This window comes from Gemmatimonadota bacterium, from assembly GCA_016719105.1.
Lineage (GTDB): Bacteria > Gemmatimonadota > Gemmatimonadetes > Gemmatimonadales > Gemmatimonadaceae > SCN-70-22.
Window position 1 is genome coordinate 1 of record JADKAQ010000025.1, and the last position, 57,671, is coordinate 57,671.

The window sequence follows — 57,671 nt, forward strand, 5'->3', positions numbered from 1 at the left end:
CCCAGCAGGCCGCGCTGGCCCTCGCCACCCTCCCGCACCAAGCCTGGCTCTCCGCCGACGCGATCCTCCGCACGCTGTATCGCCTCTTCGTGTCGCGCCGCTACCTCCTCTCGTGGCAATCGGCATCGCAGGCCGAGCGCAGCGTCCGGAGCGTCGGCGCCGAGAGCTGGCGGGCGATGCGTTGGTCGACCGCGTTCGTCGGCCTCGGGACGATCGCACTCTCCTACGTCGCGCTTGGGCGCCACTTCACGTCGGGCGCGACGACGGCGTCGTTCCTGTCCGCGGCGCTCCCCGTGGGGAGCCTCGTGCTGCTCTGGCTCGCGTCGCCGTGGATGGTCACGCGCCTCGGCAAGACGACCGTTCCGCGCCGCGACACGCTGGCGGGCGAGGAGCGCGACGCGGCGATACGCTACGCGCGACTGCACTGGCACTTCTTCGACCGCTTCGTCAGCCGCGACACGCACTGGCTGGCGCCAGACAACTTCCAGCTCGATCCGGAGCCGGTGGTGGCGATGCGCACCTCGCCGACCAACATCGGACTGCAGCTGCTGGCGACCGTCAGTGCCCACGACCTCGGCTTCATCACCGCGCCCGACATGACGCGGCGACTCGAACAGACCGTCGCCACGCTCGCGACCCTCGCCCGCTACCGCGGCCACTTCTACAACTGGTACGACCTGCACGACCTGCACGTCCTCGCCCCACCCTACATCAGCACCGTCGACAGCGGCAACATGGCGGGGCACCTCATCGCGCTGCGGCAGGCGTGCCTGCAGCTCGCCACGCGTGAGCCGTCGCTCGCCGACCGGTTGCAGCGGCTGGCCGAGCAGGCGTACGACTTCGTGGCAGCGATGGACTTCACCTTCCTCTACGACGACGCGCGCAAGCTCCTCACCATCGGCTACCACCCCGACTCGTTCACCCCCGACGCCGCCTGCTACGACTTGCTGGCCTCCGAGGCCCGACTCGCCAGCTTCGTCGCCATCGCCCGCAAGGACGTCCCGATCGAGCACTGGTTTCGCCTGTCGCGTTCGCTCAACCGCACCGGGGGACAGACCGCGCTCGTCTCGTGGAGCGGGAGCATGTTCGAGTACCTCATGCCGGTGCTCGTCATGCGCTCGCTGGCGAACACGATCCTCGAGCAGACCTACCACGGGGCGCTCGCGCGTCACATGGCCTACGCCCGCGCCCGCGACGTGCCGTGGGGGGTGAGCGAAAGCGCCTACAACGTGCGCGACCACCAGCAGACGTACCAGTATCGCGCCTTCGGGGTCCCCGACCTCGCGCTGCAACGCGGGCTGGGGCGCGACCTCGTCGTCGCTCCCTACGCGACGGTGCTCGGGGCCCTCATCGACCCCCCGCGCGCGCTGGGCAACCTGCGCGCCCTCGAGGCGCTGGGCGCGTTAGGCGACTACGGCTTCTTCGACGCCCTCGACTTCACGCGCCCCACCGCTGGGCACCGCTTCGCCCTGGTGCGCACGCACATGGCGCATCACGTCGGGATGTCGCTGGTCGCGCTCACCAACGTGCTGCTGGACGACGTGTGGCAGGAGCGCTTTCACGGCGACACCATGGTGCAGTCGGCGGAACTGCTCCTGCACGAGCGCGTGCCACGCCGCCTCGTGCTGCAAGGCGCGCAGTCGGCACGCCCCGACGATGCGCGTCCCGCGCTGGAGGGTGAACGCCCGGTGGTGCGCGAGGTCGGCGCTTCCATCGCGACGGAACCGCGGGTCGCCCTGCTCGGCTCCCCGCCGTACACCGTCATGCTGAACCACAACGGGAGTGGGTACAGTCGGTTTGATTCGCTCGCCGTCACGCGCTGGCGCGCCGACGGGACGCGCGACGATCTCGGGCAGTACTGCTACCTCAAGGACATCGCGTCGGCGCGCGTCTGGTCGTCCGGTCACCAGCCCGTCGCTGCCCCCGCCGATTGGAGCCGCACCTCGCTCGCGCTCGATCGCGTCGCCATGCATCGCCGCGACGGCGACCTCGAGACGCATTCCGAGATCACCGTCGTCCCCGCCGACGCCGCCGAGGTGCGCCGCGTGACGATCACCAACACCGGGCGCGAATCGCATGACGTGGAGCTCACGTCGTACGGCGAGATCGTGATGGCCACCCCCGACGCGGACCGGTCCCATCCTTCGTTCTCCAACCTCTTCGTCGAGACCGAGTGGCATGAGTGGTGTACGGCCATCACCGCCACACGCCGCCCACGTTCCAGCGACGACCCGCGGCTCTGGTGCGTGCACATCGTCGATGCCGGCCCCCATCGCATCGGCGCCGTCAGCTGCGAGACCGATCGCGCCCGCTTCCTCGGCCGCGGGCGCTCGCTGCGCAACCCGATCGCCCTGGAGCAGGACGGCCCGCTCTCTGGGACCACCGGCGCCGTCCTCGATCCGATCTTTGCCCTGCGCACGCGCGTGCGCGTCGCCCCGGGTCAATCCGTCAGCGTGGCCTTCACGACGCTAGTGGCCGAAAGCCGGGCCGCCGCCTTCGCCCTGGCCGACCGCTATCACGATTCACATGCCGCGCAGCGCGCCCTCGACCTCGCGTGGGCCTCCACCCAGATCGAGCTGCGTGAACTCGGCATCTCCCCGGCAAGCGCCGCCGCCTTCCAGGACCTCGCCACGCAGCTGCTGTATCGCGGCGGCTCGCTGGCCCCGCCACTCGACGAGCTGCGCCGCAACCGCGGCTCGCAACCCCTCCTCTGGACGCACGGGATCCCCGGCGACCTCCCCATCGTGCTCGCGACGATCGACGCGCTCGACGGGCTCCCGACGCTGCGCGAGCTATTCGAGGCGCATCGCTACTGGCGCCGTCGCGGACTCGCCGTCGACCTCGTCGTGATCAACGCACAGCCGCACGACTATCTGCAGGCGCTGCGCGATGCCATTGGCGAAGCGATGGTCCTGGCCAACGATGCCGCCCTCACCGATGTCCCCGGCGGCGTCTTCGTGCGACGACGCGACACGATGCAGCCGAACGAGTACCTCATGCTCTCGGCCTCGGCGCGCATGCACGTGAGCTGCGACGGGCGCACCCTGGCGAGGGTCCTCGCGGCCGCCGAGGCACGCGCGAGTGCCGATGGAGGGACACGCGCCAGTCACGCCGTCGCCAGCATCGACCGCCGACTCTCCCCTCCCTTCATCGCCCAGCTCCCTCGCGTCGACGTCCTCGCTTCCATCGTCTCCGCGCTGCGCCCGCTCGTCGCCCCCCTCATCGGCCCGCTGCCAGCGCGCCTCCCGCGCGCCGCCGACGGCGGCGCCGAGGGAGCCCCGCCGCTACCGCCACTCCGGTTCGACAACGGCATCGGCGGCCTCGATGCACGCGATGCGTACCACATGCATGTCGACCACCGCCACCTCCCGGCCGCACCGTGGGCCAACGTCATCGCCAACCCGGCCGGTGGCTTCATCGTCACCGAACGTGGCGCGGGGTGCACCTGGGCGGAGAACGCGCACTTCTTCCGCCTCACCCCGTGGCATAACGACCCCGTCGCCGATCCCATCAGCGACGTGATCTACCTTCAGGATGCCGACAGCGACGCGCTCTGGAGCGCCACGCCCGCCCCCGTCCCGCACGACGGGCGGTACCGCGTCTGCCACGCCCCGGGCCGCTCCACCTTCGATCACGAGCACGGCGGCATCGCGACCGAATTGCAGCTGTCGACACCGCCGGACGATGCCGTCAAGCTGTCGTTGCTGCGCATCACCAACCACTCGGCGCGCCCCCGGCGACTGGTCGTCACCGCGTACGTCGAATGGACGCTCGGCGCGCGGCGCGAGGACGCGCAGTCGCGCGTGCACACGCGCTTCGTCCATGAGCAGCACGCCATCTTCGCCCAGAATCACTTCGACCCATACTTCGCCGGGTGGACCGCCTTTCTCGCGACGTCGGCGCCGGTGGCGAGCTTCACCGCGGACCGCACGTCGTTCCTCGGGCGCAACGGCACCCTCATGCACCCCGCGGCGCTCCTGCACGACGCGCTCGACGGCGTGGCGGGGATCGCCCTCGATCCGTGTGGGGCCTTGCAGTTGACGGTCGATCTCGCCCCCGGCGCCTCACGAGAGGTCACCTTCCTCCTCGGTGCCGCACCCACCGAAGACGCGGCGCGACAGGTCATCGACCGCCTGCGACCGACGGGGGCGTCCGCACGCGCCGCCGCGGCAGCCGGGGACGCGTGGACGTCGCGACTTGGCGTCGTCACCGTGCGCACGCCCGACGAAGCGTTCAACGCCATGGTCAACACGTGGACGCTGTACCAGGCGTTCGCCTGTCGCATGTGGGCACGCACCGCGGTGTACCAGAGCAGCGGTGCCTACGGCTTCCGCGACCAGCTGCAAGACGTGCTCGCCTTCGTCTACGCCGAGCCGGCCATCGCACGCGCCCACATCCTGCGCGCCGCGGCGCGGCAGTTCGTCGAGGGGGACGTGCAACACTGGTGGCACCCGCACACCGGACGTGGCGTGCGCACCCGCTTCTCCGACGATCTCGCCTGGCTCCCCTACGTCGTCGAGCGCTACATCCGCGTGACCGGTGACGCCACCGTGCTCGACGCGTACGTGCCGTGGCTCCGCATGCGCCCCCTCGAACCGCACGAGCACGAGGTCTACGACCTCCCGACCGTGACCGACGAGCATGGCAGCGTGTACGAGCACTGCCTGCGTGCACTGCACCGCGCCTGCACCACCGGGTCGCACGGCCTCCCGCTCATCGGCACGGGAGACTGGAACGACGGCATGAGCCGGGTGGGCGCCGAGGGGCGCGGCGAGAGCGTCTGGCTCGCCTGGTTCCTCATCGAGACGCTGCGTGCCTTTGCACCACTGGCCGACGCGCGCGGCGATCGCAACGAGGCGACCTTCATGCGGCGCCAGGCGGTGGCCTATGCCGACGCGATCGAACGCCACGGCTGGGACGGCCACTGGTACCGGCGCGCCTTCTACGACGATGGCACGCCGCTCGGGTCGTCGGACAGCGAAGAGTGCCGCATCGACTCCATTGCCCAGAGCTGGAGCGTGATCTCGGGGGCCGGCACCGAGGCGCGACAGGTGATGGCGATGGAGGCGCTCGACACACAACTCGTCGATGAGTCCGCGCGCCTCATGCCGCTGCTCACGCCCCCGTTCGATCGCGGGACGCACGATCCCGGCTACATTCGCGGCTACCTCCCGGGCGTGCGCGAGAACGGGGCGCAGTACACGCATGCCGCTCTGTGGGGCGTGATGGCGACGGCATTGCGTGGGAAGGGCGATCGGGCCTTCGAGCTCTTCCAGATGCTCAACCCGCTCACGCATGCCGCGACCGCCGCCGATGCCGCAACGTACAAGGTCGAACCGTACGTCGTCGCCGCCGACGTCTATACGACGCCGTCGCAGCTGGGACGCGGCGGGTGGACCTGGTACACCGGATCGGCGAGCTGGATGTATCGCGTCGCGCTCGAGACGATCCTCGGCTTCACCAAACAGGGCGACACCCTACGCCTCGAACCGCGGGTGCCGATGGCGTGGAATGAGTACGGCATCGCCTATCGCTTCGGGTCGGCCACCTACGACATCACCGTCCGCTTTCCCGGGACCGTGCAACGGCTGGGTGGCGACGTGCGCGTGGACGGGGTCTTTGCACCTGACGGAATCATCCACCTGCAGGACGACGGGCAACGACACGTCGTCCTGGTGAGCCCGTCGGTCGAGCCGCTCCGCTAGATCGGCTCGGGGAATTCACCGCGCAGGGGCTGGCCGGGGGCAACCCCCACCAGGCGCAGCCGGCCCATACCGCCCAACCGTTCGACGTCGCACGCCGTCCACCCGGCGGCCTCGGCCCGGGTGCGGCTCGCCGCGAGATGATCGAGGATGGCCGTGTGCGCGAGCCAACTCGATCCGCTCTTGTCCACTCCGCTGGCCAGGCGGTCGAAACGGGCCTGCAGGCGATTGAGCTGTGAGGATGGTTCCAACATGGTGCCTCCGGGCATCAGGGCACGACGCGTCGCGCCCGGGGTGGCAGCGCGCACCGAACGATCGCTCGGTGCCGTGCGTCCCTCACTAAAGATGTAGGGTGTACCGCGGCGGTGAGGCGATGCCGCGGCCGACCGCGCGCTCGAGGCGCCCTGACGCACCACGCCCTCCATCGACGCCCCGACGGGCACCGCACGGGCCCCGCACGCGCGCCGGCATGCGCGCGAGGGCACGCGCGCGAGGGCACGCGCGCGAGGGCACGCGCGGGCGCCGGCCATCGCGCATGGCGGCCACGAGTGTCGGCCGTGATCCCCTGCACGGAGGTCTTTGCCAAGCTTTACGGATCGCGGGCTGGGCATTGACATCCCTTCACACCTGTAAACGCTGGCGGCGGAGCAGCGTGATTCGGTACGTTAGGGCTCCGGCCGTGGCGCGGGAAACGTTTACGCCGCCTCGCCGGCCCCCCCCCAAACCGACCTCTCGAATGTCCGAGCATCGACTCCGGCACGATATCTCCCTCCTCGACGCCACCACCGTCCACCTCTTCAGCGAGGGGACGCTCGACCACGCCCATCACGTTCTCGGGTCGCGCCCCCACGTGGCCGATGGCGTCCAGGGCACCTACTTCGCCGTCTGGGCGCCTAACGCTGCGTCCGTTTCGGTGATGGGTGACTTCAACGGCTGGTCCCGTCACGCCCATCCCATGCGCCTGCACGGGCAGTCGGGGATCTGGGAGCTCTGGATCGCCGGCGTGGGACACGGCACGCACTACAAGTACCACGTCGTCGGTCGCACCGGCGGCTACACGGCCGACAAGACCGACCCGTACGGCTACCACAGCGAAGTGGCGCCGCGCACCGCGTCCATCGTGTGGAAGCTGGACTACGACTGGAACGACGGCGACTGGATGGAGCAGCGCGGCACGCGTCGCGCCCTCAACGGGCCGATGTCGATCTACGAGGTCCATCTCGGCTCGTGGATGCGCGTCCCCGAGGAGGGCAATCGCTCGCTGACCTACCGCGAGATCGCCCCGATGCTCGCCGAGTACGTCACCCGCATGGGCTTCACCCACGTGGAGCTGATGCCGGTGATGGAGCACCCGTTCTACGGCTCGTGGGGCTACCAGGTCTGCGGCTACTTCGCCGCCACGTCGCGCTACGGCACGCCGCAGGACCTCATGTTCCTGGTCGACACGCTGCACCAGCACGGCATCGGCGTCATCTTCGACTGGGTCCCGTCGCACTTCCCCACCGACGCGCACGGGCTGTCGTACTTCGACGGCACGCACCTCTACGAACACGAGGACCCGCGCAAGGGACACCAGCCCGACTGGGGGAGCTACATCTTCAACTACGGGCGATACGAGGTGCAGAATTTCCTGCGCTCGAACGCCGTGTTCTGGCTGGAGATGTTCCACGCCGACGGGCTGCGCGTCGACGCCGTCGCGTCGATGCTGTACCTCGACTTCTCCCGCAAGGACGGCGAGTGGATCGCCAACCAGTACGGCGGCCGCGAGAACCTCGAGGCCATCAACTTCCTGCAGCGCCTCAACGAGAGCGTCTACCGCGAGCACCCGCACACGGAGACCATCGCCGAGGACTCCACCGCCTGGCCGCTCGTCACCCGCCCCGTCTACCTCGGCGGGTTAGGCTTCGGCATGAAATGGGACATGGGGTGGATGCACGACACCCTGGCCTATTTCGCGCAGGACCCCATCTACCGCCGCTACCATCACCAGAAGATCACCTTCCGGATGATGTACGCCTTCGCGGAGAACTACGTCCTCCCCATCTCGCACGACGAGGTGGTGCACGGGAAGGGGTCGCTCATCAACAAGATGGCGGGCGACAACTGGCAGAAGCGCGCCAACCTGCGACTGCTGCTCGGCTACCAGTATGGGCAGACCGGGAAGAAGTTCCTCTTCATGGGCTGTGAGTTCGGCCAGTATCGCGAGTGGAACCACGACGCCTCGCTCGACTGGCACCTGTTGCAGCGCCCGGAGCACCGCGGCATCCAGCAGTGGGTGGCTGACCTCAACCGGCTGTATCGCGAGGAGCCGGCGCTGCACGAGCTGGACAACGATCCCGCCGGCTTCGAGTGGGTCGACTGCAACGACAACGAACAGAGCATCGTCAGCTTCCTCCGCTACAACCGAGACAAGTCGCGCGCCGTGCTCTGCGTGTGCAACTTCACCCCGGTGCCACGACGTGGCTTCCGCGTGGGCGTTCCCGAGAGCCTGCGCTGGGACGAGCTGCTCAACAGCGACGCCACCATCTACGGTGGCTCGGGATGGGGGAACCTCGGCGGCGTCTTCACCGAGGAGTCGTCGATGCACGGGCGCGAGCGCTCCGTCACGCTCACGCTCCCGCCGCTCTCGATCTCGTTCTTCCGCATGGTCCCCGTGCCGTCGGCTGCGGTCGACTTCGAGGAAGCGCCGGACGCACTCGCCGACATCATGGGGATCGATCCGCTCGACGCAGCCCCGATCGACGGGGAGGCTGAGGTCCGCGAGGTCGTCAGCGCCGAGGACGTGGTCGACGCGCTCGAGGTGCTGAGTGTCGTCGAAGCGCTCGACGCCCTGGAGTCGGTCGATTCGATCGACGCCGAGCTGGCGTCGCACGACGACGTCGAGGTCGTCGTCGAGGTGGCGGTCATGGATGAGGACGTCCCAGGCGAGACGCTCGACGAGATTCCCGAAGCGGAAGTCGTTCGGACGGAGACCGAGCGTCCCGCCCCCAGGCCTTCGCGTCGCAAGCCTGCCGCGCGCAAGAGCACGCCCACCGCAACGTCCGCCGAGCCAGGGGGTGCGAGCAAGGCTACCACCGGCAAGCCCGCCTCGAGCAAGAAGGCGAAGGGAGACGCGTCGGCCAAGACGTCCACGAAGCAGCCACCGAGCAAGGGCTCGACGTCCGCCCGCGGCGCAGCGAAGTCCAAGGCCGACACGACCGACTCGCCGTACGCCGATACCGGTACGCCACCGGCACCAGGCTCGCGTAAGAAGAAGCGCTGACACCGGTGCCGACCCGTTAGGCACGTCGAGCCCCTGCCACGGCAGGGGCTCGATCGTTTTCGCCGGCCTCGTGCCGGTCCATGCGCGCCGGCCCGGTCGTGCAGGCCCCATCCCCTCGTGGCCGCGCACGATAGATTTCCCGCTCCCACCCACGACCCGTCGCCCCGCTTCGTCATGCTGTTCACCCCGATCACGTTTCGCGGCCTCACCCTCCGCAACCGCGTCGTCGTCTCGCCGATGTGCCAGTACTCGAGTCGCGATGGCTTCGCCAACGACTGGCACCTCGTCCACCTTGGCGCCTTCGCTGTCGGCGGCGCCGGTCTCGTCCTCAGCGAGGCGGCCGCCGTCACCCCCGAGGGACGCATCTCGCCGCACGACCTCGGGATCTGGGACGATGCCCATGTCCCGTTCCTGCGCCGCATCAACGAGTTTCTCCACGCGCAGGGGGCGGCCAGCGGGATTCAGCTGGCGCATGCCGGTCGAAAGGCGAGCACCGCGCGGCCGTGGGAAGGGGGCGGGCGCGTGACGCCCGCCAATGGCGGGTGGGATGACGTCCAGGCACCTAGCGCGATCCCCTTCGCCGACAACTATCCGCAGCCGCACGCACTCACGCACGAGCGCATCCGCCGAGTCATCGATGATTTCCGCGACGCCGCTCGGCGCGCGCACGAGGCCGGCTTCCAGGTCATCGAGCTGCACGCCGCGCACGGCTACCTGCTGCACGAGTTCCTCTCCCCGCTCGCCAACCAGCGCACCGACGAGTACGGCGGCTCCTTCGCCAATCGCGCTCGTCTCACGCACGAGGTGGTCGCCGCGATCCGGGAAGTGTGGCCAGCCGACCTGCCGCTCTTCGTGCGCCTCTCGTCGACCGACTGGGTCCCCGGCGGCTGGGATGCGGACGAGACGGTGCAGCTCTCGCGCGAGCTTGCAGCTGTCGGCGTCGACCTCATCGACTGCTCGTCAGGCGGGCTCGCGACCAGCCAGCAGATTCCGGTCGCCCCCGGCTACCAGGTCCCGTTCGCTCGCCGCGTGCGCCACGAGGCCGGGATCGCCACCGGCGCCGTGGGCCTCATCACCACCCCCGCGCAGGCACAGCAGGTGGTGGAGAACGGCGACGCCGACCTGGTCCTCATGGCGCGCGAGTTCCTGCGTCAGCCGCGCTGGCCGCTGCAGGCCGCGCGCGAACTCGGGCAGGAGATCACCTGGCCCAGGCAATACGAGCGGGCGAAACCACGTTAGGCGATCACGGCGCGCCTCGAGAATCGGCGCCATCGACCCGACCGAGCGAGCCCTCTCGCTCGCGGCGGGCCCGAACGGCCCGCCGGCGCGCCTATCACAAATACCGTTGCACCGCCAGCATCCCCAGCATCGACAGCGTCGCCGCCGCGGCAATCCCGCGCGACGACTCCTGCTCGTACGCCTCGGGCAACAGTTCCACCAGCACCATGAAGATCATCGCCCCCGCCGCGAAGCCGAGCCCATACGGCAGCGTCGCCGAGAACTTCTCGACGAAGAGATAGGCCGGCACCGCCGCCAGCGGCTGCGGGATCGAGGAAAAGAAGCTCCACCACGCGCACGACAGGATCGACGCCCCCTGCGGGCGCATCACCGCGCTGATCGCCAACCCCTCGGGGATGTTGTGCACGGCGACGGCCAGCGTGATCGCCGTGGCCAGCGACTCCCCGCCGCCGAACGACACACCGACCGCTGCCCCTTCGGCAAACGAGTGCACCGTCATCACCGCGATGATCAGGAGCATCTTCTTCGCCCCCACGCCACGCGCACCGAGGAACTCCGTCTCCCCTTCGTGGTCACCCATGAAACGCTGCACCAGCAGCATGAAGATCACGCCTAACAAGACCCCGATGAGCGTGGCCCCGCCGCGCGTGCGCGCCCCCTCGACGATGAGCCCGAACGACGCGCCCAGCATCAACCCCGCCGCCAACGCATTGGAGTAGCCCACCACCCGCTTCGACACCGTGCGGATGAAGGCGAACGGGATCGCCCCCAACGCCGTCGCCAGCGCCGTCAGCAACGCGTAGAGAAAGACCAGCACGCTCGGGTGCTCGGCGAACATCTCGGAAGCACCCATCAGTGACGCGCCATCACAAGGCTCCCACGAAGGCGACCATGCTCGTGGCAGCGATCACCACCACGCTGATCGCCTGCCGCCCCGCCACATGGTATCCCGACGGGAGGAGGTCGGCGAGCGACAAGTAGATGAGCGAGCCGGCCGCCCCCCCGAGCAGGGCCGGCCGCAACTCGGGGCGCGCCTCGGCGAGCACGAAACCGGCAATCGCGAGCGCAATCTGCGGAAGGTTGGAGAGCGCCGCGGCGGCCACCGCGCGCAGTCGCTTCTCCCGTTGCACCAGGTACGACGACAGGGCGATCCCCTCGCCCACGTTGTGCAGCGCCAACGTCAACGCCACCACCGCGCCGAAGCGCGCGTCGACCGCACAGGCCACGCCTAACGCCAGCCCTTCGGGCGCCGAGTGCACCGACGCCCCGATCAGCGCTCGCACCGGCGAGATCGCCTCGCCGCCGTCCAGCTCGAACCAGACGTGCACGAGAAAGAGCGCCACCACCGCTGCCGACGCACCAATCGTCGCACTGACCGTCCCCGCGTCGAGCCCGTCGCGCATGAGCGGGTACGCGAGCCCCAGCATCATCCCCGCGGCCAACGCGTTGGCGAGTCCTACGAAACGGTCTTCCGGTCCCTGCACGCGCGAAAGGATGGGCCCGAGTCCCGCGGCGGCGGCGGCGAGGGCGGCGTACAGCGCGACGGTGTTCAGCGTCATATGGGAACGGTAGGCGAGCGAGGCCTTCGGCGCCACGCGTGCCCGGCGACGGATTGCGTCTGCAACAGAATGATGACGAGCCCTTGTCACCTGGGCGCGACCTTCCCGAGCGCCGAGTTGCGGACTCCCGCCGAGGAATTGAATACTATGACCATGCCACTCCATGCCCAGCCGCTCATGACCGCCGACGAGATCCTGGCCTTGGATCTCCCGGGGAAGTCGACGGAACTCGTGCGTGGGCATCTCGTCGTGCGCGAGCCGCCAGGCTCATTTCACGGCCGCGTCGCGGCTCGACTCGCATATCTGATCGGACATCACGTCTACCAGCACGACCTCGGTTCCGTCTTCAGTCAGGACACCGGCTTTCAGATCGCTTCCAATCCCGACAGCGTGCGCGCACCGGACGTGGCGTTCGTGCCTACAGCGCGCGCCGCAGAGATCCCGCCGCGCGGCTACGCCCGGATGACGCCCGACCTCGTGGCCGAGATCGTCGCACCCGGCGATAGCCCAGGTGAGCTGCTGTCGAAGATTGGGGATTGGCTCGAGGCCGGGGCGTCGTTCGTCTGGGTGATCGATCCAGCGCGGCGCGAAGGCCGGGTCCATCGCGCCGGTGGCACCGTGGCGATCACCCCAATCGATGGTGCGCTCGATGGGGAGGACGTCTTTCCAGGGTTTCGGTGCCCGATGGCAGAGGTGTTCCGCTAGGCGAGGCATCGCCTAACGCGTCCCGCCACGGACGGCGAGGACACGCCACCTTGGGCCCCCCCACCCCGCACATGCCCAACTCCGAACAGCGGTTCGAATCCGCTCCACCACAACCCACCATCATGCCCGGTCTGCGCCCCGTCCTCGGTCGCCCGCGCCGCGTGGCACGCCTCGCCGCGCTCTTCTTCGGCATCGTGGCCACCTCGCCCGCGATGCTGGTGGCCCAACGCTCGACCTACGACGCCTACATCGCCGGCGTCCACGTCGCGACCCTCGAGCGCTCGGGGAACGGCGCTGCCACCACGTGGAGCATCCGCAAGAAGGGCTTCGCCTCGAATCGGTGGTCGGCGGCTCGGACCGCCAGCGCCGCAGCGCTCGCCGCCGACACGTCCTTCCGTCTGTGGGGTGCGCTTCGCGACGTCGTCCCCCGCATCGCCGACATCGAGCGACGCGACTGGGCGACGCACGACGTCGTCGACTGGCCCGACCGTTCGACGCTCTACGAGCGCACGCGCGAGTTGCACTCGGCGACTCGTCCCACAAGCACCGCCACCCGCTGGAACCGGCGCGGCGCGACGAATCCCATGGATCTCGTCATCGACGCACGCGATCACATGGTCGCGGCGATCGATCCTCGCATGGACGTCGTACTCGTCAGGCGCGGCGACGAGCGATTCACCACGGTGGGCCAGTGGCAATCGTCCGGCGTCTCGCCGGCTCGCTACGGCTATCGCCACGTCGGGAAACAGATGGTCCCGATGAGCGACGGCGTGCGCCTGGCGACGCTCGTGCTGCTCCCATCCGAGGAGGCGACGGGCCCCTTTCCGACGATCCTCGTCCGCTCGCCCTATGGGATCACCGGGCTCGTCTCGGTCTACTGGCAGTACGCGGCGCGCGGCTACGCCGTGGTGCTGCAGGCGACGCGCGGAACGAGCTACACCGACCCCGAGGCGCGGTCGGAGGGAGCACTCGAGCTGATGGTGCACGAACCCGCCGACGGGAAGGCGGCGCTCGAGTGGATCACGCGCCAGCCGTGGAGCGACGGAAAGATCTGCATGCAGGGCGGGTCGTACCTCGGCTACACGCAGTGGACCGCGGCGATGAGCGGCAATCCGGCGCTCAAGTGCCTCGTCCCCGAGGTCTCGATGGGGACCGCGTTCGCCGACCAGCCCTATGTCGGCGGCGGGCTGCTGGTCGGAATGGCGTTCTACCAATTCTGGATGCACGAGCGCCCCCTGCTCCCCACTCGCACCTGGTCCGAGGTGCTCGCGCACCGTCCGCTCGTCGACCTCGACGACTTCGGGACGGGGAAATCGCTCCCCAACTGGGACAACCAGGTGCTGGCGTCGTCCAACGGCGGCTATTGGCGCGCGCAGGACTGGCATCGCGCGCCAATCCGCCCCGAACTCTCGACCTTCCAGATCAGCGGGTGGTTCGACGACGACCTCCCGGGAACACTCAGCAACTGGTCGCTGATGCAACGCATCGGCACCGCGCCGCAGCGACTCCTGCTCGGCCCCTGGAAGCACGGCTACAACGCCGACCGCGCGCTCAACGGCTACGACTACGGCCTCGATGCCCTGCGCGACGACGTCTGGCTCCTCAAGCAGATGTGGTACGACACGCACCTCAAGGGGATGAAGAACGCGGCGACCGAACAGCGCGTGGAGTATTTCGTCCTGGGCGACAACAGCTGGCGCACGGCGAGCGCGTGGCCGCCGCCAGAGGCAACGCCGCAACGGTGGTACTTCCACAGCGATGGACGCGCCAATCGCCTCATCACCAGCGGGACGCTCACGCGCGACGCGCCGCTCGGTGACGAGCCGGTCGATCGCTACACATACGACCCCGCCGACCCGGTCCCAAACTGGATGTCCTTCGAGCAGATGCAGCGGTGGGAGGACGTGCAGACCTTCCAGTGGGACATGAAAGACCTCGAGGTGCGCCACGACGTGGTGACCTTCACCTCGGCCCCCCTCCAGGCCGACCTCACGATCGCCGGCGACATTCTCGTCGAGCTGCACGCGTCGGCCGACGTGAAGGACACCGATTGGTGGGTGCACCTCGCCGACGTCGACCCCGCCGGGCGATCGAACCGCTTGACGTTAGGCACGGTACGCGCGCGCTTCCGAAATCTCGATGACGCGCAGTATCGCGCGCGCGGTGACAACTTCGCGCGCGAGGAGCTGCTGAGCGGCGATTCGACGCAGGTGGTGCGCTACCGGATCGGGGTGAAGGGGGTGGCCAACACGTTCAGGAAGGGGCATCGCATCCGCGTGGCGGTCATGAACGCCATGGCGAACTACACGTTCCCCAACTCCAACACGGGCGAAGACGAAGGGCGGGTGACGCGGACGGTGAAGGGGCGCATGGGGATTCACCACGCGGCAGCGTGGCCCAGTCACATCGTGCTCCCGGTCCTGCCGAGGCCGTGAGCCCCGGTCGCGCCGCTACGGTCCGCCTCCCTCGCGTCGCCCCGTGATGATGACGTGCGACGCCTTCGCTGTTGCATGCACCCGGCGGCGATGGGAGGTGACGGTGAGTCCGGCCCGGCGCGCCGCCGCTTCGAATCGTCGGTCTTCCCCGACCGACCACCACGCGACCACCCCGCCCGGGCGCAACGCCGCCGCGGTCTCCCGGAGTCCGGCCTCGCCGTAGAGCCCCGCGTTCCCCGCCGTGGTGAAGGGCTCGGCACCGTTGTCGACGTCGAGCATGATGGCATCGAAGGCACCCGGGCTCTCGCGCAGCACATCGCGCACGTCGCCGTGATGCAGGCGCACCCGCGGGTCGCGCAACGTCGCGCCCGCGAGCGCCTCTCCCCACTCAGGGTGCTGGTTCCAATCGATGACATCGCGCAGCAGCTCGGCGACCACCACCGTGGCGTCCGGGGCGAGGAGGCGCAACGCCGCGCGCAGGGTGAAGCCGAAGCCGAGCCCACCGACCAGTGCGCGCGCCGCCGGACGATCGGCCACGGGAGTGCATGCGAGCTCGGCGAGGTGCACTTCCGAGTTGGAGCGGCGCGTGGACATCAGCTCCACACCGTCGGCACTCATGTAGTAGGCGCCGTCATGACGCAGCAGGGTCAGGCGCGTGCCGTCGGGCGCGGCAGCCTCGGCGAGTCGCTCGGTGGGTTTCATCGTAACCGCGGCGTCGACCGCTCGCGCAGCACGCGGATTCCGTTGCTGGACATGACCTGCGACGTGACGAAGGGCCAACAACGCGTCGGCAGGTGAGGTGGGTGCGGCGGCACGTCGGGCCCCGGAGAGATTGGCGGTGGAGCGGCGCGCGGGAGGGCGTCCTGGCGCCGGCGGCGGGGTCGGGCAATCGACGTGCAGAAGGTGCAGCGCGAACTTATCGCCACCGGTCACCAGACGATAGCGTTCCGCTCCGCGCCTACTTTACAGGTATGTCGTCGCCTCTCTCCGCCCGCGAACGCTTCATCGCCTTCCGGCGCTCGCTCCCGCGAACGCCGCGGCTCCACCACCTCCGCATCAAGGCGCGCGGGCTCGACTTCGCCGTCTTCACCACCCCCGAAGTCCACGGCGCCCCCCCGCTCGTGTGCGTCAACGGCGGCCTCCTCTTCTCGCACAAGCTCCTCTGGCCCGCCCTCTCCCCGCTCGCCGAACGGCGGCAGCTGATCTTCTATGACCAGCGCGGACGGGGCGAGAGCAGTGCCCCTCCGGGCGAAAAGGCGGCCCGGATCGAACACGACGCGGGAGACCTGGGAGCGCTTCGAACGGCGCTCGGCTACCGCCGCTGGGACGTGCTCGGGCACTCCTGGGGGGGTGGAATTGCGGTCTTGGGGACCGAGCAGGACCGGGAGGGGGTGCGCCGGCTCGTCCTCGTGAATTCGGTCGGCCCGCGCAGCGAGAGCTGGCTCCCCCAACTGCACGACGCGGCCCTGGCCCGGCTCGCGGCGGCGCAGCGGGCGGTGTTGCAGCACATCGACCCGGTGACGCTCCTCACCGGCGATCCAGCGGCACAATCCGCCTACTCGCGGGCCATGTACCCCGCCTGGTTTGCGGACCCCGAAATGGCGCAACTCTTTGTCCCACCGCGCAGTGAGAGCCGCACCGGCGCCGCCATCGCCTCCCGCCTCCGGCGCGACGGATACGACTGGTCGACCTTGGTACGTGCCGTGCAAGTGGAAGCGCTCGTCCTTCACGGGGCGGACGATCTTCTCCCACCATCGGTGGCCCGGGAGCTCGTCGCCCTCTTGCCGAAGGCGCGACTTTCGAACATTCCCAGTGCGGGGCACATGCCGTTCTGGGAAGCCCCGGAGGCGTTCTTCGGTCAGGTGGAACAGTTCCTCGGCGGCGCGTAGCAAGCGTCGAACTTCATGAAGCGTCTGGATCTCATCTTCGCCGTCGTTCTCAGCGTCCTCGCCGCTTTTGTCGGCGTGGAAGCGTACGCCATGCATGGCAATGGCGGGGCACGCCACGTCGTGCGGTCGGCGGGGGCCAACGCCTCGACGACCCCGGCCGATGATGACAGCGAAAGCCGGGACGCCCGCCGCGAACGACGCAGCTCCCCCGCCTCCAGGGCCGCACGCGATCGCGAGCGTCTGCTCGCCGACGTGCGCAGCCGCCTCGAGGTCTCCGGCGCGGGGACCTACATCGGCGAAGTCCTCGCCGCGCACGACTCGGCGCTCGCCCGCTGGCCCGATCGCGGCGGCCAGCCGCTGCGCATCTGGATCCAGCCCTTCGCCCGCGTGCGCGACTGGACGCCCACGGCGCTCCCGATCGTTCGCGACGCCTTCATCGAATGGGGGGAGGCCGGGGTCCCGCTCAACTTCTCCTTCGTCCTCGACTCGGCCACCGCCGACGTGCGCGTGACCTGGATCGATCGCTTCCACGAGCCCATCTCGGGCAAGACGCTCTGGTCGCACGACGATCGCTGGTCGATCCTCGAGGCCAACATCGTCCTCGCCGTGCACCACCGCACGGGCGAAGCGCTCGACACCGCCGCCACGCGCGCCATCGCGCTGCACGAAGTCGGACACCTGATCGGGCTCGATCACACGACCGACACGACGTCGATCATGACGCCGCGCGTGCGCGTCAAGACGCTCTCCCCGGCCGACCGCGCCACCGCGCAGCTCCTCTATCTCCTCCCCGCCGGTCCGATCGGCGGGGCCCGCGCCTCAGCGCGTTAGGCAGCTGGGGCGCGCGCCCCGCGTCACCACTTGAGCGTGAGCGTCATCGGCTTGCGGCGGCGCAGCAGCTGCAACCGCACCTCGTGACGCGTCGACTCTTCCACGGCCTGCAGGAAGACGAGCGGCGAGGAGAGCGCCTGGCCATCGACCGAGAGGAGGACGTCGCCCGCGCGCAGCCCCGACTGGTCGGCCGGCGACCCGCGCCCGGACGTGACGACGAGCATCCCCCGCTCCACGCCTAACGCCTCGGCCAGCTCCGGCCCTACCGTCACGAACTGGGCACCTCCGAAGACGACCTGCGAGGCGCCCACCCCGTTCCCCATGGGTGGGAGCGGCGGCAACGGCGCGGTGGGCGACGTCGGCGCGACGACCGGGGTCGGGGGCGTGCCGGGGGTCGGGAGAGCGGGCGCGACCCGCTGCACCACCACGCGAGGCGCCCCAGCCACTGCACCACCCGTCGTCCCCTGCTCGGTCGTCACCGTCACCACCATCTGCATCGGCGCCATCGCCGCCGCGATGCGCTCGTCGATCCAGGGGCAGGGAGTGGAGAAGCCATCGGGACGCGGCTCCACCGTCACCGTGAGCAGCTTGCTCTCCGCCCCCCGCCGTACCCGGAACGGGATGCGCGTCCCTGGCTTGAGCAGCGGGGTGAAGTCGATCTCGGCGTCGCGCAGGTCTCGCCCGGCCATCGCCATGATGCGGTCACCGGTCCGGATCCCGGCCTTGTCGGCCGGCGACCCCGGCTCCACCGACTCGATGTCGGGATAGTCGACGAAGCGCATGACGAGGCGCCCGTCGCCTTCACGGAGTGCACTCGCCGAAGCGGAGTAGTAGATCCCGACCCACCCCTGCGGCTTGCGGTCGGCGGCGCAGATGTCGTTGAGCCGGCGCTGGATGCGCCCCCCGTCGCTCTCGAGCGAAGCCAAGCGCGCGCGCATCTGCCGCACAGCCGTCTCGGCCTGCCCGCGCGATGCCTCGGCGATGGCGTCATTGCGCATCGCCAGTTGCAACTCCTGCAGGTTGCCCAGCAGCGCCAGCGAGGTGCGCTTCTTCTGCAGGAGCTCTTGCACCAGGCGGTCGACCTCCTGCTCGAACGGCGAGACCTCGCGCACCACCACCCGGCGCGACTGCCCGTGCGCCACCGCCGGTGCCACCGTCAGCAGCAAGAGGGCCGCTGGCGCGAGCGCGCGGACGTGCGCGGTGAGGGATCGTGCGGTCATGTCCATCAGAAGCTCCCCAGCCGGTTGCCGACCGGAAGCGTCGTCCCCAGCCGCCGCAGCGTCTGCTCACGAGCGCTCAGCGTCGCCAGGTAGTACTGGTTGATGTACGGGTCGGACGGCGCATCGCGCATGGCCTCCTGCATCGTCTGCGCGGTGCGGTCCAGCGCGGCGAGGCGCGTACGATATTGCTCCGGGGCGAGCTCCGAGGAGCTCGTGTCGTGCGACGCCAGCCGGTGGCCGCCTGCTCGTACTGCCGCTGCGCCAGGTCGAGCGACGCGAGCGCTTCCTGCGAGGTCGCGAAGCCCTCGCCGGAATTGCCGGCGAGCGTGGTCGGCGCGGCACCGGGCGACGCCGCCAGATCGCCCTGCATCGGCGCGTTGGGGCGGAACGCCACGGCATCGACCACCGGCATCCCCGTCGTCATGCGCCCGAGCACCGCCCCGCCGCCAACGAGCACCACCACCGCGGCCGCCCGACGCATCACCTCGAGGACCGGGTTCGGCCGCCGGCGTACCGGCGCCGCGCCCGTGGCGGCCTCGACGCCCGAGGTCACCAGCCCCTCGGCACGCAGGCGCGATCCTAACGAGTCCCAGTCGGTGAGCGGCGGCGCGATACGGCGGTGTTCGTCGCCCGCCATCACCACCAACCGGCGATACGCCTCCAGTTCGCGCGCACAACTCACGCAGACGAGCAGGTGCTCGCGCTCGGCAGGGGTCGCGCCCCCGTCAACCAGTTCGGCCAGACGTTCAATAGGCAGGTGCAGCATGTTCCCGATCCGTGTCAGACCTGAAGCCATCGATGACGTGCGCCAACAACTTGCGCAGCTTGGCGCGCGCCTTGAAGAGTTGCGACTTGCTGCCACCAGCCGTGATGCCCAGCGCGGTGGCAATCTCCTCGTGCGTGTATCCCTCCACATCGTGCATGAGAAAGACGGTCCGCGCCCCCGGCGATAGCCGAGCAGCGGCGTCTTCGATGGAAGCGGCCAGGAGGGCTCGCTCGCTTCCGTGCTCCACCGAGGCGGTGTCCTCCTCGATGTCCGTTTCGATCTTGGCCAGTCGACGGGTGCGCCGCAGCGCATTGAGCGTTCGGTTGACCGCGATCCGGTGCGCCCACGTCCCGAACTGCGAATCGCCCCGGTAGGTCGGCAGGGCCCGGAAGATCTGGATCCAGACCTCCTGCGCGATGTCCACCGCATCGTCCGCATTCCCCACCAGGCGACGCACGACCGCGTCGATGTGCGGCGCGTGCTGCGACCAAAGCTGTCGCATCGCCCGCTCATCCCCGTCGATTGCTCGCTGAATGAGGGTGGTATCGGTGGCCATGGCGTTCTGGTTACTTCGTCACATGGCGCTCCCCGGTGGGTTTACGCGCCTACCCAATTGGGCATTCCCGTCCGCAGCGAAGGACGCAGTTTGCGCGTTGTCGTCCGGCCTGCTCGCGGCTCCAAACGGCCCCTGAACGAGAACGTACATGAGGTAGAGTAACGGATCTCTCTACCTTGCAACAACCTAGACAACTTTGTATTCTCGATACGAACCGTAAAGCGCGCGTGGTGTAGCCTTTGCGGTCCGATACGCTATCGCCAGTTCGATCGTCGCTGCGATAGTCCCTTGCGAAGGAGTCGTCCGTGGTCGCTCATCTGGCACTCGCCCTCGTCACGCTCGCTGCCACAGCGGAGAAGCTCCCGCTGCGGTCGCCGCGTTCGATGGGGATGTCCGCCGAGCGTCTGGCGACCATCGATCGCGTAGTCCGTCGCGGCATCACTGCTGGAGGATACCCCGGCGCCTCAGTCGTGATCGGACGCCGCGGAGCCGCCGTGATGCAGAAGGGCTTCGGCCACCTGGGATGGACCTCGGCCTCCCCCGAGGTCAACGCCGACAATACCATCTACGATCTCGCCTCCCTGTCCAAGGTCATCGGGACCACCACGGCGGCGATGATCCTCTTCGACGAAGGGCGCCTCGACCTCGACGCACCGGTCTCGACGTACATCCCCGAGTTCTCCGGCGGCAACAAGGAACTGGTCACGGTCCGTCATCTCCTCACGCACCGCTCCGGGCTCCCGGCCGGTCGCGAACTGTGGCGGATGACGTCCAAGCCGTCTGAAGCCAAGCAAGTCGTCATCAACACGCCACTCGCGTGCCAGCCTGGCGCCTGCTTCGTGTACAGTGACCTCGGAGCCGACGTCCTCGGATGGGTCGTCGAATCCGTCGCCGGCTTGCGCCTCGACACCTTCCTCGCCGAGCGCGTCTTCAAGCCGCTCGGGATGAACGACACGTACTACAATCCGCCGGACTCGGTGCGTCATCGCATCGCGCCCACCGAGGTCGCACCGCCCCGCGGATATCCGCTGCGTGGTGAAGTACACGACGAGAACGCCTTCGCCCTCGGCGGCGTCGCCGGCCACGCGGGGCTCTTCTCCACCGCGGCAGACCTCGCCGTCTTCGCCCAGATGATGCTCAACGGCGGCGTCTACGACGACGTCCGCATCTTCTCCGACAGCACCGTCTCGCTCTTCACGCGGCGTACCGCGGGGACGCGAGCCCTCGGCTGGGATACCGCCGAGGGCCAGGGTGGCTCGGGCGAGTACCTCACGTCGGCCGCGTATGGCCACACCGGTTACACGGGGACCTCGATCTGGATCGACCCCGACCGGCAGATGTTCGTCGTCCTGCTGACCAACCGCGTCCACGCCGCTCGCGCCCGTCGCCCGTCGAAGGTGATCGCCGACGTGCGCGCCGACCTCGCCGACGCCGCCGCGCTCTCGGTCGAGGACTCCGACCAGATCCTGAACATGCCCGCCTCCTTCCGCGCCGACCGCGCGGACGGGTGGAACAAGTCGGTCCGCCGCTCGCGTCGGAGTTCGAGAAGCAGCCGGGCCAAGGCATCGAGCAGCAAGTCGGGCCGGGCCGTTTCCAAGGCGCGCGGCGCCAAGTCGTCCAAGGCGCGCAGCTCGAAAAGCGGCGCCAAGCGCTCGGTCAAGCCCAAGGTGAGCGCCAAGCCCTCCGCCAGGACGACCAGATCCAACAGCGCGGCCAGCAAGGTGCGACCGACCGCGTCCGCCTCTCGGAGTGGAGCCAAGGCCTCGACGAGGTCGTCGAGCAGCAAGAGCCGACCGATCGCGAAACGAACGAGCGGGAGTGCGGCCGGCAAGTAGCCGACCCTGAGCGAATCCAGGCCGCCCCCCTCCGGGCGGCTTCTTCTTTTTCGGGGATTCTTCCCGAACGGCTTGATCGGGATAGGCACGATCGCCGATCTTGCTGACGCTCTTTCGAGGATGACCGATGTTGGATTCCGGCGACGTGGACGTTGCTCCTACCACCCCAGCGCCCTCTGCTCCCCCGGCCGCCTTCGGCGGTGAGGGCGACGCCGTCGCGCCTGTCGCCAGCGTGTCTGGCGAGGGAGCGCCTGCCGAGGGAACGCCTAACGCCGCCGCGGATTCGGCGATCACCGCCGATCAGGTGAAGCTCGCGCTGCGCCGAGTGAAGGATCCCGAGCTCAACCTCAACATCCTCGACCTCGGGCTCATCTACGACATCGCCGTCGAAGGAAGCGATGTCTCGATCGACATGAGCCTGACCTCGCCGGGGTGCCCGTCGGGACCGGAGATCATGGGCGACGCCGAACGGCAGCTGAAGGCGATCGAGGGGATCGGCACCGTGGCGGTGAACCTCGTCTGGTCGCCCCCCTGGACCCCCGATCGCATCGAGCCGCGCGTCAGGGCGTATCTGGGGTTCTGAGCCCTAGCGCACGACGGCCGCCAGCGACTCCTGCCCCGCGTGATCCACCGCGGTGACGGCGATCATCGACGGCGGGGCATCGGTCATGTCGAGCGGGAGGCGGACGGTTCGCTGAGCGGCGGGGACGACGCGGGCGTACCACGCATCGCCATAGCGGGCGCGGATGACCCACCAGTGCGGCTCGCGCACGCTCAGGACGGTGGAGTACGCCGGTGACGACGCGGTGCGGTCGGACGGCGTGCGTGGCGGTGGGGTGCCGGCGGGGCGGCGCACGCCGGGGGGCGGGGCCTCGACCATCGGCGCGTCGCGGCGCGTGATGTCCAACTCGACCATGCGCGGCTGCGGGACGCGCACGACGACCGGGGCGTCGGGGATGCCGCTGGCCAGCCACGGCGACGGCGGGACGAGCGCCGGCTCGGCATAGAGGCCGCTGGCGAGTCGCGCGTTCATGGAATCGCGGTCGACCTTGAAGGCATCCATGCTGAAGTGGACGTTGCCGCTGCTGGGCGACAGCTGCGCGCGCGATTCGCGGATCTGGTCGAGCAGCTCGTCCACGGGCCAGGGCGCGCTGCGCCGGGCCGATGCACGCGATGTGTAGTTGCCGGGCCACAGGTTGCGCCCCAGGCGGTTCTCGGCGCGCCACCAGGCGAGCAGGTCGCGATACGATTGCAGCGGGGCGCCGAGCTTCCAGTAGAGTTGTGGCGTCCAGTAGTCGACCCACCCCTCGTTGAGCCACTTGCGCGAGTCGGCGTACAGCCGGTCGTAGGCATCGAAGCCGCGCACCGACTCCGGGTAGCCCGGGCGCCAGATGCCAAACGGGGAAATGCCGAACTTCACCCACGGCTTGGCGCGCTTGATGGCCGTGTACAGTTCCTGTACGAGCTGGTCGACGTTCTGGCGGCGCCAGTCGTCGCGGGAGAGCGTGCCCTCGCGCGCCTTGTAGGCACGCCACGAGCGCTCGTCGGGGAACGGGATCTCGCGCCCGCGCCGCGTGCGCTCGGGGTACGGGTAGAAGTAGTCGTCGATGTGGACGCCATCGACATCGTAGCGTCGCACCACGTCGACGACCACGTCGATCGTCTTGCGCCTGACGACGGCCTCCCCCGGATCCATCCAGGTGTAGGGGCCGTATCGGTGCACCACCGCCGGGTTCGTGCGCGACAGGTGCAACGGCGATTTCGTGCCCGTCGTGTCCCGCGGGTGACCGGCGCGATACGGGTTGAACCAGGCGTGCAGCTCCATCCCGCGCTTGTGCGCCTCCGCCACGGCAAAGGCGAGCGGGTCCCACATCGGCTGCGGCGCCCTGCCCTGCTGGCCGGTAAGGAAGTACGACCATGGTTCGAGGTGCGACTGGTACAGCGCGTCGCCCCCGGGGCGCACCTGGAAGATCACCGCATTGAGGCGCACCGCCGCGGCGAGGTCGAGGATGGCCAGCAGCTCCGTCTTCTGCGAATCGACGGGGAGCCCCGGACGCGACGGCCAGTCGATGTTGGTGACGGTGGCGACCCAGACGGCGCGGAACTCGCGCGGCAAGGGCGGCGCGATGGTATCGGCGGACGGGTCGCCGCCTAACGGGGCATACGGCAATCCCCGCGAGGGCGGGGCATCGTCCTGCGCCACGGCGGGTCGGGCCACGACGCTCGCCAGCACCCCCACCAGCACCAGCACGCCGGCGCGCAGCCGACGGTTCACGGACACGGTGGGGCGCACGGCCTGTCCCGCCCCCACCACCTCAGCCATCCCGATACGGCGAGCCCTCGTCGTCGCCGGTGACAGCTTCCGACCCGGCCGCCGCCTTGGGCTTCGCGGCAGGAGTCGACGCGCCAGATGCCGCGGCCGCGGTCACGGCACCGGCGGCACCGGACTCACCGTTCGGCACGTCGCGCAGCGACTTCACGAAGGCCGGCCCCAGCAGCTCGATCTGCCAGCCGCGCAACTCGGGGATCTCGCGCACCTCGTCGATGTGGCGCGGCTTGGCCCGTGCGACCGCCTCCAGGCGATCGCGCGCACAGAGCACACCGGGATCCAGGTCCAGGTCGGCCGCCGCCTCGTCCCGCACACGCTTGAGCCGTGCGACGCGCTCGTCGAAGTGCGGATCGCGCTCCCATCGCGGCGCCTTGGGAAAGCGCGGCAGATCCGCGTCGGGGACGGCGCGCCCGCGCGCCACCGCCTCGAGGATCTCGCCCCCGCGGTTCTCCAGGATCCCGCGTCCGATCCCCTTGATGCTCCGCAGGTCTTCCATGGTGCGCGGCGAGCGCCGGGACAGTTCCAGCAACACGTCGTTGGTCACCACGCGGAAGGTGCTGCGATCGAGCCCCTTGGCCACGCCATCGCGCCAGGCGACGAGTTCGCGCAGCAACGCCAGCTCTCGGCGCGAGAGGTCGCGTGCGCCCTTGAGTCGCAGGAACGACGATCCGTCTTCCTCCGCCTGCCACTGCGTCCCCTCGAGGCGGTTGAACTCCTCCTGCGCCCAGCTCCAGCGCCCCTTCTGCTCCAACGACGACCGCAGCCGTTCGCGCAGGCCGAGCAGGTGCATCGTGTCCTGCGCGGCGTAGTCGAGCATGTCGGCCGTGAGCGGGCGCATCGACCAGTCGGCCCGCTGGTGCTTCTTGTCCAGCTTCACGCCGAAGTAGCTGTCGAGCAGCGCGGCCAGGCCAAAGGCCTTGATCCCCAGTAACTGGGCCGCGACGCGCGTGTCGAAGATGTTCGTCACCCGCCAGCCATAGTCCTGGTGCAGCAGGCGCAGGTCGTAGTCGGCGTCGTGAAAGACCACCTCGACGTCGCGCGACTCGAGCAGCGCCCCCAGCCGCGACGGCGACGCCACCTTGAGCGGGTCGAGGATCGCGTGATGCGCGTCAGTCGACAGCTGCAACAAGTAGATGCGGTCGACGTACCGGTGGAAACTCGCCCCCTCCGTGTCGATCGCCAACACCCGCGCCGTCTCGATGGACGACAGGAAGTGGTCAGCGGCCTCGGGAGAGTCGAGAAAAAGTGGGCGCGTGGGCTCGGATTTCCGTGAAGCGGTCACTGGTCAGTTGCAGGAGCGGCGGCCGTCTCCGCTTGGCGGAGTCGGCGGAGGAGCGTCTGGCCGAGTAATCTAGCACCCGAGGCAGGGCTCGTGCCGCCGCCTGGCGGCGGCGCGCCCTCCGGCGATTCAGCGGCTCACCCCCCGTCGTGTCAGACGATCTCCCTCGACCGCATCGCGCGGGGGCGCCATGTTAGCCCGTCCGACGGCAACGTCGCGTCCAGGTCCCCACGGCGGGCCCACCCGCGACATACCGGCCCGCCGGGCACCGCTCGCCCCCCAGGTCCACCACCACTTCTCCGCCACGACTCGTGGCGGCAGGACACTCTCCCGATGATCGCCTACTGCGGTGGAATCGAGATCGGCTACGACGACATGGGGAGCGGCGATGCGGTGGTCTTCCTGCACGGCTTCCCGCATCACCGCGCCCTGTGGGCGTCGCAGGTCGCCGCCCTGGTCGACCGGGCCCGATGCATCGCCCCCGACCTGCGCGGCTTTGGCGAGAGCAGCGTGCACCCCCCCTACTCGGTCGACCAGTACGCGGACGACCTGGCCGCCCTGCTCGACTCGCTCCGGATCGAGCGTGCCGTCGTCTGTGGACTCTCCATGGGCGGCTATGTGGCGCTGGCCTTCTGGCGGCGGCACCGGGCCCGAGTTCGCGCCCTCATCCTCATGGATACGCGCGCCGGGAACGACTCCGCCGAGGGGCGCGAGCGTCGCGACCAGATGATCGCGTTGGCACGCCAACGTGGGAGCGAAGCGGTGGCCGACGCGATGATCACCGGGATGGTCGGGAAACGGACCCGTGAGAAGTGCCCGGAGGTCGTCGACGACGTGCATCGGATGCTCGAGAGCGCCCCGGTCGACGGGGTGGTGGGGGCGCTCGAGGCGCTCCGCGACCGTCCCGACTCGACCGCGACGCTGGAGACGATCGACGTCCCGACGCTCATCGTGGTGGGGGAGGACGACGTCCTGACCCCGCCCGGCGAGGCGATGCTCCTCCACGCCGGTATCCGTGGCAGCACCCTCGAAGTGATTGCCGGTGCCGGACACGTGGCCAACGTGGAGCGTCCAGCCGCGGTGAATCACGTCATCACGGAGTTCCTCGCCAAGGTCACGCTCTCCTGACGGACGAGCGGCGCTATCGCGTGAGGTAGTCGGCGAGCGCGGTGAGGCTCTCCGCGACGTGTTCGGCCCTGGTTGGGCCACCCTTTCGCACGGCGTCGAGGCGGATGGCGCGCATGCCCACACCCAGGGCGCCGGCGATATCCGTGCGTTCGATGTCGCCCACGTGCAGCGCCTCGTGCGGGGCGACGCCTAACGCGGTGAGCGCGGCATGGAAGGGCTCCGGGCGCGGCTTGGCGTGGCCGATGTCCATCGAGTAGATCGTCGCCGTGAACCGGTCGCGCACGCCATCCTGCGCCAGCAGGCGGTCCTGCGCCGTCCCGCTCACGAAACCGGTATCGGAGACGATGGCCAGGGCATACCGCTCACCCAGCCGTGCCAGCGCCTCGCGCGCACCGGGAAGCATCGGCGGGGGGAGCTCGGTGAGCGTCCGGTCGATCTCCTCGATCGCGACCGCCATATGCTCACAGTCCGGCGGTCGCGTGATCGACAGCTGACCCAGCAGCCAGTGGATGCGCTCGGCGGTGGTGTAACCCCGGTGCTCCTCTCGCCACCAGCGCTCGGCCTCGGCCGCCGATGCGCGGTACAGCGCCTCGAACTCGAGCGGGTCGGCGGTATGGCCGAGTCGCGCGAGCATGCGAAGCAGCACCTCCCGCCGGCGCTCGATACGCACCGGCTCGGAGGCGCCGCTGTAGATCGTGTCCCAATAGTCCAGGGTGATGGCGCGCAGCATGTCAGCCGTGGTTGGCGACGCTGGCTCGCTGGACGCGCGGGGGGCGGGGGCCGCGCTGGGCGCCCGCCCGGTCGTTCCGGATCAGCGCGTCGGCCGCCCCGGCGGATTGGCGCTCTTGAAGACGTCGCGGTTGATCTGGACGTACTGGCGCATGTTCGCCGGGACATCTTCCTCGGGGAAGATCGCCGTCACCGGGCACTCCGGCTCGCAGGCGCCGCAGTCGATGCACTCGTCCGGGTGGATGTAGAGCTGGTCCTCTCCCTCGTAGATGCAATCCACGGGGCAGACATCCACGCAGGCCTTGTCCTTGGTGCCAATGCAGGCTTCGGTGATGACGTACGGCATGATCGGAGTAGGTTGAGCCAGACGGTTGGGCGGACTGACAAGATATGCGGTCAGCCCGATGGGCAATAGGCGCTGGACAGCGCCGCGATCGACGGCCAGATAGATCCCATGCGATTGACGATCAACGATAGGACGCGGGACCTAGCGCCAGAGCCACACGAAACGCTGCTCACCACGCTGCGCGACCGCCTCTTCCTGACCGGGGCCAAGCAGGGGTGCGATCGCGGCGAGTGCGGCGCGTGCACGGTGCTGCTCAACGGCGAGCCGGTGTACGCCTGCCTCACGCTCACGCAGGCGTGCGATGGCGAGTCGGTCACGACAGTCGAAGGCTTGGCCAGGGGCGACGACCTGCACCCGCTGCAGGACGCCTTCATCGCGCAGGACGCGGTGCAGTGCGGCTTCTGCACGTCGGGGCAGCTGATGGCCGCGGCCGCCCTGCTCGCCCGCGACCCTGCCCCCGGCCAGGCGGCGATCGACGAGGCGATGAGCGGGAACCTGTGCCGCTGCGGTACGTATCCGGCGATCGTGCGGGCGATCGAAGGGGCCGCCGCCGTCCTGCGGGGCGAGTCCGCGCCGGGCGAGACGGGAACGGACGGGGTGGCATGAGCGAGCCTAACGATTCCGCCCCGCGGCGCCGCTTCGTCACCACCGTCATCGAGGTGGAGGGGCGACGCGAGACGAAGGTCGTGGAGCTGCCGTCGCTGGAGCCCGCGCCGTGGGGCGACGACGCCGAGCTCTCGATCGTCGGGGCGCGCGTCCCCCGCGTGGATGCGCGCGAGAAGGTCACGGGGCGCGCGAAGTTCACCACCGACCTCCAGCGTCCGGGGATGCTGCACGTCGCCTTCGTGCGTGCCACCATCGCCCACGGGACGGTGACGGCGATCGACGCCTCGGCAGCGTTGCAACTGCCGGGGGTGGTCGACGTCCTCACCGCCAGCACCCTCCCGCGCCCCATGCGGGCCGGCGGGCTGCCGCTCCTCGGCACGGCGGTGCTCTATCCCGACCAGCCGGTCGCCGCCGTCTGCGCCGAGTCACGAGAGGGGGCGCTCGCCGCGGCGAGGGCGGTGCGCGTGTCGTACGACGCCAAGCCATTCGCGGTGACCTTCGAGGGGGCCATGGCCCCCGACGCGCCCACGGTGCGCGGGACGACGAACGTGATGCGCGGCTCGCCGGCGATCGTCGAGCGCGGCGACGTACCGCTGGCCCTCACGCAGGCCGACGTGGTGGTGACGCGCGAGTACCGCACGGCAAGCCAACTCCACTCGCCACTCGAGCCGCACGCCTCGGTGGCCGAGTGGGAGGGCGATCGCCTGACGTTGTGGGAGTCGACGCAGGGGGTCTTCCGGGTCCGCGACGAGGTGGCGCTTGGGCTGGGGCTCCCCAAGTCGCATGTGCGGGTGATCAAGGAGCACATGGGGGGCGGCTTCGGGGCCAAGAACAACTCGGGGACGACCAGCTTCGTCGCCGCCCTCTTTGCCCGGCGCACCGGGCGGCCGGTGCGCTGCGTGCTGGAGCGCCGCGAGGAGCAATCGGACGGCGGGCACCGTGCGCCATCACGGCTGGTGGTGACGTTAGGCGCGCGGCGCGACGGGCGGCTGATGGCGATCGACGCGGTCACGGAGATCGCGTTGGGGGCGACCGGGTGGGAGGGGAGTCCGGCGGCGATCTTCCGCGAGATGTACTCGTGCCCCAACGTGCGCACGCACGAGACGTTCGTGTGGGCCAACACGCAGCCGATGATGGCCTTCCGGGCCCCCGGGCACGTCGAAGGGGCCTTCGGGCTGGAACGGACGATGGACGTGCTGGCCGGGGAGCTGGGGATGGACCCGCTCGCGTTGCGGCTGGCGAACTTCGCGGCGCGCGACGAGGCGTCGCAGCGCGACTACTCGGCCAACGGGTTGCGGCGCTGTTATGAGGAAGGGGCGGCGCGGTTCGGGTGGGCGGGGGGAAATGATGCGGTGCGAAAGGAAACGGTACCGGTGAGCGGGGCGGCAGGTGGTAGCGTGGTGATGGGGGGGGCCCCCCACGCCGAGCACCCGCCGCACGTGCCGGCCACCACGCTCCGCCCCCACCTGCGCCGCGGCGTCGGCATGGCCGCCTGCGTCTGGGGCGCCGGCGGCGGTCCCCCTGCCTACGCCACCGTCCGCCTCAACTCCGACGCCTCCATCGACGTCCTCAGCGGCACACAGGACCTCGGCACGGGCTCGCGCACGATCCTCGCCCAGATCGCCGCCGAAGCGTTAGGTGCCCGACTCGCCGACGTGCGCGTCATCCTGGGCGATACCGAGCGCACCCCCTACGCCAGCAACTCCTGGGGCTCGATGACCACCGCCTCGGTCGGTCCGGCGGTGCGCGTGGCGGCCGAAGAGGCGCGCCACAAGCTCCTCGAGGCCGCCGGCGAACTCCTCGAGTGCCATCCCGGCGACCTCGTCGCCCGAGACTCGATCGTCGCCACCCGCGACGGCGCCCGCCGCATGGGCTTCGGCGACGTCACGAAGAAGCTCGGGAACGTGATGATCATGGGACAGGGGAGCCGCGGGCCGAATCCGGCCGGCGTGGGGCTCATGTCGTTCGGTGCGCAATTCGCCGAGGTCGAGGTCGACATCGAGACCGGCGTGGTGCGCGTCCTGCGCATCGTCGCCGCCCACGACGCGGGGCGCATCATCAACCCGCTGCTCGCCGAGAGCCAGCTCAACGGCGGGATCCTGCAGGGGCTGGGGTTCGCGCTCTTCGAGGAGCGACACCTCGATCCCAACAGCGGGCGACCGCTGAACCCGTCACTACACGACTACAAGATCCCGACCATGGCCGACCTCCCGGCGATCGACGCGTTCTGCGTCGCCGGGAGCGATACCATCGCCAATCACGTGGGGGCGCGCGGCCTGGCCGAACCCCCCATCATCCCGACCGCGCCGGCGATCGCCAACGCCGTCGCCAACGCGTTAGGCGTGGAGGTCCGCGAGTTGCCGATGACCCCGTGGCGGATCCTGGGGGCGCTGCGTGAAGCCTAACGTGGCGCGTTGCAACACGGTGCGTTGCACCACGGCGCGTCGCGCCACGATGCGGCATCGCCGGTGATCGCGGCGCGCACGCTCCGGCGACACGGGTGGCTGGCACCGCTGGCGGCCGTCATCCTGGCGACGGGGTGCGCGCGCGCCCCCTCCCCCGACGTCGCCCCCCGCACGATGGTGGCCGACACGGTGTGGTACGTCTCGGCGCGCGCGCGCGTGGACGGCATCGACTCGCAACTCCTGGCCGATTCGCTGGAGTACGGGTTCGCCATCCTGACGCGGGAGCGCGTGGCCGATCCGTACACCGACGCGGTGGACGTCACGATCGCCGATTCCGTTCGACTCTCCGAGGCTGACTTCGTCGCGCGCCTGCGCGCGCGAACGGACGCCGGCGTGGCCCCGGACGATTTCGCCGTGCTCTACGTCCATGGGTACGCCACCTCGCTCCACGAGGCGTGGACGTACGCGGCGGTCGCGCGCGTTCGCACGGGGGCCGACGCGCCGTGGATCGCCTTCGCCTGGCCGTCGAACGGGTCGGGGATCGCCTCGCCGCGCATCGGGGCGCTGTTCGCCCGCGCCTACCACGATGACTCGGCGGCGGCCGCCTCCAGTCGCCCCGCCTTCGTCCGCGCGCTGCGCAGCGTGATCGCGGGCACCGTGGCCTCGCGCCTCGTACTCGCACCACATTCGTTAGGCGCTCAGGTGGTCGGCGAGTCACTGGCCGACGACCTGCCGCTGCGCATCACCCTCGGTGCCACCCCCCTGCGGGCCGTGGCCTTCATCGCCCCCGACGTCGAGTCGCGACGCTTCGCCGAGTACATCGTCCCCGCCGTCTCGCCGCTCACGCGGCGCGTGCTGCTGTACGCGTCGTCCGGCGATCGCGTGCTCGCCCTCTCGCGTGGGATCAACAAGTCACAACGGGCCGGGCTGCACGACGGAACGCCGCTCACGCACGATGGACTCGAGACCGTCGACGTCTCAGATGGCGTGGGTGCCGGGGGATGGCTGCAGCGGGTGTTTGGCACGCACCACGCCATCCGCCGCGCGTCAGGGACGCTGTTTGACCTGGCCCGGGTGGTCGGGGCCGAGCGCGTCCCGGACTGCCGCCTCACGCTCGGGACGGCGACGCTCGGCGGCGACCGGATCTGGCGGCTGGGACCGGCCATTCCGCGCGGGGCAGCCCCCGAACAGCGCTGCGCCGCGACACATCCCTAGCGCGCGAACGTCGACCAGCGGCCAGTTCCCCTCCCCGGCGCGGCCGGCGCACGACCGGCCGCCGGCACGTTCGGCTTAGGGTACACGATCGCGGGCCTCCCGGGCGTCCGGAATCGGCTGACAGATCGGGGCTCCCCCGCCCATTGCCCCTGCGCTTGCCCCGTGCGTCCGTGAAGACAGGTGCCGGCCCGCCGCGCACGACGGGTCGGGGGGGGGAGACGCCGGAGGAATGGTGCACCGTACACTGTCGATCGTGCTGTCCGGATTGCTGGCGTGTGGGAGCGCGCTCCCGCTTCCGGCACAGCGACGGGTGCCCGCGGACGGGGGGGCGACAGCGTCGCTCGGCCAGCCGGTCCACTGGCAGTGGACGCTGGGAGCCGCCACCGGGGTTCGCACCCAACCCGGGGACGAAGCGGCGGTCACGGAGGGGCGTGTCGGGGTCTATCGCGAACTCCTGAATCGCTCCCTCGGACTCGGCGGGCTGCAGGTCGAGGGTTACAGCGGGTCGCGCGACACGCGCCCTCGCAACGGGGTGCGCGTCGCCTTCTTCTCCCCGTTCCTGCGGCTCGGTGTCGGGGCCGACTACGACTTCGGCGACCGCCAGCTGCACCATCTATACACGCTCGTCCATCCGGTGCGGCGCGGCGGGATCTTCCACGACGGGAGCATGCTGCGGCTCGACTTCGAGCCTGGCAGCGGCCGGGCCTTCATGGTCGGCATCGAGAAGCCGGTCTTTCGCCGGATCCCCCTGGGGACGACGCGCCCCAAGGCCGATGTGGTCGCCATGCGCGACCGGCGCCCACCGGCGGTGACCCTCCCCGCCGACTCGCAGGCGATTCGCGCCGCGCTGGCCACGGCGCGCGAGGCCGCGCTCTCCGTGCAGCGCCTGTGCGTGCCGTGGCTTGACCACCGGGCGGTCACGCGGAGCGACGCGATGGTGGTCGCGCGCCTGAACACCATCAAGCGTTCGATGGCCGGCTCCGGCGACGCAGGGAGCGGGATCCCGATCGAGCGGGAGACGCGACGGCTGCACGCGTCGGTCGAACAGGCCTTCTCGCTGGCGATCGATACCAGCGGCGGCGCGCGCGCGGTGGCGACCGAGGCGGGACGTCGCGTCGCACAGCGTGCACGGGAGATCCTCCTCGACGAAGTGCTCATCCCGTACGACCGGCTGCTCGGCCAGGAGAAGGAGGAGGACACGACCCGCGAGTTCGCCGTGCTGGCGCGCGGGATCTTCGCGCGATGGGTGGTGGTGGAGTCCGGGCTGTCGCCAGCGGCAGGCGAGGCGGCGCAGGCGGTCTTCTCGGAGGTGCTGTCGATCGTGGAGGCGGCGCGCGCCGCCGCACGCCGCGACTGGGGCGCGTCGCGCTACGTCTGGCTCCCGTTGCAACTGGCGATTCGCCCCGAGGAGCACGACACGCAGGACGAACTCGACGCCCTCGTCGCGCGCGCGACCCGCGAGCCGTTCACCGATGGCAACGCGGTGTCGTACGTCATCAACGAGCAGTTCCAGTACCAGCTGAGCCGCACCATCCGCGCCGCGCGCGACTACCACGTGCTGTGGGTGCACGACGTGCGAGGCGTCGACGACCGGGGTGACCCCGACGAGATGACCTACCGCCACGTCCTGCGCTCGTACCTGGCGGCCATGATCGCCCGGGTTCGCGCCTACGACAGCACGGGGCGCTTCCCGGTGTACATGATCATCCTCGACGAGTGGTTCTACGAGGTGAACAAGACGCGCCTCTGGTTCGACCTGCTCGAGGACCCGACGCGCCGCCGCGTGCACCTGCCGGCGCGGTTCTCGGCGTGGGAGGATTCGTTAGGTGCCGCCCAGGACTCGCTGCGCGCCGCCATTGCCCGCTCGTCGCTGCTCACGGCGCAACGACGGCAATACGGGGAGGGGTGGCTCCGCAACCTCGTGAAGGTGCACGTCAGCATCACCAACGCCTCGGACCCGTCGTTCTGGAGCTGGCGCGTGGCACAGTGGTTTCCCTTCCCCGACAACTGGATGCGGGACCACCGCAAGCTGGTCTTCTACGACATCAGCGAGGACGACCTGTACCGCGGCGAGGCGCTCTTCACCGGCTCGGGGGTCGGCGAGCACTATGCGAGCACCGCCTGGGAGGATCGTTCCCTCCTGGTGCGCGGCCCCGTCACCGTAGCCCTCAAGTCGGCGGCGCGCGCACTGATGCTCAAACAGGGCATCCCCGCCGAGCGCATCCCTCCGGCGCTGGCCCCGCGACCGCGCGCACTCGATTACGACGCCCAGGTGGCGCGCGCCGCCGCCGACAACCCCCGCCCGCTGCGCGCGGTGATGTTGCAGAACAACACCGGCTTCGACGAGAAGTCGATCAACATCGCCAAGGCCGTGCTCTACACGCTGATGCCGGCCGGCTCCGTCATCAAGGTCCCGGACTCGTTATGGAACTCGACCTTCTGGGGGTCGGCGCTCCTCGGCTGTTCGCTGCGCGGCGTGCGCGTCCTGGTCATCGCCCCGGCGCTCGCCAATGCCCCCGCGCGCGCCTTCGGGTCGATGATCCGCAATCGTGAGATGCTCTGGCGACTGGCCAGCGCCTCGCAGGTCCTCGCCCCCGAGATCGCCGCGAGCGGAGGACTCCTCAAGGTGGGCGTCTACGCCTCGGAGTTCAGCGTCACCGACATTCCCGGCAAGGTGCGCTCCGTCAGGCGCACGCTGCAGCAGCACGCGTGGCTGCGCGAGCTGTTCGACTATCCGGCGAGCGTGTACCCGGGACTCGACTCGCTCGCCGCTGCACTCGACTCGCTCCCGTCGCTGCCGGATACCGTGCCCGACTTCGAGGCGCACGGCGCACCCCGGCTCCACCTCAAGGCCAACTTCTTCGCCTCGCGCGAGGCGTGGAGTGCGCTTGGCCTCTATGAGTGGGTGCCGATGACGCGCGACTTCGTGCAGCGTCGCATGTCGCAGGTCGAGCGTCGGTCCACCGCCGTCTCGTCGTTCCAGGAGTATCCCGACGCCCTCATCGATGTCGGGGGAGACGTGATGCAGCGCTGGTACGACTCCCGCACCCCCGAGCAACGCGCGCGCGTCGTCTTCTACACGATGCTCGGCTCGCACAACCAGAACGACCGCAGCTTCGTGAGTGACGGCGAGGATGCGATCATCCTGTCGCACTGGCCCGCGGTGATTCCGTACCTCGACCTCATCTCGATCATCGGGCAGAGCCGCTGGATCGACGATCCAAAAGAACTCGACGCCTTCCTCCCGCAGCATTCCGACGTCGTCGTGCGGCTGGCGCACTGGTTCAAGGTCATTTTCTAGCCCGAGTCGCCCGCGTGCGATCCACCTCAGGCGGTTCGTCTGTGTCGGCTCGCACCGCGCGAGAGGTACAACGTCGGCCGCGCCCGACAGCGCCACAGAACGGCGGGCCGCTACGCCTTCCAGGGCGGCAGCTTGCGCGGCTTTTCCCACAACTCCGGGTTGTGCCGGTACAGCGTCACCTTGCGCCCGATGGCCTGGATGACGTCGGCGCCTAACGCTTCGGCCATCTGGTTGGCGAGTTCGCGGGGCGACTCCTCGAGGGTGCGCGCCACGGCCACCTTCACCAGCTCGTGCGTCCGCAGGGCGTCATCGAGCGCGCCGAATGCGGTGTCGGTGAGCCCCTGATGCCCGATGTGGACCATCGGGTCGAGGTGATGCGCTTCGGCGCGCAACTCCGCGCGTTCCTTTCCCTTCATGATGGTGTGCGGACCCGGCCCGCCCTGGCGAGGAATGGTCGCGGATTGAGCGGGTCGCCATCCCACCAGCGACCGTTCCCGCGATACAACAACAGCTGGAAGTGGAGATGCGGCGCGTTGGGCGGCGCATTTCCGGTGGTACCAACGTAGCCGATCACGTCCCCGGGTTGCAGCGCCTGTCCCTCGGCCAGCCCGTCGGCGTAGCGATCGAGGTGCGCGTAGTAGTACACGAAGCGCTCCTGCGCATCGAGGGCGTACACGGTGCGTCCCCCGAGGTTGTTGGAGCGGACCTTGAAGACCTTGCCGGCATCGGCGCTGAGCACTGGTGTGCCGCGCGGCGCCATGATGTCGAGCGCCGAGTGGATGCGAGTCCCGCGCCGGGCGGTGAAGGTGTCGGGGACGCGCTCGGGGGCGACGCCGGCCACCGGCACCATCAGCCGTTTGGCTCGCAGGAGCGTCGCGACGTCGCTCGCCGCGACCCCGGCACTGGCGGGGTCCGCCGGAATCGGCAGTTCCATCGGGTCGGGGGCGGGATCGGCCGGCCCCGGCAGCGGGGTGAGCCCGGGGGAGCACGCGGCGATCACCACGACGATCGGCGCTGCTAGGATCGCGCGCGACCAGCGTCGTACAGGGTGCAATTGTCTCATCGGTTGGCCACCTGCACGTCCCGTCCGCGGGACAGGCGTCGATGCGTCACGGGAGCGCTCACTGGGAGAAGAGGGGAATCGCCCTGCGGCACGATTCATACATGCTCTCGCAGATGCAAGTGCAGACTAACTCCCCCCAACCGATGATGCCGCACGTGGAGGCGACCATGCCCACCCTGTCGTTGATGCACGCAAAGTCCGATTCGCTCCTGCCGTCTCGTCCCCGCCGTCTCGCGCGGGCCATCGTCAGGGGGCTCCCCCTGCTCGCCGTGGCCCTCGCCGCCTCCGCCTGCACGGTCATCACGGGCCCCGATGGGCGATGGCGTGACGAGCAGCGCGACCTCTCGTGGGCCCGACGCACCTGGTCGTCGCAGTTCATCTCCGACTACGAGTATGTCGTGCGTCGCAACTGCTACTGCGTGATGGGCGGGGTCGCCGTTCGTGTCGTGGTGCAGGGCGATCGCGTGGTGTCGCGCGAGATCGAGGGCTCGGGCGTGAGCGTCCCCGTCTCCATGGCGTACCTGTATCCGACGATCGATGGGCTGTTCTCCGTCGTGCAGGAAGCGATCGATTCCCGCGCCGACGACATCGACACCAGCTACGACAGCCGCTACGGCTTCCCCACCGACATCTGGATCGACTACGATCGCGGCGTCGCCGATGAAGAGGAAGGATACGCGCTGATCCGTTTCCGGTCGTTGCGTTAGGCAGCCGGCACCAGCTAGCGCTCCCAGGCGAATCCCTGGGCGAGGCGCTCGAACCGCGCGGTGGTGGGGTTGAACGAGAGGATCGCCGTCCCGCCACCACGCGGCGTCCAGGCGCGGGTGGCGAGGTCGTCGACCCCGTCGCCGTCGGCGTCCAGCGCGTGCAGCGCCTCGTGCGCGCGAAAGCGCAGGTCGCGCACCGTCGCCTTCTTCACGCTCCCGTCGCCCACGAGGAGGACGCGCTCGCGTACCCACTCGTAGTCGCCCGCGTAGAGCGTGACGATCACGACACCGCGTGCCTCGCCAAAGCACCCCGCAGCCACGCTGCGGCGCGCCTTGAGCGACGCCTTGAGCCGTGCATACAACGGTTGGTCTTCCGACGCGCGCAGCGAATCCTCGGTCGCCCTGGCCAGTCGCGTGAGACGCGAGACGAAGGCCGAGTCCACGGCACGATCGCAGGCAGCACCCGCCGGCGTCGAGTCGTTGCGCACGCGTTGCGCCGAGGCGACGAGCGGGTCCGTGTCGCGCGCCAGTGAATCGACCAGCGGCGAGGTGGCGAGCGTGGCGACGATGCGGCCGTTGTACGCCTCGAAACCGGCGATGGTCGCGTCGTCGCTCCCCCACGGCCCCCGGAGGCGGAGGCGGCTGCCGATGGCAAAGGGGGAACGCGCTGCCGCCGCCGCGCGAAAGGCGACGAGGCGCGCCGTGTCCTTCTTGAGGTCGATATCCACGCGCCCGAGGTCGACGACCAGGCGTTTCGTTCGCGCGGCCGCCGTGAACCAGTCTTGCACGAGCGGTGCAAAGACGAGACGTTGTGCGACGGTGTCGGCGAGTGGGGAGAGCGGCGGTGCCGCGCTGGGCATCGCTCCGTTCCCCGCCTGGGGCCGGGGCGTCGTCGAGGCCATCGTATCCGGGGCCGTGGCATCCGCCACCGTGGCCGAATCGCCGGTCGCTGCCGGTGCACCGCCGGTCTGGGTGCAGGCCACGAACAGGACGAGGCAGGCGCCTAACGTGATCGGCGCAAGTCGCGACGCCTGGCGGCGCAAGAGCTCCAACTGAGGCATGTCGTCGGGAACTTAGCGCCCCTCGCCCGTGCCTGAAACTCCATCCCGTGCATGTCGCCCTTCCAGTACGCTCGACCCACGTCGCTCGACGATGCCGTCGCCAAGCTGCAGGCCCCCGGCGCCCTCCCCCTGGGCGGGGGGACCGACCTCCTGCCGCAGGTCCGCGACGCCCTGGCCAACCCCGAGGTGCTGGTCGACCTGCGTCGCATCCCCTTCTCCGCCGACATCACGTGGCTGGAGGACGGCGGTGTGCGCATCGGCGCCTCCGCGCGACTGGCGCACCTCGCACGGCACGCCGAGTTGCGCGAGGCCTTTCCCCTCCTGACAGAGGGCTGCGCGGCGGTGGGATCGGCGGCGTTGCGCACGATGGGGACGCTCGGCGGCAACCTCTGCCAGCGACCGCGATGCTGGTACTTCCGGCATGGCTTCTCCTGCCACAAGAACGGCGGGGACACGTGCCGCGCCGAGGTGGGGGAGAACCAGTATCACGCGATCCTGGGCGGTGGGCCGTGCTTCGCCGTGCATCCGTCGGACCCCGCGGTCGCGCTGACGGCGCTCGAGGCGATCGTGCACGTGGCAGGAGCAACGGGGGAGCGCGAGGTCGCCGTGGCCGACTTCTATCGAGAGGCCGCCCGTCCCGGCGGGCGCGAGACGCAGCTTGCGCCTGGCGACATCGTCACCGCGGTGACCATCCCGGGGCTCTCGCGCGGCGGGCGACAGCGCTACGAAAAGGTGATGCAGCGCGGCGCCTTCGACTTCGCGCTCGTCTCGGTCGCGGCGATCAAGCGACGGGACGGCGAGGTGCGCCTCGTGCTGGGTGGAGTGGCCCCGCACCCGTGGCGCGTCACCGATTCCATCGAGGAGGACGTCGCGTCGGGCGGGTTGAGCGGCGACGACATCGAGACGCTTGGCCTGCGCGCGCTGTACGACGCGCGTCCGCTGGCACACAACGGCTACAAAGTCGACATCGCGAGCGCCATCCTCTCGCGCGGGATCGCCTTTCTCGAAGGGCGTTAGGCCGGTGACCGTTCCGCCGTTCGGGTGCCTCATCGTCGCCACCGGGCTCGAGCGCGATCCCGCGCGTGCCCAACTCGCCGACGAGCACCTCGACGTCCTCATCGCCACCGCCGTGCTCCTCGGAGCTTCGCCGGTGGTGGTGGCCCACGACGGGTCGCCTCGCGTCGCAGCCCCGGCCCGCTCGTTCAAGCTCCCGCGCACGGAGCGCGACGACCTGTCGGCGATGCGATTGGGACTGATGCAGTTCACCAACGCCCCCGTCAGTGCCGCGCTGGTCATTCCCATCGAGTCGCATGCACTCAGCGGGCAGTTCCTCCGCGGGATGATCACCGAAGCGACGCGCCGCTCGCTTCCGCTGGCCGCGGCCGCGGTGAACGGCGCGTTGGGCTTCCCGCTCTACGCCTCCCGCGATCTCTGGCGCGAGCTGATGACCACGGAGGGCGGCCTTCCCGCCGTCCTGCGTGACTTGGGCCCCAGAGTCCTGGCCGTCGAAGCCGAATAGCCGCTCTCCGTCGTCTTCCCGTCTTCCCGTCTTCCCGTCTTCCATGCCAAGAGCCGTCGTGATGCCCGCCCCTGGCGCCCCGTTGCGCCTGACGGAGTTCCCCCGCCCCGTCCTCGAGCCCGGTGCCGCGCTCCTTCGCGTGACCTACTCCGAGGTGTGCGGTACCGATGTGCACCTGCATCACGGGCGACTGACGGGGGTGCCGTACCCGATCATCCCGGGACACGTCTCGGTGGGGGTGATCGACGAGATGAATGGCCGCATCGACGACCTCGAGGGGCGCCCCTTCGCGCTCGGCGATCGCGTGACCTTCCTCGACGTGCATGGCACCTGCGGCAAGTGCTATCAGTGCCTCGTGGCCAAGCAGTCCACGCGCTGCCCGCATCGCAAGGTGTACGGCATCACCTACAGCGCGAATGACGGGCTGCTGGGCGGGTGGGCCGAGTACCTGTGGATGAAGCCGGGGGTGCACATGGTGCGCCTCCCCGAGTCGCTCGACGAGGCGACCTTCATGGGGGGTGGGTGCGGGCTGGTGACGGCGATGCATGCCGTCGACCGCGCGGAGGTGCGCCTGGGGCAGAACGTGGCCGTGCTCGGCGTCGGCCCGGTGGGCCAATCGATCATCGCGCTCTCGGCGCTCTCGGGGGCCAATCGCATCTTCGCGGTTGGCGATCCTGCGTCGCGGCTGGCGTTCGCCGCGCGCATGGGGGCGACGGACACGCTGGGACTCGACCTGTCACCGGAGGCGCGGCGCGATGCGGTACTCGAAGCCACGGATGGCCACGGCGTCGACACCGTGATCGAGGCGAGCGGAGCTCCCGACGCGGTGCTGCAGGCGTTCGACCTCGTACGCGATGGTGGGCGGATCGTGATCTGCGGACACTACACCGACAACGGCGACATCCGCATCCATCCGCATTTTCACATCAACCGCAAGCACATCGAGATTCGCGGCTGCTGGGGGAGCGACTATTCGCACTTCTACCGGGCCGTGGCGGTCGCCGCCAAGCATGGCGACCGCATCCCGTGGCGCGAGATGGTGGAGCGGCGCTACTCGCTCGAGGAGGCGCAGGACGCGCTGGGCGCGGTGGAGCGGCGTGAGGTGACGAAGGCGATCATCGTCCCCCGGTGAAGGCGAAGTTCTCCTCGGTGACGAGGTGGCGTGCGTCGGCCAGCGGGACCTCGCGCGTCTGCCCGAAGTCGAACGCATACTCGCGCCCGCTCGCCTTGCCCGTCACGCGAATCGACCCTTCTCCCGTGTAGCAGACCGCGATGAGCCGATCGCTTCCGAGCGGGGCGATGGTGGGGGCCAACGACGGCGTGCGTGTCAGGATCATTCGGCGCGACATCGGACGCAGCGTGTCGAACGGGATGGCGTAGCTATCGGTAGTGGTCGACATGGAGTGGCTCGCGAGAACGGCGTGACCGGCGAAGCGCGTGGTACGTTCGAGGCGTCGCCACCCTGGCGACGGCGCTCATGCTGGCGAATGCGAAAACGGACTCCGACGGGCGACAGCGTGTCGAGGTGGTGCGGCCCTGTGCGACCCTGCAACCGCGAGGGGTCCGTTCCCGCATTCGTGGATCAAGTTCGGCCGCGCGCGAAGGGCTGTACACTCGGGGAACCCCGTGTCTTGAGATGCTGTTGCGGTTTAGGCAACGCTCGGACGTGATGCCCATCACACTCCAGCGTTCGTGGTGGCGCCTGACGATGGCACACGCGATGGACCCGCGGCCACACGCTCGCGATCGCCACGCGCGGCGGAGGCAGCCGAACAGCCGCCTGGCGGCCGATTCTCCTCTCCAGGAGAGATCGAGCCGAGGGGTGCCAGCAGGACGGGCGGCGCGACCCAGTACTGCACCAGCGGCGGTGCGCCGGGGGGCTCTGGGGCGGGGGGGGGGGCTCCGCGGGGGTTGTTCCGGGGGGCGCCGCCTTCCTCCTGGGCCCGGTCCGGGGGGGCCCGGGGGGGGGGTTTCTCTTCGTTGGGGCGTTCGGGGGGGGGGCCCCGCTCTCCGCGTTTTTGCCTGTTGGGTTGTTCCCCCCCTCCTGCTCGGGTTCGTCCTGTTTGCCCTCTCCTGTTTCCGGCGGCCGGGGGGGGCTTTGTCCCGCCGGGGGGGGGGGGGCCCCCCGGGGGCCCTCCCGGGGGTCCCCCCTCGGCGGGGGGCTCTTGTTTCCCCCTTTCCCCGGGGGGGGCGGGGGGGCCGCCTGGCCCGGGGGGGGCCTGGTTTCCGTTTTCGGGGGCCCTCTTGTTGGCCTTGGGGCGGGGGGCGGGGCTTTTTTTCCGGGGGGCCTCCCGCTGTTCCTCCTCGCGCCCGGGGGGGCGGGGTTTTTCGGGCTTGGGTTCGCCCCGCCCGGGGTTTTCGCCCGGGGGTTCCCCTTTTCGGGCCCCGGGGTTTTTTTCCGGGGGGGGGGCGTTGGGCCCGGGGGGGGGTCCCGTTTGTGTGGGGGGGGGGTTTTCGTGGCGGGGTAATTCGCCAACACTTTCGTTGACTTATTTCCCGGATTCGCCCATCTTCCGCCCCCCATGACAGGCGCCACCCTTCCCATCCCCGGCTACCGCGGCCTCCGAGGCGACGTGCTCGTCGCCCTCAAGAAGGCCCAACCCCTTACCGCCAAAGAACTTGGCGTTCACTTTGGGGTCACGCCGAACGCCCTCCGCCGGCACCTCAAGGAGCTGGAGGTCGAGGGGCTCGTCCGGTACCAGCGTGAGATCCGCGGGGTCGGCGGGCCGGTCTTCGCCTACTCGCTCACCGAGTCGGGCGAGCGGCTCTTCCCTCGCGCCTACGACGCCGCACTCAATGAAGTGCTGGAGCTCGTGCGCCAGCAGATGGGGAGCGACGGCGTGGTCGAGCTCTTTCGAAAGCGCTGGGCCGACATCGCCGAAAAGGCGAAACCGGAACTGGCCGATTTGCCATTGAATCAGCGGGCGCAGCGACTGGCGCAGCTCCTCACCTCCCTCGGCTACATGGCCGAGGCGTCGGAGGGGGAGAATTCCACGTTGCGCGAGCACAACTGCGCCATTCGCGCCGTGATCGAGCGCTTCCCGGAGATCTGCGTCGCCGAGAAGCGGTTCCTCGAGGAAGTGCTCGGGACCCACGTCACGCGCCAGACCCATATCGCGGCAGGGGCCAACTGCTGCGAGTACTGCATCCATCCGTCCGACTCGTCAGGCGAAGTCGCCGCGGTTAGCGCCGCGGCGACCGCCCTCGAGTCGCCCTCCTTCGTCCAGATCGAGACCCCACGCCATGGGGCGAGCGCACGTCACGTCGCGCTGCAGGAGACGCCATGAGTAGCGCCATCGACCAGCTGGTTTCCAAGGAATACCAGTACGGCTTCAGCACCGACATCGACACCGACACGATCCCGCCCGGATTGAGCGAGGACGTGGTCCGGATCATTTCGGCCAAGAAGAACGAGCCGCCCTTCATGCTCGAGTGGCGCCTCAAGGCGTTCCGCCGCTGGCAGCAGATGACGGAGCCGCACTGGCCCAACGTCACCTTCCCGGCCATCGACTACCAGGCGGTCTCGTACTACTCGGCCCCCAAGTCGGTCAAGCCGTTAGGCAGCCTGGACGAACTCGACCCCAAGATCCGCGAGACGTACGACAAGCTCGGGATCCCGCTGCGGGAGCAGAAGCTCCTGGCCGGCGTGGCGGTCGACGCGGTCTTCGATTCGGTCTCCGTCGGCACGACGTACAAGGAGGAGCTGAAGAAGCACGGCATCATCTTCTGCTCCTTCGGCGAGGCGGTGCGTGACCACCCCGACCTGATCGAGAAGTACCTCGGCTCGGTGGTCCCCTACAGCGACAACTTCTTCGCCGCGCTCAACTCGGCGGTCTTCTCCGACGGCTCGTTCGTCTACATCCCCAAGGGGGTGCGCTGCCCGATGGAGCTGTCGACGTACTTCCGCATCAACGCCGCCGATACGGGGCAGTTCGAGCGCACGCTCATCGTCGCCGACGAAGGATCGTACGTGAGCTACCTCGAAGGGTGCACCGCACCCAAGCGCTCCACCAACCAGCTGCATGCGGCGGTCGTGGAGATCGTGGCCCTCGACAACGCGACGGTGAAGTACTCGACCGTGCAGAACTGGTACGCGGGCGACGAGCACGGCGTGGGCGGGATCTACAACTTCGTCACCAAGCGCGGCAAGGCGATGACGAACAGCAAGATCTCGTGGACGCAGGTGGAGACCGGCTCGGCGATCACCTGGAAGTACCCCAGCGTCATCCTGCAGGGCGACAACTCGGTCGGCGAGTTCTACTCGGTGGCGGTGTCAACAACATGCAGCAGGCCGACACCGGGACCAAGATGATCCACATCGGCCGCAACACGAAGTCGAACATCGTCTCCAAGGGGATCTCGGCCGGCAAGGGACAGAACTCGTATCGCGGCCAGGTGAAGGTGATGCCGCGCGCCGAGAACGCGCGCAACTACACGCAGTGCGACTCGATGCTGATCGGCAACGCCTGCGGCGCGCACACCTTCCCGTACATCGAGGCGCAGAACAACACGGCGACCATCGAGCACGAGGCGAGCACGTCGAAGATCGGCGAAGACCAGATCTTCTACCTCAAGCAGCGCGGCATGAGCGCCGAGCAGGCCGTGTCGATGATCGTCTCGGGCTTCTGCCGCGAGGTGTTCAAGGAGCTGCCGATGGAGTTTGCGTTGGAAGCACAGCAGCTCCTCGGAATTACGCTCGAGGGATCGGTCGGATAGCTCCTCGGTCGGGAAGACGAGAAGACGAGAAGACGGGAAGACGAGTTCAGTCGATTCCCCTTCACGTCTGTCTCGCGCTTCGCCCGACACACGAGAGCTCCGTCTCCCCCGCAGTTGATCTCACTCGTCTTCTCGTCTTCTCGTCTTCCCGTCTTCTAAAGACCAATGCTCGTCATCAAGAATCTCCACGCCAACGTCGGCGACAAGGAAATCCTGAAGGGAATCAGCCTCACCGTGAACGCCGGCGAAGTGCACGCCATCATGGGGCCTAACGGTTCCGGGAAGTCGACGCTCGCCCAGGTCCTCGCGGGCCACCCGGGCTATGAGGTCACCGGTGGCACCGTCGAGTACGATGGCGAAGATCTCCTCGCCATGGACCCCGAGGTGCGCGCCCATCATGGCGTCTTCCTCGCCTTCCAGTACCCGATCGAGATCCCCGGCGTCTCCAACGCCTACTTCCTGCGCACCGCATACAACGAAGTGCGCAAGGCGAACGGGAAGGAAGAAGTCGATCCCATGGACTTCCTCGACGTCATGACCGAGAAGCTCAAGCTCGTCGAGATGGACGAGGCGATGCTCCAGCGCTCGGTCAACTCCGGCTTCTCCGGCGGCGAAAAGAAGCGCAACGAGATCCTGCAGATGGCGGTGCTCGAGCCCAAGCTCGCGATCCTCGACGAGACCGACTCCGGGCTCGACATCGACGCGCTGCGCATCGTCGCCAACGGCGTCAACAAGCTCAAGCGCCCCGACTCGGCCACCATCGTCGTCACGCACTACCAGCGCCTGCTCGAGTACATCGTCCCGGACTTCGTCCACGTGCTGGCCGGCGGTCGCATCGTGAAGTCGGGCGGGAAGGAACTCGCGCTCGAGCTCGAGGCCAAGGGCTATGACTGGCTGCTCGACGAGCCGGCGGCGGTGGGAGGCTGACGTGAGCACGGCAACGTATCGCGATCAGTTCAACACGCTCACCCCTGAAGGGCCGGCGTGGCTCGCCCCGCTTCGTGCGCGGGCGATGGAGCGTCTCGAGGCCAACGGCTTCCCGACGACCCGGAACGAGGACTGGCACTTCACCAACCCGGCGCCGATCACCGAGGGGGCGTTCGAGCCCATGCGGCCGGCGTCAGGCACGGTGACGCAGGCCGACCTCGTCCCCTTTCTCGTGGGACACGCCGAGTGGCCCACGGTGGTCTTCGTCAACGGACGCTACGCGCCGACGCTCTCGCGCGTCGACGCCCTCCCCGCCGGCGTGCGCGTACTCTCGCTCGCCTCGGCGCTGCATGAGGAGCCGACGCTGCTCGAGCAGCACCTGGGGAAGCTGGCCTCCGTGGACGAGCAGGCCTTCGCCTTCACCGCGCTCAACACGGCGATGATGCGCGACGGCGCGGTGTTGCACGTGGCGAAGGACACCACGGTCGAGACGCCGATCCACCTCCTCTTCGTCTCCGATGCTGTCGCCAATGGGGGCGTGTCGCATCCACGAAACCTCGTGGTCATGGAGCGCCACTCGCGCGCCACGATCATCGAGCAGTACGTCTCGCTGGGCGACGCGCGCTACCTGACCAACGCTGTCACCGAGTGCGTGCTCGCCGACGGCGCCACGCTGCACCACTACAAGCTCCAGCGCGAAGGGCAGCAGGCCTTCCACGTGGGGCACATCGAGGCACGACAGGGGCGCGACTCGCACTATGTGTCGTTCGCCTTCTCCATCGGCGCGGCGCTGTCGCGCAACAACATCTACACGATGCTGGCCGGCGAAGGGTGCGGCGCCACGCTCAACGGGCTGTACATGCTCGACGGCGACCAGGTGTGCGACAACCAGACGCGCATCGAGCACGCGGAGCCCAACTGCTACTCGCGCGAGATGTACAAGGGGATCCTCGACGGGACCTCGCACGGCGTCTTCAACGGCAAGGTGTACGTGCGCCCCGTTGCCCAGAAGACCGACGGCAAGCAGACGAACAAGACGTTGCTCCTGTCGGACAAGGCGCGCATCGACACCAAGCCGCAGCTCGAGATCTTTGCCGACGACGTGAAGTGCACGCACGGCGCAACCGTGGGCAAGCTCGACCAGATCGCGACGTTCTACATGAAGTCGCGCGGCGTGAATGCCGACACCACGCGGCGACTGCTGACCTACGCCTTCGCCGCCGAAGTGCTGGAGACGATCGAGTTGGAGCCGTTGAAGGAAGATCTCGAGAAGTTGACCCTCCAGCGCTACCTCTGATCATCACGCCTCCGTGTCCGCTGCCGTCTCCACCGCAGCGGACACGGAGGGGGGCGGAGGCGCGGAGGTCGGTACACGAAGACGAGAGGGTTCATGACGAGCGTGATGCGCGATAACCTGGTTCCTCCCCCCTCGGCGCCAACGGCGCTCGATGTCGCGACGATCCGCGCCGACTTCCCGATCCTCTCGATGGAAGTGCGCGGCAAGCCGCTCGTCTATCTCGACAACGCGGCCACCTCGCAAAAGCCGCGCGCCGTCATCGACGCGCTCACGCAGTACTACGAACGCGAGAACGGGAACATCCATCGCGGGGTGCACTACCTCAGCGAGAAGGCGACCGAACTGTACGACCTCACGCGCGAGGCGGCGCGGCGGTTCTTCAATGCCCGGCACGCCCACGAGATGATCTTCACCCGCGGCGCCACCGAGGGGATCAACCTCGTGGCGTCATCGTTCGGGCAGGCCTTCATCAAGGCCGGGGACGAGATCATCGTCTCTACCATGGAGCACCACTCCAACATCGTCCCGTGGCAGCTGCTGTGCGAACGCACGGGGGCGGTGCTCAAGGTCATCCCGGTGACCGATGCCGGGGAGCTGGACATGGACGGCTATCGCGCGCTGCTCACCGAGCGCACGAAGCTGGTCAGCATCGTGCACATCTCCAACGCGTTAGGCACCATCAACCCGGTCGCCGACATCGTGCGGCTGGCGCATGAGGCCGGGGCCGCGGTGCTGATCGACGGGGCGCAGTCGGCTCCACACGCGCGGGTCGACCTGCAGGCCATCGACTGCGACTTCTTCGTCTGCTCCGGCCACAAGATGCTCGGCCCCACCGGGGCGTCGATCCTGTACGGCAAGGAAGCGTGGCTCGATCGCATGCCCCCGTGGATGGGGGGCGGTGACATGATCGAGCACGTCTCCTTCGAGCGGACGACGTGGGCGCGGCTCCCGTCCAAGTTCGAGGCCGGCACGCCGTCGATCGGCGACGTGGTCGCCTATCGGCACGCGTTCGAGTACCTGGAGCGGGTGGGGTTGGAGAACATCGCGGCGCACGAGCACGACCTGCTGGCCTACGCCGTCGAGCAGGTGCGCGACATTCCCGGGCTTCGGCTGGTGGGGACCGCGCAGGAGAAGGCGGGCGTGCTCAGCTTCGTCATGGATTGCGCCCATCCCCACGACATCGGGACGATTCTCGACGGCTTCGGGGTCGCCATTCGGGCCGGACACCATTGCGCACAGCCGCTGATGCGGCGATATGGTCTACCGTCCACGGCACGCGCGTCGTTCTACCTCTACAACACCCGCGAGGAGGTCGATACGCTCGTGCAAGCCATCCACCACGTGCGGCACGTCTTCGCCTGACGATGGATCTCGGCAATCTCTACCAGGACGTCATCCTGGAGCACAACCGCAACCCGCGGAACTGGGGGGAGCTCCCGCCCCCCAACGACCGGGCCGACGGTCGCAACCCGATGTGCGGCGACGAGGTCACGGTCTGGCTCAAGCTCGAGGGCGATCGCGTGACCGACATCTCGTTCGTCGGGACCGGATGCGCGATCTCCAAGGCGTCGGCGTCGATGATGACGCAGGCTATCAAGGGAAAGACGCGCGCAGAAGCCGAGGCGGTCTTCGAGCAGTTCCACGCGATGGTCACTGGGCATCACGCCAACCCGGCGGGCGATGCCACGGTCGGCAAGCTCAAGGTCTTTGCGGGCGTGGCGCGATTCCCAGCGCGCGTGAAGTGCGCGTCGCTCGCCTGGCATGCGATGCACGAAGCGCTGCACCAGGCCCACTCACGCGCGTCCTGACGACGCGAAGCAGGTAGACGAGCCGCGCTCGTCTCCGGCGAGGAAGTTGGACGGTGGCTCGCGCCAGGCGGCGTGCCCTTCACGTCCCCGATCGCCCGCCTCTCAACGCTCCCGGCGAGGAATCGCACCGCAGGCCACGCGGGTCACATGGCCGTCGCGGCCAGTGTGCTCGCTTCGCTCGCCCGCTTCACCTGCGGTGGATCCTCGCCGAGAGGGAAAACACGACGTGCGCGGCACCGGCTTGTCGTTCGCCACCCTTCCCCACCCCCCACAACAAGCTGCCCCCACTCACAACCGCTCCGCACCACACGGATCGCGTGTTTGGTGCCGGCACGTCGTGCGTATTCCCCCACCCACCCGGAAGAACGCGTGAGCGCCCTTCGACCCCACCCAGCCTTCCCCCTCCACCCAACCCCACAAAAGCGTCCGTTACGCCGTCGCCCGACGTCCCCCGAACCCCTCCTCCCCGATCCCATCTCCCCACACATCGGGAGACGGGGCGACGACGCGATACGGATGTAGCGCGCGAACAACCTTCCCCTTTCGCTCGAAGAAGCCCGAGCGGCGAAGCGATGCTTCCAGAACCCACTCCCAGCCAAAGCGCTGGTGGAACTCGCGCTCCGACAGTCCCAGCAACTCATGAATCCAGCGGCGCGTCTCGGCCGCGTTCGGCTCGTCGGCCGAGATGACGCGGTTGACCGAGGTGCGATCCGAGGCCAGGTCGGCGAGGATCGCCGCGCGCTGCCACTCCAGCGCCCCCCAGTCGCCGAGAAGGCGCAGCTGCTCTCGCACCGTGTACGGGAGGAACGACACCTCGTTCCTGCGTAGCGCCGGGCGCGTGAACAGGTCGGCCAGGGTACGCGACAGCGTCGAGGCGCGCGTGCGACGGACCAGCCACTCCACCATGTCGCTCGGCGTCGGACGCGGACGGGCCGCCACGGCGCGCAGGATGGCGCTCGCCCCATCGGCGTCGGCCAGGCCGAAGACCACGCAGGTTCTGGGGAGACGGCGCGTCGAACGCATCCCCGAATCGCCATCGGCCAGGATGCAGAGCGGACACCACGGCGCGACGTCCATCTGCGCCTTCACGTCATTCGTCGACGGGCGACGCTCGAGGGCATCGAGCAGCGCCACCGACCCGAGGTCGGGCGACACATCGTGCAGTCGCCGCGCCATCTGGTACGGCGGCTCGAGGATCAACAGTGACGAGGTGTTCATGGAACGCACGTTACGGCGCCCCGAAAAGGCTGTACACTCGTACAAGCCCCAGTCGATCGCCGACGCGAAAAAGGGAGGGGACCATGTCGGTCCCCTCCCCATCGAAACGCGTCCTGGACGATCTGACTCAGGTCGACGGTGCCCCCTCGGCCTCTACGCTGCGCCAGGAACCCCCGATCATCGCGCCCCAGCGTCGGGGCGGTGTTGAATCGAGTCGCCCGTCGACGGGGGGGCCGGCGGCTGCGCCGCGCTGTCTCCAGGCTCGACCGGGATCACCAATTCACCATCTGAGTCCCCATCCTGTCCCTCAGGTGGCAGCATGATGGCGAAACGCATCAATCCCCACTCGGTGGTGATGCCGAGTGCCTTCCGGATGCTGGCGCGGTGGAACTCGACCGTTCTGGGCGAGACGCCGAGCGTTTCGGCGATATCGCCGGTCGACTTGCCGTCGCCGATCAGGCGCAGGATCTGGAGGTGGCGCGGGGTCAGGCGATCGAGCGCCGGGTGCTGCAGCGCCGCCGTGTCGCGGAACGAGCGACGGGGGACTCGGGGCGAGATGAAGAGCTTTCCCGCCAGCACGGCCTCGATCGCGCCATTGAGCTCCTCGGCCGACGCTTCCTTGGGGATGAAGCCGTGGGCCCCCTTCTGCAGCGCCAGGTCGGCCAGCGCACGGTCCACGTGCATGGTGACGACGAGGACCTTGAGCGCGGGAAAAGCGGCGGTGATGTCCGGGAGGAGCTCCAGCCCGTTGCGATGGGGCATGGAGAGGTCGAGCAGGAGGATCTCGGGCTTGGTGCGACCGATCTGGTCGACGACCTCTCGCCCGTCGTTCACCACCCCAACGACGACGAAGCTCGGCTTGAGCAGGGCGCGGAGCCCGTGACTCATGAGCGGATGATCGTCGCAGATCAGGACAAGTGTGCGGCGCATGCGGACCTTCCTATCCCTTGACTGGTACGGTGACGCGAATGGTCGTCCCTTCGCCGGGGGTCGATCGAATCTCGAAGCGCCCGTCGGCGAGTCGTGTACGCTCGGCCATGGAGATCAGTCCCAACCCGGCGCTCTTGCTCGGATCGGTGGACTCGAAGCCCTGCCCGAAGTCCTGAATGGACAGCTCGATTCCCCCGCCGGTGTTACGAGTCCGCAGGCGAGCCTTCTTGGCACCCGAGTGCTTGCTGACATTGCGCAGTCCCTCCTGCGCGATGCGATATAGCATCAGCGCGCGCTCGCGCGAAAGCTGTGACGCGTGCCCGACGTCCTCGAAGCTCGTCTCGACGTCGATCCCCGAGGCGCGACTGACGTCTGACGAGAGCTGGTCGAGGGCTGGCAGGAGCCCTCCCTGGTCGATGATCGCCGGGTGCAGCCGGTGGGCGACGCGACGCAGCATCACTCCCAGGTCCTGCAGCTCGGAGCGCAGCGCATCGATGCGCAGCGCGTCGACGCGCATCGAGGCGCGCTCGGGCCCATCGCCCACCGATGGCTCCCCCGAATCCCACTCGCTCAGCTCGTGCTGCAGGATCGCGACGCGCTGCAGGGCGTCGTCGTGCACCTCGCGGGCGACCCACGCACGCTCCTCTTCGTGTGCGTCGAGGAGCTTCTTGGCGTACGTCTGGTGGAGCTTGAGGTTGAGTCGCTGGTAGATGAACAGCGCCGCCAACAGAGCCGCCAGAATGACCCCGACCGCGAGTGCTCCCGCTAGGTAGATCCAGTAGAGCTGGTCGGAAGCGGGCACCGCATTCCCCTCCAGATGAGGACGAAAGCGAGGACATCGCCGAAGGAGCGCGCGTTGTACAAGCGGCGCATTGCGACGAGTTGGTCAGGCCCCATGGCCGCGGCGATGGGGTCGATGATGACGAGCAACCCGAAATACAGCAGGACCCCGATCGTCGTCCAGAGCCAATCGTGGTTCCAGGCGCGTTCCGGCGACGCCGCCACGTTGGAGATCAGTGTATACGCGGTGCACAGCATCATCAGCAGGGCGCGGAACGGACCCGAGAAGGTCCGGAACGTGTCGAGCTCCCCGGCGACGATGGCGATCGCCACGTAGGTCGCGACGACCAAGGGAATGGCGATACGCAGCGCGATACGCGTCACCGGTCGCGTCTGCCAATGCGACAGCGCCCACAGGAGGAGCGTATCCTCGATGGGCTGAAGGTACGTGAAGATCCAGAGGTTATTGCCCCGTGTGACTGCCAGCCCCAGCTGCACCAGGTCCGAGAGAAAAAAGACCAGGCACCAGATCGTGATCCACTTGCGGGCCGGCGACGTCCTCCGCCACGCCGGGACGACCGCGATGGGTGGCATGAGTTGCGCCAGCACCGCGATCGTCGGAATCAAGAAAACGGAGAACGTCATCCAGGCCGCATGTAGCCGAGGGGTCGACCGGCGTCCCGACTAGAGCAGTGGCGAATCGGTGGGGCAGTACGGAGGACACGGATAGTGCTGGTCGAGCAGCACCGCTTCGCCGGCGCTGGCGAGGGCGGCCGTGCGTGCGCCCTTCCTGGCCTTCCCGACCTTCGTGATGTCGTTGCCACTCTCGTCAACGCCGACGATCACCGGCTGGTACGTCCCATCGGGGCCAAGCCCGTGATAGTACCGGATCCCCACACAGCCGGGCTGCGACAGGATCGCTTGCAGGCCGTCGGCCCAGAAGAAGCCAGCATGCTCGGACGCAGGCGCGGCCTTGCGGTAGCGCTGCGTCAGCTCGATGGCCCGCTCGAGGGAGATTCGCTGCGACTCCTTGGGAGGAAGCGCTCCATATCCACCCTTGGGGCTCCCCTTCCCCTTTCCGCGCCCCTTGCCGGCGCCCTTGGTCCCCTGCTTGCGAACGGCCATGCGAATCCTCTCGAGTTGGATGATGTGGAATTGTTAGGCACGACATGCCCGATGCGCCAGCGCGCCGTGTCACACGACGTGTCATGACCGCGTGTCACCGCGAAGCGCCTGGAGGACCTGGCTGGACGCGACGTGTCACGCCGGCGGGGATCCCCGCCAGCGTGACGGCGCGACGTTGCTCCCTTCGCAACGCGGACGACTAGCCGCGCAGTGCGCTCGCCTCGGTGGGACAGTAGGGCGGGCACGGGTAGTGCTGGTCGAGCGCCGTCGTCGGCCCGTCCAACAGGTCGCTGCCGGCGCTGTCCGCCGCCACGAGGACGATCGTGCGCTGCCCCTTTTCGTCGCGGGCGTGGTAGTAGCGCAGGTACTCGGCGTCGGCGCGGCTCAGCAGCGCCAACACCGCCTTCTTGCTGAACATGCCGCCCAGCGACCCTTCTTCGGGCTTGCGCACCCCCGAGACGGTGGCCTGGCTGCGATGACGACGCGTCATGTCTGCGGCTTCCGCGGCGGTAATGCTATGGTCACGCCCGGGCTGCAGGGGAGGATTTGCCATGCTGGTTCTCACGCGTTGAGGAAGAACACGGTCCGCGCCACGCGGGCGGTCGCGTCCGATCGGTCGAGCACTACAGTGTAGAACTCGAGTCCAAGTTCAGACACTGGGGGTAACCCCAGTCGATGGCAGGGCGCCGTCGCCGCCGCTAGACTCCGCGCACGGCACCGTCCTCAGCCCTCGGTCAACGACACATGTCTTACGCCATCGCCCTCATCCGCTACCGCAAGCCGATCGACGACGTGATCGCGAACACCGACGACCATCGGGCGTACCTCCGCTCGCTGCACGAGCGAGGGACGCTCCTCGCGTCTGGGCCGTTCGACCCACGCACCGGCGGGGCGCTGATCCTCAACGTCCCCGACGACGATCCGCAGGGGGCGCTCGACGCCGTACGAGACGGCGATCCGTTCTGGCAGCGGGGTATCGCGCAGTACGAGCTCCTGGTCTGGAACCCGGTCATCGGGCGCGAAGCGATCGACGCGCTCCGGCGCTGATCAGGCCGACGCCGCGTCGCTATTCGTCGCTGCTGTCGCCATCGCGGCCCGCAGCCGTTCCACCTGACCCAAATGGCGCCGTGCGTGCACCGCGGCGACCAAAAAGGCATCGCCCAGATTGAGCCGGATCACCGACGCCATGGGCGATCCCAAGCGACAGGCGCGCCACTCCAACGGCTCGGCCCGCGCGAGGGCATCGTCCAGTCGCTTCTGGCGCTCGAGGAACGCGGCGATCACGTGCGCGCGGATTCGCGGCCCGACCCGGTACTTCCTTGGGGCGGGGACCTTGCGCGGCGACGTCAGCGCCCGGACCAGAAAGGCGCCGGCAAACCGCGGTGACCACGGCGCGTCCTTCCCGCCCTCACGCTGCGGAAGGCTCTCCCCCTCGAGGAATTCCTCGATGCGCTCCAGGTACGAGTCGTGGACGATGCACATGTGCTCGAACACCTGCGCGATCGACCACCCCTTATCGGGCGGGAGCCACGCCAACTCCTGCGGCGTCAACGTCGCGGCGAAGCGTTGCACGTGCTCCGTGATGGCGCGCCCTTCACGGATCAGGAGCTCGTGCAGGGCCTGTTGTGTCTCTGGGGCGGTAAACACGTCGTGCTCCCGTTGGCGGCGCCCCTCGGCGGCCGCGGTCCACTCCGCACCGTGCTCGCATTGCCTGCGCTTGCGCCCGACCCGCCCGCCGGGCGCCACACGAACCTAACGATTGTGCCTGGACACGCGACGCCTGCCGTGTCGCGCCGCCCGCGCCTCGTACTCTACACTCAACCCCTGCACTCGCGCACCCGGCAGTTCCCGCACACTCAGCACAGGTGAACCGCCATGGCCTTGAAGGTCGCGTACGCTTCGACCCCCTCGGCCAGCCCGAGTTCATGAACGGAACGGGCCGTCAGCGCCGCCACCAACGGTCCGCCACCAGTCTCCAGCGTGACGCGCGCGTAGGCGCCGAGGATGGCCACTTCGCGAACGGTCCCCCGAAAGAGGTTGCGGGCCGATGACGCCTGCGGGGTGCGCGACACGACGACTTCCTCGGCACGGATGACGGCGTAGCTCGTTGCACCTGCGGGGGGGAGCCCGACGGTGTAGATCGTGAGGCCGCCACTGGTGAATTCGATGGCGTGGTGCCCGTCGCGAAACTCGGAGGGAGGGGCGTCGATCCAGTCGGGCGCGAGATCCTCGAGCACGCGCGCCGTCCCTGCGAGGACGTTTTCCGCCCCGAGGAACTCGGCGATGTACGGCGAGGCGGGGCGCCGGAAGACCTCCTCCGGCGGGCCGGACTGCAGCACGCGCCCCTTGTCGAGGAGGATCGCGACGTCGCCCAGGAGCCCGGCCTCGGTGAAGTCGTGCGTCACCTGCAACGCCGTGAGCTTCCACTCGCGATGGATGGCTCGCACCTCGCGACGCGTGCGCATGCGACGCCCGGGGTCGAGCGCGCTGAACGGTTCGTCCAGCAGCAGGATGCTCGGGCGCATGGCCAGCGCCCGGGCGATCGCCACGAGTTGCCGCTCGCCCCCGCTCAGGCTCACCACGTCCCGATGGCGCAGGGCGGCCAGCTCGAAGCGGCGCACGACCTCGTCGACCGCCGCCGGGTCGGCGGCTCCGTAGGCCACGTTCTCCTGGACCGACAGGTGCGGGAAGAGGTAGCCGTGCTGGTAGACGAGCCCCACGCGGCGCGCCTCGGGGGGGAGCGCCCGCGCGTCGCGCCCATCCAGCTGCAACGCACCGCCGCTCGCGGGGACGATCCCGGCCACCGTCTCGAGGAGCGTCGTCTTGCCCGACCCCGCCGGCCCGATCACCACGCCGTAGCTCCCCGACGGCACCGTGAAGGTGACGCCCTGCAGCTGGAAGCTCCCCAGGCGGGCGCCGAGATCGCGCGCGACGATCACTCCATCCCCCCGGCGTGCATCTCTCGCTCGCCGCGCAACGCGCGCAGGAGCGCGAGCGGGACCATGGCGATGAGGACGAGAACGGCCGCCACCGGGATCGCCTCACCGAGGCCGTAGGTGGTGAAGCGATCGTAGCTGAGGACGCTGACCGTTTTCGGGTTGTAGGTGAGGATGACGATCGCCCCGAACTCGCTCACGGCGCGCGCCCACATGATCACGGCCGAGGCCAGCAGGCCGCGCCCCGCCAGCGGCAAGGTGATGCGGCGAAAGACGCGCCACCCGTTGTCGCCCAGCGTGCGGGCGACGGCCTCGTAGCGCACGTCGACGCGCGCAAAGGCCTCGCGCGCCCCGCTCACGAAGAGCGGCGCCGAGACGAACAGCATCGCGCAGACGATTCCGATTGGCGTCCCCACGACCCGCAGCCCCGCCACCAGCAGCCCCCGCCCCACCGCGCTGTCGCGCCCCAGGACGAGCAACAGGGCGATGCCGGCGACCGGGTGCGGAATGACCAACGGGAGGTCGAGGAGGGCCGATAGCACCGCACGACCGCGAAAGCGACGTCGGGCGAGCAGGTAGGCCAGCGGAATCCCGGTCGCGACGCCCAGCAGTGTCGCGAGCGTCGCCGTCAACCCGGTAAGGGCCAGCGCCGATCGCAGTTCCGCGTCGCTCCCCAGGCGGGCGACGCCGTCCGCGCTCCCGCGCCAGACCAGCTCGCCGATCGGGGCGACGAGAAAGAGAAGGAGGAGCGACGCCGCCAGCGCGGCGACGATCGTGCTGATCGCCGGAAGCCGCCGCCCCCCCATCAGCGGGGGTCGAGACGGCGAGGAGCGGACGGTCGATTGGGCATGCGCCGAATCTCACCGTGCACCCCCTCCGTACGCCATCCCTGCAGGCCCCGCTCGGTATATTCGACCGTCGCACTCGGGATCTGCTGACGTTTTCCCTCACCCCGCCTCACCCGACATGTACGCCGTCGATCTGCGTTCGATCGCCAAGCGGTACGAAGGGCATGTCGCCGTTCGGAATCTCTCGCTGCAGGTGCCCAAGGGGGCGGTCTACGGACTGCTCGGCCCCAACGGCGCGGGAAAGACGACGACGATCCGAATGCTGTTGAACATCATCGCCCCTGATGAGGGGAGCATCCTGATCAACGGGGTCCCCAATACCGCCAAGGGGATTCTCGACCGCGTGGGCTACCTCCCCGAAGAGCGTGGCCTGTACAAGAAGATGCAGGTGCGCCGGCTGCTGCGGTTCCTCGCGGAGCTCAAGGGCGTGGGGAAGCGCGAGGCCGACGCGCGCATCGACCAATGGCTCGAGCGACTGGACCTCCGCACGTCCGAGAAGGATTGGGGGCTGTCCAAGGTCGACGAGCTGTCGCGCGGCATGCAGCAGAAGGTGCAGTTCATCGGCACGCTCCTGCACAACCCCGACCTCGTGATCCTCGACGAACCGTTCAGCGGGCTCGACCCGATCAATGCGCAGGGACTCAAGGACACGGTGGTGGACCTCAAGCGCAGCGGGAAGACGGTGATCTTCTCGACGCACCTGATGGACAACGCCGAGCGGATGTGCGATGCGGTGTGCATCATCGCGCGCGGGGAGAAGGTGCTGGACGGTGCGGTGACCGCGGTGAAGGCGGCGCACGGCGGTTCGCACCTGGCCCTGGCGCTGGACGGCGCCTCCACACCGGCGGTCGACGCGGTGCTGGCCGATCGCTCGCTGGTGGGGCGGATGGACGACTCATCGCGGTACTTCGAGATCGAGCTGGCGCCGGGTGCCGACGCGCAGCTGCTGCTGCGACGCCTGGTAGCGGCGGGAGCAGCCATCGAACGGTTCGAGCGGGTGCAGCCGTCGCTGCACCAGATCTTCCTCCAGAAGGTTGGAGCCACCGGCATTGAAGCGGGGATGAGCGGCCATGGGTAAGCTGATCGCAGTCATCAAGCGTGAGTACTTCGAGCGCGTGCGCTCCAAGTGGTTTGTCGTGGCGACCGTCTTTGGCCCGCTGATGATGGCGGTCATGGCGGTGCTCCCGGCCTATCTCGCGACCAAGAGCACGGCGTCGGCCGACGTGGCCAACATCGTGATCCTCGACGCGTCGGACAGCGAGCTTGGCGCGCGTGTGTCGCGCACGCTGGGCGCGTTTGGGCGTCCCCCCGAGGTGCGGCGCGTGGCCCCGAGCGAGCTGGCGGCGGCCGAGTCGACGGCGACGCGGCAGGTGATGGACAAGACGGTGCAGGGGTACCT

The 57,671-nt window shown here is 69.2% G+C and carries 49 protein-coding genes and 2 pseudogenes (1 of these 51 running past the window's edge); 27 read left to right on the forward strand and 24 right to left on the reverse strand.

What is annotated here, in order from left to right; translation table 11 throughout:
* On the forward strand, positions 1-5,705 hold a 5,705-nt coding region (locus tag IPN47_21535; GenBank protein MBK9410581.1), incomplete at its 5' end, for a hypothetical protein.
* Here the strand turns inward: IPN47_21535 and IPN47_21540 are convergent.
* Complete coding sequence (locus IPN47_21540; protein ID MBK9410582.1) at positions 5,702-5,956, reverse strand: hypothetical protein; 255 nt, start codon at positions 5,954-5,956, stop codon at positions 5,702-5,704. The two genes, IPN47_21535 and IPN47_21540, sit on opposite strands and share 4 nt — an antisense overlap.
* Before the next feature lie 482 nt (positions 5,957-6,438).
* Here IPN47_21540 and glgB point away from each other — a divergent pair.
* Together glgB and IPN47_21550 are read left to right on the forward strand one after the other, a co-directional pair.
* Positions 6,439-8,349: pseudogene (glgB, locus tag IPN47_21545) on the forward strand (1,4-alpha-glucan branching protein GlgB).
* A gap of 789 nt (positions 8,350-9,138) precedes the next feature.
* Positions 9,139-10,203: an NADH:flavin oxidoreductase/NADH oxidase gene (locus IPN47_21550; protein ID MBK9410583.1), complete on the forward strand. Its 1,065-nt coding sequence runs from the start codon at positions 9,139-9,141 to the stop codon at positions 10,201-10,203.
* A gap of 94 nt (positions 10,204-10,297) precedes the next feature.
* Here the strand turns inward: IPN47_21550 and IPN47_21555 are convergent, their stop codons facing one another.
* Positions 10,298-11,041 carry a ZIP family metal transporter gene (locus IPN47_21555; GenBank protein ID MBK9410584.1) on the reverse strand — a complete coding sequence of 248 codons (744 nt, stop codon included), beginning with the start codon at positions 11,039-11,041 and terminating at the stop codon, positions 10,298-10,300.
* A gap of 28 nt (positions 11,042-11,069) precedes the next feature.
* The gene (locus IPN47_21560; protein ID MBK9410585.1) at positions 11,070-11,762 is read right to left on the reverse strand and encodes a ZIP family metal transporter; all 693 of its coding nucleotides are present in this window, start codon (positions 11,760-11,762) and stop codon (positions 11,070-11,072) included.
* Positions 11,763-11,939: 177 nt separating this feature from the next.
* On the opposite strand from IPN47_21560, the gene IPN47_21565 reads away from it, so the two are divergent.
* Both IPN47_21565 and IPN47_21570 read left to right on the forward strand, forming a co-directional pair.
* Positions 11,940-12,467 carry a Uma2 family endonuclease gene (locus IPN47_21565; GenBank protein MBK9410586.1) on the forward strand — a complete coding sequence of 176 codons (528 nt, stop codon included), beginning with the start codon at positions 11,940-11,942 and terminating at the stop codon, positions 12,465-12,467.
* 122 nt (positions 12,468-12,589) lie between these two features.
* Entirely contained in the window at positions 12,590-14,902 is a 2,313-nt protein-coding gene (locus IPN47_21570) for a CocE/NonD family hydrolase (GenBank protein ID MBK9410587.1), read from the forward strand.
* A gap of 15 nt (positions 14,903-14,917) precedes the next feature.
* Here the strand turns inward: IPN47_21570 and IPN47_21575 are convergent, their stop codons facing one another.
* A complete protein-coding gene (locus tag IPN47_21575; GenBank protein MBK9410588.1) occupies positions 14,918-15,604 on the reverse strand; it encodes a spermidine synthase in 687 nt (228 codons plus the stop codon).
* A 269-nt stretch (positions 15,605-15,873) separates the two neighbouring features.
* Here IPN47_21575 and IPN47_21580 point away from each other — a divergent pair, with 269 nt between their 5' ends.
* Together IPN47_21580 and IPN47_21585 are read left to right on the forward strand one after the other, a co-directional pair.
* The gene (locus IPN47_21580; protein ID MBK9410589.1) at positions 15,874-16,791 is read left to right on the forward strand and encodes an alpha/beta hydrolase; all 918 of its coding nucleotides are present in this window, start codon (positions 15,874-15,876) and stop codon (positions 16,789-16,791) included.
* A gap of 15 nt (positions 16,792-16,806) precedes the next feature.
* Positions 16,807-17,622, forward strand: coding sequence for a matrixin family metalloprotease (locus IPN47_21585; protein MBK9410590.1), 816 nt, complete (start codon positions 16,807-16,809; stop codon positions 17,620-17,622).
* Positions 17,623-17,645: 23 nt separating this feature from the next.
* Here IPN47_21585 and IPN47_21590 read toward each other — a convergent pair whose 3' ends face one another.
* From IPN47_21590 to IPN47_21600, 3 genes are all read right to left on the reverse strand, one after another.
* The gene (locus IPN47_21590; GenBank protein MBK9410591.1) at positions 17,646-18,842 is read right to left on the reverse strand and encodes a PDZ domain-containing protein; all 1,197 of its coding nucleotides are present in this window, start codon (positions 18,840-18,842) and stop codon (positions 17,646-17,648) included.
* 76 nt (positions 18,843-18,918) lie between these two features.
* Positions 18,919-19,608 (reverse strand): hypothetical protein, encoded by a 690-nt coding sequence (locus tag IPN47_21595; protein ID MBK9410592.1) that lies wholly within the window; start codon positions 19,606-19,608, stop codon positions 18,919-18,921.
* Complete coding sequence (locus tag IPN47_21600; protein ID MBK9410593.1) at positions 19,589-20,164, reverse strand: sigma-70 family RNA polymerase sigma factor; 576 nt, start codon at positions 20,162-20,164, stop codon at positions 19,589-19,591. The genes IPN47_21595 and IPN47_21600 overlap by 20 nt, the downstream gene beginning before the upstream one ends.
* 305 nt (positions 20,165-20,469) lie before the next feature.
* On the opposite strand from IPN47_21600, the gene IPN47_21605 reads away from it, so the two are divergent.
* Both IPN47_21605 and IPN47_21610 read left to right on the forward strand, forming a co-directional pair.
* On the forward strand, positions 20,470-21,999 hold the full coding sequence (locus IPN47_21605; GenBank protein ID MBK9410594.1) for a serine hydrolase: 1,530 nt from the start codon (positions 20,470-20,472) through the stop codon (positions 21,997-21,999).
* A 127-nt stretch (positions 22,000-22,126) separates the two neighbouring features.
* Entirely contained in the window at positions 22,127-22,582 is a 456-nt protein-coding gene (locus tag IPN47_21610; GenBank protein MBK9410595.1) for a metal-sulfur cluster assembly factor, read from the forward strand.
* A gap of 3 nt (positions 22,583-22,585) precedes the next feature.
* Here the strand turns inward: IPN47_21610 and IPN47_21615 are convergent, their stop codons facing one another.
* Together IPN47_21615 and IPN47_21620 are read right to left on the reverse strand one after the other, a co-directional pair.
* Positions 22,586-24,322, reverse strand: coding sequence for a family 10 glycosylhydrolase (locus tag IPN47_21615; GenBank protein MBK9410596.1), 1,737 nt, complete (start codon positions 24,320-24,322; stop codon positions 22,586-22,588).
* Positions 24,315-25,610, reverse strand: a complete 1,296-nt coding sequence (locus IPN47_21620; protein ID MBK9410597.1) for a ribonuclease D — start codon at positions 25,608-25,610, stop codon at positions 24,315-24,317. The genes IPN47_21615 and IPN47_21620 overlap by 8 nt, the downstream gene beginning before the upstream one ends.
* A 330-nt stretch (positions 25,611-25,940) precedes the next feature.
* Between IPN47_21620 and IPN47_21625 the strand changes: the two genes are divergently transcribed.
* Positions 25,941-26,735 (forward strand): alpha/beta fold hydrolase, encoded by a 795-nt coding sequence (locus IPN47_21625; protein ID MBK9410598.1) that lies wholly within the window; start codon positions 25,941-25,943, stop codon positions 26,733-26,735.
* A 13-nt stretch (positions 26,736-26,748) separates the two neighbouring features.
* Here the strand turns inward: IPN47_21625 and IPN47_21630 are convergent, their stop codons facing one another.
* Together IPN47_21630 and IPN47_21635 are read right to left on the reverse strand one after the other, a co-directional pair.
* The gene (locus IPN47_21630; GenBank protein MBK9410599.1) at positions 26,749-27,465 is read right to left on the reverse strand and encodes an HAD family hydrolase; all 717 of its coding nucleotides are present in this window, start codon (positions 27,463-27,465) and stop codon (positions 26,749-26,751) included.
* Between the two features lie 81 nt (positions 27,466-27,546).
* Positions 27,547-27,810, reverse strand: a complete 264-nt coding sequence (locus IPN47_21635) for a ferredoxin family protein (protein ID MBK9410600.1) — start codon at positions 27,808-27,810, stop codon at positions 27,547-27,549.
* A gap of 108 nt (positions 27,811-27,918) precedes the next feature.
* On the opposite strand from IPN47_21635, the gene IPN47_21640 reads away from it, so the two are divergent.
* The 4 genes from IPN47_21640 to IPN47_21655 all read left to right on the forward strand — a co-directional run bounded on the left by IPN47_21640 (position 27,919) and on the right by IPN47_21655 (position 35,337).
* Positions 27,919-28,416, forward strand: coding sequence for a (2Fe-2S)-binding protein (locus tag IPN47_21640; GenBank protein ID MBK9410601.1), 498 nt, complete (start codon positions 27,919-27,921; stop codon positions 28,414-28,416).
* Positions 28,413-30,821, forward strand: a complete 2,409-nt coding sequence (locus IPN47_21645) for a xanthine dehydrogenase family protein molybdopterin-binding subunit (GenBank protein MBK9410602.1) — start codon at positions 28,413-28,415, stop codon at positions 30,819-30,821. Before IPN47_21640 ends, IPN47_21645 begins: the two co-directional genes overlap by 4 nt.
* A gap of 9 nt (positions 30,822-30,830) precedes the next feature.
* On the forward strand, positions 30,831-32,036 hold the full coding sequence (locus tag IPN47_21650) for an alpha/beta hydrolase (protein MBK9410603.1): 1,206 nt from the start codon (positions 30,831-30,833) through the stop codon (positions 32,034-32,036).
* A 229-nt stretch (positions 32,037-32,265) separates the two neighbouring features.
* Positions 32,266-35,337: a hypothetical protein gene (locus tag IPN47_21655; protein MBK9410604.1), complete on the forward strand. Its 3,072-nt coding sequence runs from the start codon at positions 32,266-32,268 to the stop codon at positions 35,335-35,337.
* Between the two features lie 110 nt (positions 35,338-35,447).
* Here the strand turns inward: IPN47_21655 and IPN47_21660 are convergent, their stop codons facing one another.
* Both IPN47_21660 and IPN47_21665 read right to left on the reverse strand, forming a co-directional pair.
* Positions 35,448-35,753 (reverse strand): YhbY family RNA-binding protein, encoded by a 306-nt coding sequence (locus IPN47_21660; GenBank protein MBK9410605.1) that lies wholly within the window; start codon positions 35,751-35,753, stop codon positions 35,448-35,450.
* Positions 35,750-36,340 (reverse strand): M23 family metallopeptidase, encoded by a 591-nt coding sequence (locus IPN47_21665; GenBank protein MBK9410606.1) that lies wholly within the window; start codon positions 36,338-36,340, stop codon positions 35,750-35,752. Before IPN47_21665 ends, IPN47_21660 begins: the two co-directional genes overlap by 4 nt.
* A gap of 227 nt (positions 36,341-36,567) precedes the next feature.
* Here IPN47_21665 and IPN47_21670 point away from each other — a divergent pair, with 227 nt between their 5' ends.
* Entirely contained in the window at positions 36,568-37,107 is a 540-nt protein-coding gene (locus IPN47_21670; protein ID MBK9410607.1) for a hypothetical protein, read from the forward strand.
* A 14-nt stretch (positions 37,108-37,121) separates the two neighbouring features.
* Here the strand turns inward: IPN47_21670 and IPN47_21675 are convergent, their stop codons facing one another.
* Positions 37,122-38,168 (reverse strand): hypothetical protein, encoded by a 1,047-nt coding sequence (locus tag IPN47_21675; GenBank protein MBK9410608.1) that lies wholly within the window; start codon positions 38,166-38,168, stop codon positions 37,122-37,124.
* Positions 38,169-38,219: 51 nt separating this feature from the next.
* Here IPN47_21675 and IPN47_21680 point away from each other — a divergent pair, with 51 nt between their 5' ends.
* Genes IPN47_21680 through IPN47_21690 form a run of 3 tightly spaced genes read left to right on the forward strand, consistent with a single transcriptional unit; the run spans position 38,220 to position 40,819 of the window.
* Positions 38,220-39,185: a xanthine dehydrogenase family protein subunit M gene (locus tag IPN47_21680; GenBank protein MBK9410609.1), complete on the forward strand. Its 966-nt coding sequence runs from the start codon at positions 38,220-38,222 to the stop codon at positions 39,183-39,185.
* A 4-nt stretch (positions 39,186-39,189) separates the two neighbouring features.
* A complete protein-coding gene (locus IPN47_21685; GenBank protein ID MBK9410610.1) occupies positions 39,190-39,687 on the forward strand; it encodes a hypothetical protein in 498 nt (165 codons plus the stop codon).
* Between the two features lie 43 nt (positions 39,688-39,730).
* Positions 39,731-40,819: a zinc-binding dehydrogenase gene (locus IPN47_21690; GenBank protein ID MBK9410611.1), complete on the forward strand. Its 1,089-nt coding sequence runs from the start codon at positions 39,731-39,733 to the stop codon at positions 40,817-40,819.
* On the opposite strand, the gene IPN47_21695 is transcribed toward IPN47_21690, so the two are convergent.
* Complete coding sequence (locus tag IPN47_21695; GenBank protein MBK9410612.1) at positions 40,803-41,087, reverse strand: hypothetical protein; 285 nt, start codon at positions 41,085-41,087, stop codon at positions 40,803-40,805. The two genes, IPN47_21690 and IPN47_21695, sit on opposite strands and share 17 nt — an antisense overlap.
* A 1,122-nt stretch (positions 41,088-42,209) precedes the next feature.
* Here IPN47_21695 and IPN47_21700 point away from each other — a divergent pair.
* The 6 genes and pseudogenes from IPN47_21700 (at position 42,210) to IPN47_21725 (ending at position 48,435) form a co-directional block, all read left to right on the forward strand.
* Positions 42,210-42,974, forward strand: a complete 765-nt coding sequence (locus tag IPN47_21700; protein ID MBK9410613.1) for a helix-turn-helix domain-containing protein — start codon at positions 42,210-42,212, stop codon at positions 42,972-42,974.
* Positions 42,971-44,403 (forward strand): annotated as a pseudogene (gene sufB, locus IPN47_21705) (Fe-S cluster assembly protein SufB). Before IPN47_21700 ends, sufB begins: the two are co-directional and overlap by 4 nt.
* Before the next feature lie 165 nt (positions 44,404-44,568).
* On the forward strand, positions 44,569-45,330 hold the full coding sequence (gene sufC, locus IPN47_21710; GenBank protein ID MBK9410614.1) for a Fe-S cluster assembly ATPase SufC: 762 nt from the start codon (positions 44,569-44,571) through the stop codon (positions 45,328-45,330).
* Position 45,331: 1 nt separating this feature from the next.
* Entirely contained in the window at positions 45,332-46,627 is a 1,296-nt protein-coding gene (gene sufD, locus IPN47_21715; GenBank protein MBK9410615.1) for a Fe-S cluster assembly protein SufD, read from the forward strand.
* Between the two features lie 105 nt (positions 46,628-46,732).
* A complete protein-coding gene (locus IPN47_21720) occupies positions 46,733-47,989 on the forward strand; it encodes a cysteine desulfurase (protein MBK9410616.1) in 1,257 nt (418 codons plus the stop codon).
* 2 nt (positions 47,990-47,991) lie between these two features.
* On the forward strand, positions 47,992-48,435 hold the full coding sequence (locus tag IPN47_21725) for an SUF system NifU family Fe-S cluster assembly protein (GenBank protein ID MBK9410617.1): 444 nt from the start codon (positions 47,992-47,994) through the stop codon (positions 48,433-48,435).
* A 429-nt stretch (positions 48,436-48,864) separates the two neighbouring features.
* Here the strand turns inward: IPN47_21725 and IPN47_21730 are convergent, their stop codons facing one another.
* The 6 genes from IPN47_21730 to IPN47_21755 all read right to left on the reverse strand — a co-directional run bounded on the left by IPN47_21730 (position 48,865) and on the right by IPN47_21755 (position 53,041).
* Positions 48,865-49,653 (reverse strand): hypothetical protein, encoded by a 789-nt coding sequence (locus IPN47_21730; GenBank protein ID MBK9410618.1) that lies wholly within the window; start codon positions 49,651-49,653, stop codon positions 48,865-48,867.
* 177 nt (positions 49,654-49,830) lie between these two features.
* Positions 49,831-50,583, reverse strand: coding sequence for a response regulator transcription factor (locus IPN47_21735; protein ID MBK9410619.1), 753 nt, complete (start codon positions 50,581-50,583; stop codon positions 49,831-49,833).
* A 10-nt stretch (positions 50,584-50,593) separates the two neighbouring features.
* Entirely contained in the window at positions 50,594-51,385 is a 792-nt protein-coding gene (locus IPN47_21740) for a hypothetical protein (GenBank protein ID MBK9410620.1), read from the reverse strand.
* A complete protein-coding gene (locus IPN47_21745; protein ID MBK9410621.1) occupies positions 51,349-52,008 on the reverse strand; it encodes a hypothetical protein in 660 nt (219 codons plus the stop codon). The genes IPN47_21740 and IPN47_21745 overlap by 37 nt, the downstream gene beginning before the upstream one ends.
* A gap of 39 nt (positions 52,009-52,047) precedes the next feature.
* Positions 52,048-52,488: a hypothetical protein gene (locus IPN47_21750; GenBank protein MBK9410622.1), complete on the reverse strand. Its 441-nt coding sequence runs from the start codon at positions 52,486-52,488 to the stop codon at positions 52,048-52,050.
* A gap of 199 nt (positions 52,489-52,687) precedes the next feature.
* Positions 52,688-53,041, reverse strand: a complete 354-nt coding sequence (locus IPN47_21755; protein MBK9410623.1) for a hypothetical protein — start codon at positions 53,039-53,041, stop codon at positions 52,688-52,690.
* A 191-nt stretch (positions 53,042-53,232) separates the two neighbouring features.
* Between IPN47_21755 and IPN47_21760 the strand changes: the two genes are divergently transcribed.
* A complete protein-coding gene (locus IPN47_21760; protein ID MBK9410624.1) occupies positions 53,233-53,535 on the forward strand; it encodes a hypothetical protein in 303 nt (100 codons plus the stop codon).
* On the opposite strand, the gene IPN47_21765 is transcribed toward IPN47_21760, so the two are convergent.
* From IPN47_21765 to IPN47_21775, 3 genes are all read right to left on the reverse strand, one after another.
* The gene (locus tag IPN47_21765) at positions 53,536-54,135 is read right to left on the reverse strand and encodes a DinB family protein (protein MBK9410625.1); all 600 of its coding nucleotides are present in this window, start codon (positions 54,133-54,135) and stop codon (positions 53,536-53,538) included.
* Positions 54,136-54,344: 209 nt separating this feature from the next.
* Complete coding sequence (locus IPN47_21770) at positions 54,345-55,427, reverse strand: ATP-binding cassette domain-containing protein (protein ID MBK9410626.1); 1,083 nt, start codon at positions 55,425-55,427, stop codon at positions 54,345-54,347.
* Complete coding sequence (locus IPN47_21775; protein ID MBK9410627.1) at positions 55,424-56,230, reverse strand: ABC transporter permease; 807 nt, start codon at positions 56,228-56,230, stop codon at positions 55,424-55,426. Before IPN47_21775 ends, IPN47_21770 begins: the two co-directional genes overlap by 4 nt.
* A 160-nt stretch (positions 56,231-56,390) precedes the next feature.
* Between IPN47_21775 and IPN47_21780 the strand changes: the two genes are divergently transcribed.
* Positions 56,391-57,350, forward strand: a complete 960-nt coding sequence (locus IPN47_21780; GenBank protein MBK9410628.1) for an ATP-binding cassette domain-containing protein — start codon at positions 56,391-56,393, stop codon at positions 57,348-57,350.
* On the forward strand, positions 57,343-57,671 hold the beginning of the coding sequence (locus IPN47_21785; protein MBK9410629.1) for an ABC transporter permease. The gene runs 946 nt beyond the window's last position; 329 of the gene's 1,275 nt are visible here — the first part of the coding sequence; it begins with the start codon at positions 57,343-57,345; its stop codon lies off the right edge, out of view. Before IPN47_21780 ends, IPN47_21785 begins: the two co-directional genes overlap by 8 nt.

What these genes read in the sequence shown, in the direction of transcription:
- IPN47_21540 (MBK9410582.1), bottom strand. Translation starts at nt 5,956, where the DNA reads ATGTTGGAACCATCCTCACAGCTCAATCGCCTGCAGGCCCGTTTCGAC.
- IPN47_21550 (MBK9410583.1), top strand. Translation starts at nt 9,139, where the DNA reads ATGCTGTTCACCCCGATCACGTTTCGCGGCCTCACCCTCCGCAACCGC.
- IPN47_21555 (MBK9410584.1), bottom strand. Translation starts at nt 11,041, where the DNA reads ATGTTCGCCGAGCACCCGAGCGTGCTGGTCTTTCTCTACGCGTTGCTG.
- IPN47_21560 (MBK9410585.1), bottom strand. Translation starts at nt 11,762, where the DNA reads ATGACGCTGAACACCGTCGCGCTGTACGCCGCCCTCGCCGCCGCCGCC.
- IPN47_21565 (MBK9410586.1), top strand. Translation starts at nt 11,940, where the DNA reads ATGACCGCCGACGAGATCCTGGCCTTGGATCTCCCGGGGAAGTCGACG.
- IPN47_21570 (MBK9410587.1), top strand. Translation starts at nt 12,590, where the DNA reads ATGCCCGGTCTGCGCCCCGTCCTCGGTCGCCCGCGCCGCGTGGCACGC.
- IPN47_21575 (MBK9410588.1), bottom strand. Translation starts at nt 15,604, where the DNA reads ATGAAACCCACCGAGCGACTCGCCGAGGCTGCCGCGCCCGACGGCACG.
- IPN47_21580 (MBK9410589.1), top strand. Translation starts at nt 15,874, where the DNA reads ATGTCGTCGCCTCTCTCCGCCCGCGAACGCTTCATCGCCTTCCGGCGC.
- IPN47_21585 (MBK9410590.1), top strand. Translation starts at nt 16,807, where the DNA reads ATGAAGCGTCTGGATCTCATCTTCGCCGTCGTTCTCAGCGTCCTCGCC.
- IPN47_21590 (MBK9410591.1), bottom strand. Translation starts at nt 18,842, where the DNA reads ATGACCGCACGATCCCTCACCGCGCACGTCCGCGCGCTCGCGCCAGCG.
- IPN47_21595 (MBK9410592.1), bottom strand. Translation starts at nt 19,608, where the DNA reads ATGCTGCACCTGCCTATTGAACGTCTGGCCGAACTGGTTGACGGGGGC.
- IPN47_21600 (MBK9410593.1), bottom strand. Translation starts at nt 20,164, where the DNA reads ATGGCCACCGATACCACCCTCATTCAGCGAGCAATCGACGGGGATGAG.
- IPN47_21610 (MBK9410595.1), top strand. Translation starts at nt 22,127, where the DNA reads ATGTTGGATTCCGGCGACGTGGACGTTGCTCCTACCACCCCAGCGCCC.
- IPN47_21615 (MBK9410596.1), bottom strand. Translation starts at nt 24,322, where the DNA reads ATGGCTGAGGTGGTGGGGGCGGGACAGGCCGTGCGCCCCACCGTGTCC.
- IPN47_21625 (MBK9410598.1), top strand. Translation starts at nt 25,941, where the DNA reads ATGATCGCCTACTGCGGTGGAATCGAGATCGGCTACGACGACATGGGG.
- IPN47_21630 (MBK9410599.1), bottom strand. Translation starts at nt 27,465, where the DNA reads ATGCTGCGCGCCATCACCCTGGACTATTGGGACACGATCTACAGCGGC.
- IPN47_21635 (MBK9410600.1), bottom strand. Translation starts at nt 27,810, where the DNA reads ATGCCGTACGTCATCACCGAAGCCTGCATTGGCACCAAGGACAAGGCC.
- IPN47_21640 (MBK9410601.1), top strand. Translation starts at nt 27,919, where the DNA reads ATGCGATTGACGATCAACGATAGGACGCGGGACCTAGCGCCAGAGCCA.
- IPN47_21645 (MBK9410602.1), top strand. Translation starts at nt 28,413, where the DNA reads ATGAGCGAGCCTAACGATTCCGCCCCGCGGCGCCGCTTCGTCACCACC.
- IPN47_21655 (MBK9410604.1), top strand. Translation starts at nt 32,266, where the DNA reads ATGGTGCACCGTACACTGTCGATCGTGCTGTCCGGATTGCTGGCGTGT.
- IPN47_21660 (MBK9410605.1), bottom strand. Translation starts at nt 35,753, where the DNA reads ATGAAGGGAAAGGAACGCGCGGAGTTGCGCGCCGAAGCGCATCACCTC.
- IPN47_21670 (MBK9410607.1), top strand. Translation starts at nt 36,568, where the DNA reads ATGCCCACCCTGTCGTTGATGCACGCAAAGTCCGATTCGCTCCTGCCG.
- IPN47_21675 (MBK9410608.1), bottom strand. Translation starts at nt 38,168, where the DNA reads ATGCCTCAGTTGGAGCTCTTGCGCCGCCAGGCGTCGCGACTTGCGCCG.
- IPN47_21680 (MBK9410609.1), top strand. Translation starts at nt 38,220, where the DNA reads ATGTCGCCCTTCCAGTACGCTCGACCCACGTCGCTCGACGATGCCGTC.
- IPN47_21690 (MBK9410611.1), top strand. Translation starts at nt 39,731, where the DNA reads ATGCCAAGAGCCGTCGTGATGCCCGCCCCTGGCGCCCCGTTGCGCCTG.
- IPN47_21695 (MBK9410612.1), bottom strand. Translation starts at nt 41,087, where the DNA reads ATGTCGACCACTACCGATAGCTACGCCATCCCGTTCGACACGCTGCGT.
- IPN47_21700 (MBK9410613.1), top strand. Translation starts at nt 42,210, where the DNA reads ATGACAGGCGCCACCCTTCCCATCCCCGGCTACCGCGGCCTCCGAGGC.
- sufC (MBK9410614.1), top strand. Translation starts at nt 44,569, where the DNA reads ATGCTCGTCATCAAGAATCTCCACGCCAACGTCGGCGACAAGGAAATC.
- IPN47_21720 (MBK9410616.1), top strand. Translation starts at nt 46,733, where the DNA reads ATGCGCGATAACCTGGTTCCTCCCCCCTCGGCGCCAACGGCGCTCGAT.
- IPN47_21725 (MBK9410617.1), top strand. Translation starts at nt 47,992, where the DNA reads ATGGATCTCGGCAATCTCTACCAGGACGTCATCCTGGAGCACAACCGC.
- IPN47_21730 (MBK9410618.1), bottom strand. Translation starts at nt 49,653, where the DNA reads ATGAACACCTCGTCACTGTTGATCCTCGAGCCGCCGTACCAGATGGCG.
- IPN47_21735 (MBK9410619.1), bottom strand. Translation starts at nt 50,583, where the DNA reads ATGCGCCGCACACTTGTCCTGATCTGCGACGATCATCCGCTCATGAGT.
- IPN47_21745 (MBK9410621.1), bottom strand. Translation starts at nt 52,008, where the DNA reads ATGACGTTCTCCGTTTTCTTGATTCCGACGATCGCGGTGCTGGCGCAA.
- IPN47_21750 (MBK9410622.1), bottom strand. Translation starts at nt 52,488, where the DNA reads ATGGCCGTTCGCAAGCAGGGGACCAAGGGCGCCGGCAAGGGGCGCGGA.
- IPN47_21755 (MBK9410623.1), bottom strand. Translation starts at nt 53,041, where the DNA reads ATGGCAAATCCTCCCCTGCAGCCCGGGCGTGACCATAGCATTACCGCC.
- IPN47_21760 (MBK9410624.1), top strand. Translation starts at nt 53,233, where the DNA reads ATGTCTTACGCCATCGCCCTCATCCGCTACCGCAAGCCGATCGACGAC.
- IPN47_21775 (MBK9410627.1), bottom strand. Translation starts at nt 56,230, where the DNA reads ATGGGGGGGCGGCGGCTTCCGGCGATCAGCACGATCGTCGCCGCGCTG.
- IPN47_21780 (MBK9410628.1), top strand. Translation starts at nt 56,391, where the DNA reads ATGTACGCCGTCGATCTGCGTTCGATCGCCAAGCGGTACGAAGGGCAT.